General features: G+C 44.6%; 33 protein-coding genes and 1 tRNA gene (1 of these 34 running past the window's edge). 19 read left to right on the top strand and 15 right to left on the bottom strand.

Annotated elements, in window-relative coordinates; translation table 11 throughout:
• Nucleotides 1-155 precede the first annotated feature (155 nt).
• Nucleotides 156-320, top strand: coding sequence for a hypothetical protein (locus QT990_RS14650; protein WP_333103709.1), 165 nt, complete (start codon nucleotides 156-158; stop codon nucleotides 318-320).
• Between the two features lie 66 nt (nucleotides 321-386).
• On the opposite strand, the gene QT990_RS14645 is transcribed toward QT990_RS14650, so the two are convergent.
• A tRNA-Arg gene (locus QT990_RS14645) sits at nucleotides 387-459 on the bottom strand.
• Between the two features lie 86 nt (nucleotides 460-545).
• On the opposite strand from QT990_RS14645, the gene QT990_RS14640 reads away from it, so the two are divergent.
• The 5 genes from QT990_RS14640 to QT990_RS14620 all read left to right on the top strand — a co-directional run bounded on the left by QT990_RS14640 (nucleotide 546) and on the right by QT990_RS14620 (nucleotide 8247).
• Nucleotides 546-740 (top strand): hypothetical protein, encoded by a 195-nt coding sequence (locus QT990_RS14640; protein WP_333465377.1) that lies wholly within the window; start codon nucleotides 546-548, stop codon nucleotides 738-740.
• A gap of 87 nt (nucleotides 741-827) precedes the next feature.
• Entirely contained in the window at nucleotides 828-3695 is a 2868-nt protein-coding gene (locus QT990_RS14635; protein ID WP_333145586.1) for an ATP-binding protein, read from the top strand.
• Nucleotides 3688-5124 (top strand): response regulator, encoded by a 1437-nt coding sequence (locus QT990_RS14630; RefSeq protein WP_333145587.1) that lies wholly within the window; start codon nucleotides 3688-3690, stop codon nucleotides 5122-5124. The genes QT990_RS14635 and QT990_RS14630 overlap by 8 nt, the downstream gene beginning before the upstream one ends.
• Nucleotides 5125-5248: 124 nt before the next feature.
• Nucleotides 5249-5644, top strand: a complete 396-nt coding sequence (locus QT990_RS14625) for a response regulator (RefSeq protein WP_333103705.1) — start codon at nucleotides 5249-5251, stop codon at nucleotides 5642-5644.
• Nucleotides 5641-8247: a PAS domain S-box protein gene (locus QT990_RS14620; protein ID WP_333465376.1), complete on the top strand. Its 2607-nt coding sequence runs from the start codon at nucleotides 5641-5643 to the stop codon at nucleotides 8245-8247. Before QT990_RS14625 ends, QT990_RS14620 begins: the two co-directional genes overlap by 4 nt.
• Nucleotides 8248-8477: 230 nt before the next feature.
• On the opposite strand, the gene QT990_RS14615 is transcribed toward QT990_RS14620, so the two are convergent.
• From QT990_RS14615 to QT990_RS14585, 7 genes are all read right to left on the bottom strand, one after another.
• On the bottom strand, nucleotides 8478-9566 hold the full coding sequence (locus QT990_RS14615; RefSeq protein WP_333465375.1) for a response regulator: 1089 nt from the start codon (nucleotides 9564-9566) through the stop codon (nucleotides 8478-8480).
• Between the two features lie 124 nt (nucleotides 9567-9690).
• A complete protein-coding gene (locus tag QT990_RS14610; protein WP_333465374.1) occupies nucleotides 9691-11193 on the bottom strand; it encodes an ATP-binding protein in 1503 nt (500 codons plus the stop codon).
• 91 nt (nucleotides 11194-11284) lie between these two features.
• Nucleotides 11285-11437 (bottom strand): hypothetical protein, encoded by a 153-nt coding sequence (locus QT990_RS14605; RefSeq protein WP_333145596.1) that lies wholly within the window; start codon nucleotides 11435-11437, stop codon nucleotides 11285-11287.
• A 410-nt stretch (nucleotides 11438-11847) separates the two neighbouring features.
• On the bottom strand, nucleotides 11848-12294 hold the full coding sequence (locus tag QT990_RS14600; RefSeq protein WP_333465373.1) for a response regulator: 447 nt from the start codon (nucleotides 12292-12294) through the stop codon (nucleotides 11848-11850).
• A gap of 48 nt (nucleotides 12295-12342) precedes the next feature.
• Nucleotides 12343-15141, bottom strand: coding sequence for a PAS domain S-box protein (locus QT990_RS14595; RefSeq protein ID WP_333465372.1), 2799 nt, complete (start codon nucleotides 15139-15141; stop codon nucleotides 12343-12345).
• A 560-nt stretch (nucleotides 15142-15701) separates the two neighbouring features.
• Nucleotides 15702-17717 carry a transketolase gene (gene tkt / locus QT990_RS14590; RefSeq protein ID WP_333306230.1) on the bottom strand — a complete coding sequence of 672 codons (2016 nt, stop codon included), beginning with the start codon at nucleotides 17715-17717 and terminating at the stop codon, nucleotides 15702-15704.
• Nucleotides 17718-17808: 91 nt separating this feature from the next.
• Nucleotides 17809-18027 carry a hypothetical protein gene (locus QT990_RS14585; RefSeq protein ID WP_333306232.1) on the bottom strand — a complete coding sequence of 73 codons (219 nt, stop codon included), beginning with the start codon at nucleotides 18025-18027 and terminating at the stop codon, nucleotides 17809-17811.
• A gap of 230 nt (nucleotides 18028-18257) precedes the next feature.
• Between QT990_RS14585 and lysS the strand changes: the two genes are divergently transcribed.
• Entirely contained in the window at nucleotides 18258-19811 is a 1554-nt protein-coding gene (gene lysS / locus QT990_RS14580; RefSeq protein WP_333145605.1) for a lysine--tRNA ligase, read from the top strand.
• 234 nt (nucleotides 19812-20045) lie between these two features.
• On the opposite strand, the gene QT990_RS14575 is transcribed toward lysS, so the two are convergent.
• The 4 genes from QT990_RS14575 to QT990_RS14560 form a co-directional block, all read right to left on the bottom strand.
• Entirely contained in the window at nucleotides 20046-20645 is a 600-nt protein-coding gene (locus QT990_RS14575; protein ID WP_333144278.1) for a TerD family protein, read from the bottom strand.
• A 180-nt stretch (nucleotides 20646-20825) separates the two neighbouring features.
• On the bottom strand, nucleotides 20826-21398 hold the full coding sequence (locus QT990_RS14570) for a TerD family protein (RefSeq protein WP_333144279.1): 573 nt from the start codon (nucleotides 21396-21398) through the stop codon (nucleotides 20826-20828).
• 187 nt (nucleotides 21399-21585) lie between these two features.
• Nucleotides 21586-22119: a peptide deformylase gene (def, locus tag QT990_RS14565; protein WP_333144280.1), complete on the bottom strand. Its 534-nt coding sequence runs from the start codon at nucleotides 22117-22119 to the stop codon at nucleotides 21586-21588.
• A 131-nt stretch (nucleotides 22120-22250) separates the two neighbouring features.
• Entirely contained in the window at nucleotides 22251-23492 is a 1242-nt protein-coding gene (locus tag QT990_RS14560; protein ID WP_333465371.1) for an HhoA/HhoB/HtrA family serine endopeptidase, read from the bottom strand.
• A 210-nt stretch (nucleotides 23493-23702) separates the two neighbouring features.
• On the opposite strand from QT990_RS14560, the gene dnaA reads away from it, so the two are divergent.
• From dnaA to dnaN, 3 genes are all read left to right on the top strand, one after another.
• Entirely contained in the window at nucleotides 23703-25070 is a 1368-nt protein-coding gene (gene dnaA / locus QT990_RS14555; RefSeq protein WP_333144282.1) for a chromosomal replication initiator protein DnaA, read from the top strand.
• 11 nt (nucleotides 25071-25081) lie between these two features.
• Complete coding sequence (locus QT990_RS14550) at nucleotides 25082-25399, top strand: hypothetical protein (protein WP_333144283.1); 318 nt, start codon at nucleotides 25082-25084, stop codon at nucleotides 25397-25399.
• Nucleotides 25400-25697: 298 nt separating this feature from the next.
• Nucleotides 25698-26837 (top strand): DNA polymerase III subunit beta, encoded by a 1140-nt coding sequence (gene dnaN / locus QT990_RS14545; protein ID WP_333144284.1) that lies wholly within the window; start codon nucleotides 25698-25700, stop codon nucleotides 26835-26837.
• Between the two features lie 233 nt (nucleotides 26838-27070).
• Here the strand turns inward: dnaN and QT990_RS14540 are convergent, their stop codons facing one another.
• Nucleotides 27071-28531: an ATP-binding protein gene (locus QT990_RS14540; protein ID WP_333144285.1), complete on the bottom strand. Its 1461-nt coding sequence runs from the start codon at nucleotides 28529-28531 to the stop codon at nucleotides 27071-27073.
• Nucleotides 28532-28848: 317 nt separating this feature from the next.
• Nucleotides 28849-28983, bottom strand: a complete 135-nt coding sequence (locus QT990_RS14535; RefSeq protein WP_333144286.1) for a hypothetical protein — start codon at nucleotides 28981-28983, stop codon at nucleotides 28849-28851.
• Between the two features lie 644 nt (nucleotides 28984-29627).
• On the opposite strand from QT990_RS14535, the gene QT990_RS14530 reads away from it, so the two are divergent.
• The 8 genes from QT990_RS14530 to QT990_RS14495 all read left to right on the top strand — a co-directional run bounded on the left by QT990_RS14530 (nucleotide 29628) and on the right by QT990_RS14495 (nucleotide 40932).
• Entirely contained in the window at nucleotides 29628-30707 is a 1080-nt protein-coding gene (locus QT990_RS14530) for a permease (RefSeq protein ID WP_333144287.1), read from the top strand.
• A gap of 160 nt (nucleotides 30708-30867) precedes the next feature.
• Complete coding sequence (locus QT990_RS14525) at nucleotides 30868-31656, top strand: TIGR03943 family putative permease subunit (RefSeq protein WP_333144288.1); 789 nt, start codon at nucleotides 30868-30870, stop codon at nucleotides 31654-31656.
• Nucleotides 31657-31841: 185 nt separating this feature from the next.
• On the top strand, nucleotides 31842-33218 hold the full coding sequence (locus QT990_RS14520; protein ID WP_333144289.1) for an oligosaccharide flippase family protein: 1377 nt from the start codon (nucleotides 31842-31844) through the stop codon (nucleotides 33216-33218).
• A 234-nt stretch (nucleotides 33219-33452) separates the two neighbouring features.
• Nucleotides 33453-35018, top strand: a complete 1566-nt coding sequence (locus QT990_RS14515; RefSeq protein WP_333144290.1) for a hypothetical protein — start codon at nucleotides 33453-33455, stop codon at nucleotides 35016-35018.
• A gap of 82 nt (nucleotides 35019-35100) precedes the next feature.
• Nucleotides 35101-35667, top strand: a complete 567-nt coding sequence (locus QT990_RS14510) for a hypothetical protein (protein ID WP_333144291.1) — start codon at nucleotides 35101-35103, stop codon at nucleotides 35665-35667.
• Between the two features lie 710 nt (nucleotides 35668-36377).
• Complete coding sequence (locus QT990_RS14505; RefSeq protein ID WP_333144292.1) at nucleotides 36378-37733, top strand: ATP-binding protein; 1356 nt, start codon at nucleotides 36378-36380, stop codon at nucleotides 37731-37733.
• Between the two features lie 713 nt (nucleotides 37734-38446).
• Nucleotides 38447-39820: an ATP-binding protein gene (locus QT990_RS14500; RefSeq protein ID WP_333144314.1), complete on the top strand. Its 1374-nt coding sequence runs from the start codon at nucleotides 38447-38449 to the stop codon at nucleotides 39818-39820.
• Nucleotides 39821-40062: 242 nt separating this feature from the next.
• The gene (locus tag QT990_RS14495) at nucleotides 40063-40932 is read left to right on the top strand and encodes a hypothetical protein (RefSeq protein ID WP_333144293.1); all 870 of its coding nucleotides are present in this window, start codon (nucleotides 40063-40065) and stop codon (nucleotides 40930-40932) included.
• A gap of 290 nt (nucleotides 40933-41222) precedes the next feature.
• Here the strand turns inward: QT990_RS14495 and QT990_RS14490 are convergent, their stop codons facing one another.
• A complete protein-coding gene (locus QT990_RS14490) occupies nucleotides 41223-42020 on the bottom strand; it encodes an ion transporter (RefSeq protein WP_333300837.1) in 798 nt (265 codons plus the stop codon).
• Nucleotides 42021-42045: 25 nt separating this feature from the next.
• Here QT990_RS14490 and QT990_RS14485 point away from each other — a divergent pair, with 25 nt between their 5' ends.
• Nucleotides 42046-42478, top strand: partial view of a pentapeptide repeat-containing protein gene (locus QT990_RS14485; RefSeq protein WP_333144295.1) — the 5' portion only. 1535 nt of this gene lie beyond the right edge of the window; only the first 433 of its 1968 coding nucleotides appear in the window; the start codon lies at nucleotides 42046-42048; the stop codon falls past the right edge of the window.

Below are 42478 nucleotides of genomic sequence, written 5' to 3'. Positions count from 1 at the left end.
TAATTGCTTCGGACAGAGCGGAAAACTAGCTTCGCATTCGCCGGTGTCGTGACTCAAATAACGTAGTCAGTTAAGACTTAAGCTGGTCAGAATAGCTTGTAATTTCTTACAAGCTCAGTGGCTTTAGCCCTGAGTTCCTGACTCTATAAATTTAAATGAGCACGGAGCGATTGGAAAACTCCGCTCCGACCGTCGCAGAATTTCCAGAGCCAGCCGACCTGCTCAACCAGTTAAAAGCGCGACGCAAAAAGTCCGGCGCAAACTTGGCAGATATGGAGGTGGTTTTGGAGATACTTGGAACAGATGGGAGCGAAATTTGAGCGGAAAATAGGACTATCGGTAATACAATTAACCTGAAACCCTTACTCCGCAAAAGACATAGAAAGTGAGCACGGAGGGATTTGAACCCCCGACCCTCAGGACCGGAACCTGATGCTCTATCCACTGAGCTACGTGCCCTCGACTTTTTAGAGTATAACACGTCTTGCGGAAAATGGCGAGTGCCGATCGCAAATTTCCTGGCCGGCCTCCAAACCGCTTGACCCATGCGGATTAAACTCGCCCGTGCGATCGAATATCAGGCAGTTCTCGCAGCCAGAGACTGCAACTTTTACCTAAATGGTAACAATAATACGACAATGGGTAAAATAATAGCCATTAATCGAGCAAACATTAGGTTCACATTCGATCGGGGTCGATCGCCTGCCATAGCTAAAATAGCCCGCCTCAATTTCCCCTAGCTAACCGGCAGTAAATAAATGGTGCTGCAGTTAAGACAGGTTGTGCAAATACGGCTCTAGACTAAGTTCACCAAACCCCTCAATCTTATGGTTTCTAAAATTTTAGACAAATTACCGCTGCGAACTGTTCTCATAGTTCCATTTATACTGCAAATAGTGGGAGGCGTGGGGCTCGTAGGATATCTGTCTTTTAGAAACGGGCAAAAAGCAGTTAATAACCTTGCCAGTCAGTTAATGAGCGAGGTGAGTTTGCGTGTCGAGCAAAACCTGCAAGTTTACCTGACTACTCCCCATCAAATCAATCAAACCAAGCTGGATGCTGTCAAGCTCGGCTTGTTAAAGATGGAAAACTTATCAGCTTGGGATAAATATCTTTGGCGCCAAGTACAATTATATCCCTATATCAATTTTACCTCCGTTGGCAACAAGCATGGAGATTATAGATGCGGTCAACAACTTTCTAACGGCTCCCGAATGATTAATGTGATAGACCCATCTACTGGGTTTAATTTTAATTCTTACAATACGAACGCTCTCGGCGATCGCACTACAATTACCACCCTTGCCAAAAACTATGATCATCGGCAACATCCTGCGTACCAAAAAGCCGTCAAAGTCGGCAAACCTACTTGGAGTTCGGTTTTTGTTTCCTTACTAGAACCGACATTACTTATCAGCGCTATCCAACCCGTATACACCTACAAAAATCAGCTAGAAGGAGTCTTATTTGCTGCTTTGCGTCTCGACCATCTTGGGAGATTTCTCAACAGTCTCAAAGTTGGCAAATCCGGTCAAACATTTATTATAGATCGCCAGGGTACTTTGTTAGCAACTTCCACAACAGAAAAACCGTTTCGCACTAAAGGTAATGAAAGACAATTGTTTAAAGTGGAAGAAAGCAGCAACCCTTTTACTCAAGCGACAGCTAAATATTTGACTGCCAAGTTTAAAAAATTAGACCAAATTAAAAAATCCGAGTTATTGAGCTTTGACATAGATGACAAGCGACAATTTTTAAAAGTCTTGCCGTTTCAAGACGGCAAAGGTTTAGACTGGCTGATTGTCGTAGTTGTTCCCGAAGCAGATTTCACCAAAGAAATCGATGCTAATACCCGCACAGCGATTTTGCTGTGTTTCGCAGCTTTAGGAGTAGCTGTGGCGATTGGCATTCTGACTTCTCAGTGGGTAACAAATCCTATTTTGAGCTTAAATATAGCAGCCAAAAATATTGCTAAAGGTGAATGGGACAAAACAGTAGAAAGCGAACGTTCTGACGAATTAGGGGAATTAGCGAAATCATTTAACAGCATGGCTCAACAACTGCAACAATCTTTTGAAACTTTAGAACAGCGAGTGCAAGAGCGGACGGCAGAATTGGCTGTAGCGAAAGACAAAGCGGAAGTAGCGAACCAAGCTAAAAGCACTTTTCTTGCTAATATGAGCCACGAATTGCGATCGCCTCTCAATGCAATTCTCGGCTTTTCCCAACTGATGACTCGCAGCCAAACTCTCTCCCCAGAAGATCAAGAAAATATTAGCATAATTAGCAGCAGCGGAGAACACCTGCTCACCCTGATTAATAACGTACTCGATTTATCTAAAATTGAATCGGGGCGCACCACCCTAAATTCCAAAAAATTAGACCTTTTCCGCCTGCTAAACGACTTGGAAGATATGTTTCAAATCAAAGCAGATGACAAGCACCTGCAGTTAGTTTTTGAGCGCAGTCCCGAAGTGCCACAATACGTAGAAACGGACGATTTAAAATTGCGGCAAATCTTAATTAATCTGCTCAATAACTCTCTTAAATTTACCGATGAAGGCAGTGTAGCGGTAAGAGTTAGCAAGCAGTCACTAGGCAGAAATCAGCAGGCAGAAGGGGGATTTTTTTATCCATCTGAAGTATCAAATGATACTGAAATCTCCGCCATCAATGGTATCAAAATCTCTCAATTCAGTCCGTCGAACAACCCGATCATTGCCACCAAAAATGACGATTCAGCTTCTACCTCTTCCTTCTTTCTTCATTTTGAAGTCGAGGATACTGGACCCGGTATTGCTACCAATGAATTAGACGATCTTTTTGAACCCTTCGTGCAAACCAAGACAGGCAAAGATTCGCAAGAAGGTACCGGCTTGGGATTGCCCATCAGTCGCAAATTTGTAGAATTAATGGGCGGCGAAATGAGCGTCTGTTCTGCTGTGGGTAAGGGAACTAATTTTAAGTTTGACATTCAAGTTATTGCGGTCGAGGCGACTGATATTGAAAGCCCAAAACCGAGCAGGAATGTTATTGCCCTGGTTCCCAACCAACAGACCTATCGAATTTTGATAGTAGACGATAAACCGCTGAACCGCCAACTGTTAATTAAAATCCTGTCTCCTCTGGGTTTTGAACTAAAAGAAGCTACTAACGGTCAAGAAGCTATTGAGATTTGCGATAGTTGGGAACCGCATCTCATTTGGATGGACATGAGAATGCCTGTGATGGACGGCTACGAAGCTACGCAATACATTAAAGGTACTATTAAAGGTCAAGCTACACCTATTATTGCGCTGACAGCGAGCGTTTTGGAGGAAGAACGGGCAGTTATTTTATCGGCGGGCTGCGATGCTTTTATGAGGAAGCCTTTCCGGGAAGCCGATATTTTTGATGCTATGCACAAACATATCGGAGTGCGCTATATTTATGAAGATGCGGATCAAACGGATTTATCGGCAATCAAAGAGGGCGATCGCGCTATGAGTGCGACTGATTTCGTAAACTTGCCTGATTCACTGGTAGCTGATTTAAAGCTAGCTATACTGAATGCAGATATGGAGTTAATTAATACCTTGATAGAGCAAATTCGATTAAAGGATGCAGTAACGGCTGGTGCGATCGCAACTTGTATAGAAAATTTTGAGTACGACAAAGTTTTAAATTTAATTTCGGAAGCAATATCACATGAATAACGACATTCCTAGCACCGATCGCGGTAATATTTTAGTAGTTGACGACACCCCAGCTAATTTGCGGCTGCTAGCCGGAATTTTGAATAGCAAGGGTTATAAAGTGCGCCCGGTACCTAGTGGCGACTTAGCCCTTTCGGCGGCAAAAGGTATGCCTCCAGATTTGATTTTGCTGGATATTATGATGCCCGAAATGAATGGATATGAAGTTTGCGAAAAGCTCAAAGCTGATGAAGGAACTTGCGACATTCCGGTGATTTTTATTAGCGCGATTAATGACGTACTTGATAAGGTCAAAGCCTTTGCAGTGGGCGGGGTAGATTATATTACCAAGCCCTTTCAGGTGGAAGAGGTTCTAGTTAGGGTAGAAACCCATTTAGCAATGTGCCAGTTGCGAAAAAGACTCCAACAAAAAAATAATGAACTTACAGTTACTTTAGACCAACTGCAAGCTACTCAGAATCAATTAGTGCAATCAGAAAAAATGGCGGCATTAGGGCAACTAATTGCCGGCATTGCTCACGAAATTAATACGCCGCTGGGGGCAATTCGGTCGTCTATTGGAAATATTACCAGCTTTTTGGATAACAATCTCGAAAGTTTGCCAGTTTTTTTTAAAGAACTGTCAGCCGAACGCCAGCACGATTTCTTGCGCTTGATGTACAGTTCTAGTCAACAAAATTACTCTTTATCTACGCGAGAAAAACGGGTATTGAAAAAAGGCGTGAAGCAGGAACTAGAGTCGGAAGGCATTGACAATGCGGACAGCATTGCTAGCATTTTAATCAATATCGGATTGCAAGGAAATCTGCAAGAATTCTTGTCGTTGCTCAAAGATCCTGACAGCGAAAATATTATAAAAACAGCCTACGAGTTTGCTAGCATTCACAGAAGCGCCCGAACCATCGCTACCGCTACTGAACGCGCTGCAAAAGTCGTCTTTGCTCTAAAAAATTATGCGCGTTACGATGTAAATGGGGAAAAAATACAAGTGAATATTACGGACGGAATTGAAACTGTATTAACTCTTTATCAAAACCACATCAAGCAGGGTGTGGAAGTCATCAGAAACTATCAAGATCAATTGCCTGTGGTACTGTGTTATCCCGACGAACTCAATCAAGTTTGGACAAATTTAATTCACAATGCCTTACAAGCGATGGACAATCAAGGAACTTTAACAATTGACGCGGTACAACAAGATACCAGCGTGTTGGTCAAAATTATTGACAGCGGTAAGGGAATTCAACCAGAGATTATTCGGAAAATTTTTGAGCCGTTTTTTACTACCAAACCTGCGGGAGAAGGCAGCGGGTTGGGATTGGATATTGTGAAAAAAATAATTGAAAAACATCAGGGTAAAATTGATGTGGAGTCGAGGCCAGGTAAAACAGCATTTACCGTGTCTTTGCCGATTAATTTAACTGAGTAGGTAAAGCGCCGCAGAGCGAAGTCTGGGGCGAAAATTTGCAGTCTAGCCACGCAGAATGTAGAATTTGGAAAACGGTGTGCAGCCATGAGGGTTCACCCTGCCACACTAAATAAGGAAACTAGCGATGTCTAAATCAGCAATTTTGTGTGTGGACGATGAAGTAGGGGTGTTGGAAAGTCTGGAAATTGAACTGCAACAGGCATTTAACGGTAAATATCTTTGCGAATTTGCTGAAAGTGCTGCCGAAGCCCTGGAAATTATTGAAGAGCTATGTGAAGCTGATGTTAAGATTTTAGTAATTGTCTCTGATTGGTTGATGCCCGGAATGAAAGGAGATGAGTTGCTGATTAAAATTCATCAAAAATATCCGCAAATTGTGAAAGTAATGCTGACAGGACAAGCAGACAAAGAAGCAATCGAACGCACAAAAGCTCAAGCAAATCTTCATGCTTTCATAGAAAAACCTTGGCAAAATCAAGAATTAATTGAAGCAATTAAGTCTGGTCTAGCAAATTTATGAAAAAACCAGTCATTATTTGTGTCGATGATGAGCAGACTATACTTGATAGTCTGGAAATAGACCTGCTAAAAGCCTTTGAAGATAAATATTTAATTGAAACGGCCCAAAGTGGCGAAGAAGCTTTAGAGTTGCTGTCAGAACTTTTAGCAGAACAGTATGAAGTTCCTTTGGTGATTTCGGATCATATCATGCCTAGTATGAAAGGAGACGAACTATTAAGCAGAGTTCATGCTATCTCGCCTAACTGTCTCAAGATTATGCTGACGGGGCAGGCAGATTTGGAGGCGGTAGCCAATGCTATTAACTATGCTAAATTGTACCGATATATACCTAAACCTTGGCAATGTGATGACTTAAAATTAACTGTCACTGAGGCTATATATAGATATTTTCAAGATAAAAAATTAGCTGAAAAACAAAGAGAACTTCAGGAAATGAATCAGGAGTTGGTAAAATTAAACCGCAAGCAGGCGATGCTGATTGCCAAACTCCATGAAAACGAAAGTCGCTTGACGCAATATCTAGAAGCTATGCCATTGGGCGTATGTGTACTTGATGCGAACGGGCAATCTTTCTACGCTAACCAGAAAGCGCGGGATGTATTTGGCAAAGGCACTGTGCCGCATATTAATTCAGAGCAAAAAGCAGCAATTTATCAATTCTATAAAGCCGGGACTAATCAGAGATGCCCCGTGGAAGAATTGCCAATTATGCGGGCGCTTAGGGGCGAAAATGTGCGGACTGAGGGTGTAGAAATTCGTACAGCTAATAAGATTATTCCTGTAGAGAGTTGGGCAACTCCAATTTATGATTCTACAGGCGACATTTCCTATGCGATTATTGCTTTTAGTGACATAAGTGAACGCAAGGAAGCTGAAGAGGCGCTAATTCAAGCTGAAGAGAAGTATCGCGGGATATTTGAAAATGCTCTAGAAGGTATTTTTCAGACGACGCCGGACGGACATTTTCTCAGTGCGAATCCTGCTCTGGCGGAAATTTACGGCTACGATTCTGCGTCAGAATTGATAGAAAGTATTAATGATATTCAGCAGCAATTGTACGTGGAACCGAACCGCCGTCAAGAGTTTCTGGCGCTGATGAAACAGCACGGTACTCTGTGTGAGTTTGAGTCTCAGGTTTACTGTCGAGATGGCAGCATTATCTGGATTTCTGAGTATGCGCGCACCGTTTATGATGCTAACGGTGAAGTGCTTTACTATCAGGGTTTTGCTAAGGATATTAGTTTGCAAAGACAGGTGGAAGTGGAACGAATCAGGTTTACTAATGATTTAGAAAAAGCTTTGGATGCCCAAGAAAAGTTAAATGAGGCACTGTCAGAAAACGAAAGCCGATTGACTCAATTCCTGGAAGCGATGCCGGTGGGAATATTTGTTGTGGAGGGTAATGGTAAACCTTTTTACATGAATTCTTGGGGCGAAAGGATACTAGCCGAAGGTTTAATTTTTGATGGGGGTACTGAGCAATTCCCTGAAGCTTATCATTTTTACGACGCTGGAACTAATCAATTGTATCCGAGGGATAGCCAACCGATTGTTCGGGCGTTACGGGGAGAATTTGTGCGTATGGACGATATAGAAATTCGTGGGTCAGATCGGATTGTGCCGATCGAGGTTTGGGCGACTCCAATCTACGACGAACGGAAAAACATCGTTTACGCCATCGCCGCTTTTCAAGACATCACGGAACGTCTAGAGGTAGAAACCGAGCGCCGCCAATTCACAGACGAGTTGCAAAAAGCTTTAGCTGCAGAAGAAAAATTAACAGATGCTTACGGGCGGTTTGTACCGCACGAATTTCTCCACTTTCTGGGATATGAAAGTATTCTGGAAGTCAAATTAGGCGATCAGGTGCAGAAAGAAATGTCGGTGCTATTTTCAGATATCCGCGATTTCACTTCTCTTTCGGAAAGGATGAGTCCCGAAGAGAATTTTCAATTTATTAATGGTTATTTGTCGCGGATGGAACCGGCAATTACTGACAATTTTGGTTTTATTGATAAATACATTGGTGATGCGATTATGGCGCTGTTTAATGGCAGTGCGGACGATGCTGTGAAAGCTGGAATTGCAATGCTAGAAGAGCTTAACGAGTATAATATTATTCGTAATCAGGTCGATCGCCCGCCGCTGCAAATTGGCATAGGAATCAATACGGGTTCTTTGATGTTAGGCACGGTGGGCGGCCAAAGTCGCATGGACAGCACGGTGATTAGCGATGCGGTAAACTTAGCCTCCCGCGTGGAAAGTTTGACGAAAGAGTATGGAGTTTCGATGTTAATTACTCACAATACTTTTATACAGTTGAACGATATTTATGATTTGAGGTTGATCGATCGCGTAACAGTTAAAGGCAAATCGCGAATGGTAACACTTTATGAAGTATTTGCGGCCGATCCGCCAGAGTTACGAGAGAAAAAGTTAGAGACCAAGACAATCTTTGAGCAAGCTTTGGTACTCTACAATAGTGACAACTGTGTCGAAGCTAAAAGATGGTTTTCGGCCTGCTTGGAAATCAACCCTCATGATAAGGTAGCTCAAATTTATATGGAGCGGTGTCTGAAAGGAGCGATCGCTCCTGCATAATACCATTTTATATCATGTCCGATCGATTGACCATAATATCCCGGCCAGGCGGGTTTTTGAGATTGTCAATTATTGGCAGATATTGTGGTGAACCCGCCCCTACCTGATGAATGGTAATCGACCGGACATGATATTAGAGTTTAGATTTGAGAATTGGCAATGATTTATTCCATAAGGGTTGGGAGTTTGCCTACAGTTGTATTCTTTTTTGAAACTGGAATAATCATTGTTTAGACAGGCAGGGAAACGCAAACTATGGTTTCTTGCTGTGGCAAACTTTCTATTTTAAATTCCCCTCCGTGCAATTCTACAAGGCGTTGAACAATAGCCAGGCCCAATCCCAAACCTGCTTGTTGGTAAAGTTTGCGATCGAACTGCCTGTAAGCTTCTAGCTGTGCAATCTGATCGGCAGTCAGGCCGCGGCCTTGGTCTTTGACAGACAGAATAAAAGTCTGATTTTCGACCAAACTGCTTAATAAAACAGGCGTTCCTTCTAAAGAAAATTTGAAGGCATTGTCCAATAGTTCTTCAACAATTTTTGCGAGTCTGACAGAATCAATAGCTACCGACGAATCTTGCAAGTTTAATTGTAAATCGTCTGTTCTATTCGCGTGTTTTGCTTGCTGCCGCGCTTTTTGACTCAGCAAAGATTTTACACAGCTAAATTCGCTGTTTCGCATCTCCTTGAGCCGTTCGGGATTTGTGGCTGCTATCTCCAGTTCTGCATACAGCAAAAAGTTCTGAATTAGCCGATACAAGCGATGACCCGAAGTTTGAATTTGACCGATCATCTCTAAGATATCTGATTCCTCTAAGACATGATATTCTGACAGAATTAGCTCAGAAAAACCCAGAATTGCATTCAAAGGAGTCCGCAATTCGTGGGGCAGCGACATACTAATATTAGTGCGTAATTCGTCTAGCGTCTTTTGAGATTGTCGGCTAATTGTTTTTTGTTTTTCCAGTCGAATAGCAATCGCTTTTAGCAGTTCTTGCGGCGTACAGGGCTTAGTAATGTAATCGTCAGCTCCCAGTTCCATGCCCGTGCGAACGTCAACTTTATCGGCTTTGGCTGTGAGGAAAATAAACGGAATTGTGGCCGTCAAGGGTTCGGATCGCAAAGCTTTGATGACGCCGTGACCGTCTATTTCCGGCATCATCATGTCGCACAAAATTAAATCCGGGATTTTTTCGATCGCCAATTTGATGCCGACTTTGCCATTAATTGCTCCTATTCCTTCAAAATTTTCGGCTTCCAGCAACTCTAAAATATTCTCTCTAATCGCTTCTTCGTCTTCTATTACCAAAATCTTAGCCACGGTGATAGCTCCTTTTAGTTAGTAGTTTGTTGGAAAATTCTGGGTTCAGACACTTGATAAGTTTGTTGGTTAGGCGCTTAATTAATCGTTAAATCGCGGATATATATAGTTGATAATTCAGTTGTTATTGACTGGGAGGGCAAATTAGAGGCAAGGTAATAGTGAAAGTTGTGCCTTTTCCTTCTTGGCTGTCGATCGCAAGTTGGCCGCCGTGAAGTTCCACAGCTCTCTTCACAATTGCTAAACCGAGACCTGTTCCCGAAATAGTGCCGACATTGGGAGATCGGTAAAAAGTTTCTAATATCCGCTCTCGATCGGCATGGGGAATGCCGATGCCCTGGTCTTGAACTTGGAAAACAGCTTCTTTGTTTTGACAGTTGAGGTGCAAGGAAACTGTACTGCCGACGGGGGAATATTTGATGGCATTTGAGATGACATTTCCCAAGATTTGCTGCAGCAGTTTTTCATCCATTTGAGCATCGCAGTTGCCACCTTCATATTGAAAGGCGATCGGGTGTTGGTTGCTGTCGTTGAGTTGCTGCTCTTCTACCAGTTGACGGCAAAATTTTTCGAGGTTTAAGGAAACCGGTTGAAACTGCAAGGTATTGGCTTCGATTTTGCCAATTACGAGGATATCTTCTAATAACTCTGTCATGCGTTTAATTGCTAATTGAATCCGCACAAAATGAGTAGATTTTTTCTCTTGGGGCCACTGAGAGCTGTAATCTTGCAGCAATCCGGCGGAAAATTGGATGGTTGTCAAAGGTGTGCGGAACTCGTGGGAAACCATTGTGACAAATTTAGCTCGCAGTTGTGAAAGTTCCTTTTCTCGTGCGAGGGCTTTGAGAATTTCCGCTTCTGCTCGTTTGCGATCGCTAATGTCACGGGCTTCGGCAATCAGCAGCAAAACTTGTCCTGTTTCATTTTTAACAGGTTTCAGTGAGAAATCAACTGTCATAATTTGGCCACTTTTGCCTAACAAGTCGATTTCGCTGCGGAAAAACTCGCCACGACTTGCTTTGCTGATCGCCGATTGCAATTGTTCGGAAACCTGTGGCGACTGGGCCCAAATCGCCATTTCCCAAATCGGGCGGCCCACAATACCCTCCGATCGCAATCCGGCAAAATCGAGGGCTGTCTCGTTCACTTCCAGCACAATTCCTTGGGGAGTCAGCAGCTTGGTTAGCTGAAACGAAGAGTCAAAAATCGCCCGAAAGCGGCGCTCGCTTTCCCGCAGCATTTGAAATGTTTGAGATCGTTCGATCGCGTAGCGGATCGTCCGCACTAATAATTGAGTAGTAATTTGGCCTTTAACAATATAGTCTTGAGCTCCCAAGCGAACTGCTTCTAGGGCGATCGCCTCATCGTCCAAGCCTGTCATTACCACCATTGGCACATCAGGAGCCACTTCTCGCAGGCGAGTTAGCGTTTCCAAACCGCGGCTGTCCGGCAAAGAAAGGTCGAGCAAAACTACATCAAAGGATTCTTTACACAGTTGGGCGATCGCCTCATGCAGGAACTCAACAGACACCAGTTCCCACTGGACGCCCACAGATACTTCTAACAGTTCTGCAAGCAAATCAGCATCAGCAGGATTGTCTTCTACTAACAGAATCTTAATCCACATAGCTTAGACGTTTTTGACTGTAAAAATTTTACTCTACCAATTTTAGGTTAAACTTTTTTGCTTTCCCTTACCATTTTCAACTTGAAAATTATTATTTGGGAACTGTCACCACCACCAGCCACCAATCCTCAATCCATCTCACCAGCTTAGCCACTTGACTAAAATCGATAGGCTTAGTGATGTAGCACCGGGGTGACAGGGTATAAAACTTGAGCATCTCTTCATCGGCTGCTGAGGTTGTCATAATTACCACCGGAATCATTTTTAACTTGAGTGCTGAGTAGATTTTTATCCATATTTATCACCGTTTTTTGAGGGAAAATTCAGTTAACCCGAATTAAATAGGGAGGAAAACGCGAACCGACAAGCCTTTTTTATTCAATAATTTTATTCCTGATACCATATCTTCTACTCTTATGCAAATTCTTAAAAATTTGCTGGTCGCCAGCTTTTATAAAGTCCCTTCAGCCTCGCTGAGCCAATCATCCACCAGCAGAATTTCCATAGGCTAAAAATTTTAGAGCGCTCATATAGCGGTTCTCAAGCGTGGTGAGGTATGCCCTATGCCCTATGCCCTATGCCCTATGCCCTATGCCCTATGCCCATGAGTACCTCATCTTTCTGAGAAAGGCTATAAGCAAAGCATTTGTTCGTTTAATTTAGAGGAAGTTTGACGACTGCCAGCCAGAAGTCCTCAATTAACCTGACTACTTTAGTAAATTCAACGAAGTCTACCGGTTTTGTTATGTAACAGTTGGCGTGGAGGGAGTAGGACTTAAAAATATCTTCGGGAGCTGCTGAAGTGCTGAGAATCACTACAGGAATTAATTTTAAGGTTGGGTCAGTTTTAATTTCTTCTAGCACTTCAATACCGCTTTTTTTGGGCAAATGCAAATCGAGCAAAATCAAATCGGGACGAGGTACCCTGAGATAGGGTTCTTTTCGGCGCAAAAACTTGATTGCTTCGACTCCATCCTCCACAAAATGCAAGTTATTCAATATTTTACCCTGACCGAGAGCTTCTCTTGCCAAATCGGCATCGCTGGGAGAATCCTCAATCAGCAGAATTTCTATAGGTCTAACAGTGCTTCGATCGCTCATAACCGGCGTATCCTTTTGAGTATAAAAACAAAATTGAATTTTGAGGATTCAGGTACTAATTATAGGAATAGTGAAGTAAAAAGTCGCTCCTTTTCCCTCTTGAGATTCCACCCAGATGCGACCGCCGTGGCGTTCAACAATGCGTTTGCACATCGCCAAACCTATGCCTGTGCCGGAATATTGGCGGCGGGAGTGCAGGCGTTGAAAAATGATGAAAATGCGATCGGCATACTGCGGATCGATGCCAATGCCGTTATCGCGGACACTGAACACCCATTCGCTCTCTTGCCGGCAGGCAGCGATATGAATCAACGGGATATCTTGGCGACAAAATTTGATGCTGTTGGCGAGCAAATTTTGGAATAATTGCACCAGTTGAAATTCATCCGCCATCACAGTTGGCATCGCGTCGCAGGTGATTACAGCTTTTGTTTCGGCGATCGCAATTTGCAAATTGCACATAGTTTGCTTAACCACAGCCTTGCAGTCCGCCTGCTCAAACTCCTGACCCCTCGTTCCCAGGCGCGAATACGCCAACAAATCGTTAATTAGCTGCTGCATTCTGGTGGCGCCATCGACAATATAATGAATATACTTATCTGCGCGATCGTCCAAATTTCCTTGATAGCGCTGGGCCAGCAATTGAGTGTAACTGGTAATGGCTCGGAGCGGTTCTTGCAAATCGTGGGAAGCCACATAAGCAAATTGTTCTAATTCCTCGTTGGAACGCTTCAAATCTTCTGTCAGTTGCAGCAGTTGCTGCTCTGCTTCTTTGCGGCTTGTAATGTTGTAAACCAAGGCGCAACAAGACAGCAGATTACCCTGGGAGTCCATGACTGAACTGGTAGACATATCAGTCCAAATATCTTTGCCGTCCTTGGTTTTGAATTTAAATTCGTGTTGTTCAGCAATACCTTGCTTGCGCCGATCGACATTATCAATAGCTTGTGGTTTTTCCGGTGCGTCCATGAAATCAAAAATCGACCGCCCGAACATTTCTACTTCACTATAGCCTAGCATTCGCGCCATTGCGTTGTTCACGTAAGTCGTGAGGCCATTTCTGTCAATTACCCAAATACCTTCTTTTGCTAATTCAACTATTTGCCTGTACTTGAATTCGCTTTCCTGCAAAGCAGTTTCAGTTAGTTTGCGCTCAGTGATATCTTTCATAAAACAGTGGTGGCCGTTAAATATCCCCTGTGCGTCGCAAGCTTTTACCATCGTTAATTGCTTATAAAAAAACGAGCTATTTTTTCGGACTCCTCTAGCTTCAACTTCTACTTTGCCAGAAATTAGCATTTCCTGATAAGCTGAGAGCATCATCTCAACATCGCCCGGATGTACGGTAAGCTGCCATTTCATGCCAAGCATTTGTTCCGGTTCGTAACCGCATTTATGAGCGTAAGCTCGGTTAACCTTCACGTAGCGCCCCTCAATATCCAGCCGCGAAATGCCTTCCACCGCATTTTGCATGGCATTGGTGAGGTCACGCAGCTCTTTTTCAGCTTGTTTGCGATCGCTAATATCCTGACCGATACCCAAAAAACCGTTAATATTTCCGTTACTATCAAATAAGGCAGTCACCGACAGCAGTACCGGAAACCGCGAACCATCTTTGCGAATGTAAGTCCATTCATTTTCGTCAGCGATTTTCCGGCGCGGCAAGGCAACAAAGGCTTCAATTCCCGGCTCTATTTTCACTCCCAATTCTTGAGAAAGAACTTCAGCTCTTTGAGCGACCTCCAGAGGATCGTGAATTATTTCTACCGTGACTTTCCCCACCACTTCTTCTAGCGAATAACCTAAAAGTTGCTCTGCCGCCCGATTAAATGTTTTAATTGTACCGTCGGGATCTGTAGAAATAATTGTGTAGTTAGCGCTATTAAGAATTGCATTTTGCAGTTGCGTCAATTCCAACAAAGTGAGCGCAATTTTTTCGCGGTAAGCTATTTCTTTTTGCAATTTGTGGTTAGAAATTTCGATTTGAGCCGTGCGCTCAGCAACTCGATGCTCCAGAGTTTCATTGAGCCGTCGATTTTCCTCTTCTACCTGCTTGCGTTCTGTAATATCAGTAATAGTACCAACATAACTTTTTATCTCCCCATTTTCTCCGATTTGACCGACAATTTGACCGAGTATCCAACTGATTTTAGTGTTATTAATGTCTAGAAAGCGGTACTCAGATTTAAACGGCAATTTCTGCTGCACGGCGCTATACCATTGAGAAAAAACCCGATCGCGGTCGTCTGGATGAATGCCTTGCAACCACCCTTTGCCCAAAGCTTCATCACAGGTAATTCCCGAAATTTGACACCAGCGCTCGTTGACATACAAGCAGTCTCCTCCAGCATCTGCATAAAATATTCCCACCGGCGAAGCTTCAGTTAAAGTTTGATAGCGAGCTTCCGTTTCTCGACGTTCAATGATTTCTTTTTGCAGTATTGAATCGATCATCCCTAATTGAGTTGGACTCAGGAGAGTTAATGCTTGGGGAACTAAAGGAATTAATGCAAATGCGGTGTAACCAGAAATTGCGGCGGTAATAATTTTCAGACTGCCAGAAACCCAATAAACAGGATGCCAAAGCGTCCAAACTTCCATTATATGAGTAGTGCCGCAAGAGATAATAAAGGCTGCAAGCAGCCAAAAGATGTTGCGGAAGGGCAAGTCTTTTCGCTGACCGATAAAATAATAAATTAACGAGAGGGGTATTGAATAGTAGGCCAGGGCAATTATAGAGTCTGACACTATGTGGAGCGCGACTAGCTCTCGCTGCCAAAGGTAACAGTAGCCTTGAGGAATATAATTGCCGGTGAATAACAACTGATTTAAAAAATTCCAAATCATAAACGGAATGGCAAATGGGGAAGGAGTAATTTAAGGCAATAACTTATAACTTATCTTAACTCTCTGAAATATACTGTTCTGGAGGCACGGGGGGCTAAAAACCCGGTTTCTTCATAAATGCCTCGTTGCCAAACCGAATATTGTTGTAGAAACTGGTTTTTCTTCCGTAAGTCTTAATATAGCAATTCTCAATGATTCGCGAGCTGTATCGAGCTCTAGGTTGGGTATAACTCATATGTTGCACCATTCTCAATCCTTTTATGAACAGGCAAGATGCCTGTTCCACAAGAGATGAATTTTCTTGTGGAACAGGCATCTTGCCTGTTCCTGACAATGGTGCAAGATGTGAGGTATGACGAAGTGAAACCCTAGATGCCGATTTGAGATTTGAGATTTTAGCTTTTCCTTTCTTCTTCCTTATCTTCTAAATAACTAAAGCCTTCTTCCATCAATCCGTTACATCTGTTACATCCGTTACAGAATCCGTTGCCGAACTTCCTTCTTCTATAAAAAATGGGGCGAGCCAGAAGCCCGCCCCACCCAAAATTATGCTGCTGCTATTAACCCAACAGCGCCTGAGCCTTAGCTACCACATTATCAACGGTGTAGCCAAACTTTTCTAAAGCAACGGGGCCCGGTGCTGAAGCGCCGAATGTGTCGATGCTGATGCTGTCGCCTTCGGCACCCAAATAACGTCCCCAGCCGAAGCTACAAGCTGCTTCAACTGCCAACCGTTTAGTAACAGCTTTCGGCAGTACAGATTCGCGGTAAGCGGCATCTTGTAAGTCGAACAATTCCCAGCAAGGCATCGAAACTACGCGCACTTTATTACCTGCAGCGCGCAATTTTTCAGCGGCATCAACGCAGAGGTATGTTTCGCCGCCGGTGCCGATTAAAATGATGTCGGGAGTGCCGCCGTCGTCGGACAAAATGTAAGCGCCTTTGGCTGTTCCTTCGATCGAACTTCCAGCCAAGTTGGGCAGATTTTGGCGCGACAAAGCCATTAAAGTTGGGCGAGTGCGGCTTTCAACTGCCACTTTGTAAGCGCCGGATGTTTCGTTACCATCCGCAGGGCGCATTACCAACAAATCGGGAATTACTCGCAGAGAAGCGATGGTTTCCACGGGTTGGTGAGTGGGGCCGTCTTCGCCCAAGGCTACGGAGTCGTGAGTCATTACATAAATAACTCCAGCTTCCGATAGTGCAGAGAGGCGAATTGCTCCCCGCATATAGTCAGCAAATACCAAGAAAGTAGCGCAGTAAGGAATTAAACCGCCATGCAGAAGCATACCGTTGGCGATCGCACCCATGCCGTGTTCCCGCACACCAAAGCGCAGGTTACGTCCTTCGTATTGACCTTTTTGGAAGTCTTTTTCACCCTTAAGCAAAGTCATGTTAGAAGATGCCAAGTCAGCGGAACCGCCGATCAATTCAGGTAGCACACCTGCCAAAGCATTCAAACATTTTCCAGAATGATTCCGAGTCGAATCTGCCTTATCTTCCGGGTTGTATGTCGGCAAAACTTTATCCCAACCTTCAGGAAGTTTGCCGGCAACGCTGCGCTCATATTCTGCAGCTTCTGCAGGATATGCTGCTTTATAAGCATCAAAAGCTTTCTGCCATTCTTGCTCAGCTTGAGCACCGCGATCGACTGCTTTGCGGAAGTGTGACAAAGCATCTTCAGGAATCTCAAACGGTGCGTGTTCCCACTTCAAGAAATCGCGAGTTGCTTTCACTTCATCGGCACCCAAAGCAGCACCGTGAGCACTGTAGGAATTGCGCTTGTTGGGAGAACCGTAACCAATGACGGTGCGGACTTTAATCATGGACGGTTTGTCCGTGACTTTTTTGGCTTCTTCAATAGCTTTGTGAACTGCTTCTAGGTTAGTATCTTCGTCTAGAGCGGTATTGTCTACTGTAATAACGTGCCAGTTGTAAGCTTCAAAACGCTTGCCCACATCTTCAGTAAAGGCCAAGCTTGTGTCGCCTTCAATAGAAATGTGATTGTCATCGTACAAGGCAATTAATTTGCCGAGTCCGAGGTGTCCAGCCAAAGAACAAGCTTCGGCAGAAACGCCTTCCATGTGGCAGCCGTCACCCAAAATTACATAGGTGTAGTGGTCAACAATGGTGTGGTCGGGCTTGTTAAACTTAGCAGCGAGGTGAGCTTCTGCCATTGCCAAACCGACGCCATTAGCAATTCCTTGTCCCAGGGGGCCGGTGGTAACTTCTACGCCTTCGGTCATGAAGTTTTCGGGGTGTCCGGGGGTTCTGGATTCCCACTGGCGAAATTGCTTGATGTCGTCGAGGGTGACGCTATCGTAGCCGGTCAAGTACAGGAGGGCGTACTGTAGCATACAGCCGTGGCCGGCGGAGAGGACGAAGCGATCGCGATTAAACCACTTGGGGTTTTTGGGGTTGAACCGCATGAACCGATCCCACAGCACGAAGGCCATAGGGGCAGCGCCCATAGGCAGTCCCGGGTGTCCTGATTTTGCTTTTTCTACCGCATCGATGGCCAGAAAGCGGATAGAGTTGATGCAGAGTTCTTCGAGTGATTGGGTTGCAACAGCCATAATTCTGGTTTTTATATGTAAGAGAGAGTGTGTGTGGTCGATTCTGACAGAGGAGCGATGAGTCGAGTTCGATCGCTCGCGTTTCTGCTGTTCAGTTTCTGTGGAACTGCCGTGAGGCTGCACTACATATCATCTCACCTGTTGCGATCGACAGACAACTTAATTTTTTAATGTTTCGGCCGCTTTGTGCAGTCGATCGCAAATTGTTGTCTGCTGACTGTTGACTGTTGACTGTTGGGGAGAGGGAGTAGGAGGGATGGAGAGGATAGAAGACTTCCGTCAGGATTAAAACCTTACTGACCTTCCGCATCTGTCGATCGCCAGTGTGTCTAGATTATCTGACAAATTGGTCTATGTTGACCAGTTATGATAGAGTTTGGTGTTTCTGACATTTTGCAGCTCGATGGCGAACAGGCAAGATGCCTGTTCCACAAAGAGTGAATTTTCTTGTGGGGCGTTGCTTTGAGCAACGCCCGATCGCACGATCGCCAGAATAGTGCAAGATGTCAGATATTTGTAATTTTAATCAGGCAATAACTAATGACTCTCAGTGAAGCCGAAGTCCGCAGTCAAAAAGTAGACGAACTGCGATCGCAAGGCATAGAACCGTATCCCAGTGAATCCTACGCGCGATCGCACACAGCCAAGCAAGTTCGCGAAATATTTAGTCAGCCGGGAAAAGAACTCCAAAACGGAGAAATTGACCCCGAAGAAATTCCCCTGCGATTAGCCGGCCGCATCACTTCCAAGCGAGACAGCGGCAAAATTGGTTTCATCGATTTAAAAGACGCCACAGACAAAATTCAACTCAAAATCGAGAAAGCAATCGTCACCGGCGAAGTCGGTTTGAGCTTTGAACAAATTAAAAAATTGCTCGATGTCGGCGATTTTGTCGGCGTCGAAGGTATCGGCTGCCGCACCCCCAGGGGAGAACTTTCTATTTTAGTGAGGGAATTAAAGCTTTTATCAAAAGCTACTATTCAATTTCCCGATTCTTATTATGGAATTAACGACCCGGAAGTTTGCCGCCGTCACCGCGAAATGGATTTGGCAAGCAACCAAGATGCGCTCAACCGTTTTATGCTCCGCAGCCGCATCGTTCAAAGCATCCGTTCCTATCTCTGGCAAGCAAATTTTTACGAAATAGAAACCCCGACACTGCAAGCTATTTATGGCGGTGCTGCTGCTAAGCCATTCATCACTCACCACAATGCTTTAGAGGTAGATTTGTATTTGCGAGTGGCTCCAGAATTATTCTTAAAAAGAGCAATTTGCGGCGGTTTCGAGCGAGTATTTGAACTAGGGAAAGCATTTAGAAATGAGGGAATTGACAGCACCCACAATCCAGAGTTTACCTCTTTAGAAGTCTACCAAGCTTATGCTGATGTTTTCGACATTTTAGGAGTTGTCGAAGACGTGATGTGTTTCGCAGCGGCGGCTGTATTTGGGGATGTCAAGGAAATTGAAAATCAGGGGGAAACGATTAGTTTAGAACGCAAGTTCGACTACAGCGAAAAATATCCCGGTTTTAGCGGCAAACACTGGCAAGTGAAAACGATGGTAGAAGCTGTCAGAGACGAGTTTGGGCTGGATTTTGACACTTTGGACTTAGAAAGTGCGATATCCTCTGCAACCAAACTAGAATTGCACCTGTCTAAGTTAGAAAAACAGAGTTTAGGCTACGTGCTGTATGCGGTTTTTGACAAATTAGTTGTTCCCAAACTAATTCAACCTACATTCATCATCGACTATCCTGTCGAAGTCAGTCCCTTAGCAAAAGGACATCGCAGCAAGCCTGGATTTGTAGAACGTTTCGAGCTGTTTATCAATGGTACAGAATACTCAAACGGATTCTCAGAATTGAACGATCCGAAAGAGCAAAGAAAGCGGTTTGAGGAACAGTTAGCACAGAAAAATGCGGGCGATGACGAAGCGCATCCAATGGATGAAGACTTTATTCAAGCGCTATCTTTGGGAATGCCTAATTGTGCGGGAATGGGTATCGGTGTAGACAGATTGGTGATGCTTTTAACTAATACTCAAAGCATCCGAGATGCCGTCATGTTCCCGACAATGCGGCCGGTTAAAGATTGATTCGTAATTTTTTGTAGGGGCGGGTTCACCAATAACATTTAATTCCCACAAACAGTCTCTATAAACCCGCCCCACCACCACAGATAACCTACATCAACCTTGATGTTTCTTTAATGCGGAAAATGTGCATTTTGATGGCGGGTTGGGAGGGGGCGGGTTTATAGAGATTGTCAATTATTGACAGGTAGTTTGGGTGAACCCGCCCCTACAAGCCTGAATTTAACAGATTTGATATCACCGCATAAACGAACCGACAACACCGTTCATATCCTCAGCCAAAGGATTTCCTAAAGCCTTAAACTTCCACTCGCCGCCTTCTCGATAAACTTCTCCCATCAACATATTTAATTTTCCTTCATAAGATGGGTCATTTGACAAGCGATAGCGAGCTATTTCTTTCCCGGCGGCATCTACAGCTCTCACAAAAGCATTTTCTACCAGGCCGAAATGCTGTTTTCTCTCTTTTCCATCGTAAATATTTACGCCCAAAATAATTTTGTGATATTCTGCTGGCAAAGAACTCAGTTTCACCACTATTTGTTCGTCGTCTCCCTCTCCCTCGCCCGTGAGATTGTCGCCTGAGTGAACAACTGTTTTGTCCTTTGACTCCAAATGAGAGTAATAAATTACATCTTCTTTGTAGTTCTTTATTTTGCCATTTTCTCCCAGCAGCATAGCGTAGGAATCTAAGTCAAAATTTGCACCGCTGCTTCGCCCGAAAAGACCTTTTTTAGCTTGTGCAACATCCCAGCCCAAACCCATTGTGAGTTTGGACAAGTCGTATTCGCTTTTGCTGAGAACTATTGATTGTCCTTTGGTTAAGTTGATAGCCATAGTTTTGTGATTTTGTATGGTTTATAGTGGAGATGTTTTAGAAAGATTAAATCTTTCGCCCTTCTTTAATTGAATTCCCATCTGGTTTGTCACCTCATGAGTCTGATTGCTTAAAATCGAGGGAAACATTCCTGCTTCCGAATTTCCCCTCGATTTATTTAGCTAGGAGCGATCGACATTTTATGCGGCATACTTATCTACAAAGCTTTGCAAGCCGGAATTGTAGCCTTGTCCCACTGCTTGGAACCTCCACTCGCCATCTTTCTTGTAAAGTCGGCCAAATTCGATGGCAGTTTCCCGAGAAAAATCCTCATCCAAATCGTACTTCATGACTTCTGTGTTAGTAGTGGTGTCGTAAATCCTGATAAAAGCATTCCGCACTTGACCGAAGTTTTGCCTTCTCGATTCTGCTTGGTCGATTGTTACCACAAACACAATTTCTTGCACCGCCGGATCGACTTTGGTTAAATCGACTGTAACGGTTTCATCATCACCAAATCCTTCTCCGGTTCTGCTATCTCCCAGATGTATTACAGAACCGTCCGGCGACTCTTTGCTGTTGTAAAAAACAAAGTATTTTTCGCTGGGAATTTTTGCATTAGCCCCCAACATAAACACGGAAGCATCTAAGTCAAATGCTGCGCCTGTGTCTGTAGCATTGGTATCCCATCCCAGACCAATCCCGGCATTTTTTAGCCCCGGTGCTTCTTTAGAGAGATTGATTCTCCCGCCTTTTTCCAAATTGATAGACATTTGCCCTCCTATTCACAACATCACTGGCGTTACTACTAGCAATTATATCAAGTGTTATAGTAAGTTGACAATTTCCTTTTGGTACTCATCTATCGATTTTAGATTTTAGATTTTGGATTTTAGATTGGATAATTGAAGAAAGCGACCCTGCGGATGAATCGGGGGCCTGTACGCTGAATGCTTTTGGTTAAAGTAGCTTGACAAATTGCTGCTGATACTCATCCTCTGTGATTAGTTCGTGGGTATTTTCCACCCTGTCTAAAAACACGATTCCATCTAAATGGTCGTGTTCGTGTTGAAAAATTCGGGCCACAAAGTCTGTCAATTCTTGTCGGTGGAGTTTGCCGTCTCTACTGGTGTATTCTATCTCGATCGCCCTACTTCTCGGCACTAATCCCCGAATCCCCGGAATGCTCAAACAGCCTTCCCAGTCTTTGACTGTCTCTGTTGATGCAGCCACAATCCGGGGATTAATCATCGCTGTGGGTTCCATGTGGGGTGCTTGGGGATACCGCAGGTTGGGGCGGGATGCGACGATGAACAGGCGATCGGACTGAGCGGCTTGAGGGGCGGCAATCCCCACTCCGTTTGCCTGCTGTACTGTAAATATTAAGCTGTCAATCAACTGTTGAATGCGATCGTCCTTAATATTCTCGACAACTTGCGATCGGCGGCGCAACACGGGATTTCCTAATTGCGATATTTGTAATATTTCTGCCATAGTTATTGATTATCTGTTATTGGTTATTTGTTGTTACAGTTTTGTCGGTTGGGTTGAGGAACAAAATATAACTTACTCACTCAATAATTAATCCGTGTATCCGTGTCCAAATCCGTGTCGTGCTTTCCTTCTTATCCAACTTTTTGAACCGGCAAACTCCCCGGTTTAACAGTCAAATTAACTATTTGCCCGTTGCGGTTGATTTCCATTTGCAACAGACCGCCAACCTTAGCATTTTGCACGAACTCCTGAACAGCTTCCGACTGAATAATCGGCTGATTATTAATTTTTTGAATCACATCTCCAGCCCGCAAACCGGCTGCTGCTGCCGGAGAATTAGGAACAACGCTAACAATAGCCACACCCCGATCGACTGCAACTCGCAGGCTGCTGGTAGCATTGCTGTTAATTTGCTGCTTAACCTCTGGAGTCAGCGTCGCCATTTCAATACCCAAATAAGCGTGTTCGACTTTCCCCGTCGTAATCAGTTCCTTCGCCACCTGTTGCGCCGCCTGAATGGGAATCGCAAACCCCAACCCTTGAGCACCTTGAATAATCGCCGTATTCATGCCAATAACTTGGCCCGAAGCATTCAGCAGCGGGCCGCCGGAATTCCCCGGATTAATTGCAGCGTCTGTTTGAATAAAACCGATCCGCTTGTCAGGTACGCCGACATCAGAGCTCGATCGTCCCGTAGCGCTAATAATCCCCGCAGTTACGGAATTGTCCAAACCCAAAGGATTACCGATCGCGATCGCCCATTCCCCAGACAACAGCTTATCCGAATTGCCGATCGTCACTACAGGCACATTACTCGCCTCAATCTTCACCACAGCCACATCCGTCACCTTATCAGCCCCCAACACCCGCCCCTGAAAGCTGCGGCCGTCCTTGAGAGTTACATTTACCGTATCGGCTCCCTCTACAACGTGAGCGTTAGTGAGAATCAGGCCGTCGGCCCCGATGACAAAACCCGAACCAGTGCCGCGTTCGATCCCGCCCCGGCCACCCGAATTCGGTTCTATGCCAAAAAAATCTTCCGGCGACACCCCTCTATTTCCCGGTTTCACCCGGCGCGAAGCATCGATCCGAACCACTGCCGGGCCAACTTTTGCCACCGCCGCCACAATAAAATTCACATTAGCCGCGTCGCCCGACAAGGAAACCGGCGGCAAGACTTTCCTAGCTTGATCCTTTGTACTAGGAGGCAGTTGCAATTTCGGTTCCAGCGCCCTTTGTCCCGAATCGCCAGAATTTGCACGAAATTGAGAAACCGTCAGACGATCGCCCAACATGGCGGCCCCGGCTCCCGTTACCAGCAGCAATATGTAAATTGCTGGTTGCTTCCAAAATTTGCCAGTAGAACTCTTCATGGCCATGTTTTAAGGCTTTCCTGCCAAATCTAAATATTTGCTGATCCGCTCCCCGATACCTGGCGCCGGACTGCAGAGCCGCCAAATTTTTGGGCGATGGCGTCCCGCCCTCGCCCGTGCTACGGCAGACTCCCTTAAACTTTAGCATCTGACGACTAAACTCTCTAGAGTAGAATTAATATCTTGAATGCCGATCGGCAGAGGTGAGCAGTGGACATTCCCCTCGAAAGTCTGTGGAATCAGATACTTGAACGTCTCCAGGTACAACTGAGCAGACCTAGCTTTGAGACGTGGATCAAAACTGCTAGGGCCGAACAACTCGAAAATAACTGTTTGATTGTCAGCGCCCCCAACCCCTTTGCTCGCAATTGGTTGCAAAAATATTACAGAGAAATCCTTGCCGATGCAGTCGCAGAAATTCTCGGCTATCCCGTAGACATTTACTTGACCATTGCCGGAGGAAACGAAACAGGTGGCAGCAGTGACTCCGCCATAATTTGGCCCTCCCCCATCGCCGATATGGAAAGCCACTCGCTTCACCCCCCCAAACCCGCCAATTTAAACCCAAAATACTTATTTTCCCGCTTTGTCGTCGGTTCCAACAACCGCATGGCTCACGCGGCTTCCCTCGCGGTAGCCGAGTCTCCGGGCCGAGAATTCAATCCCCTATTTTTGTGCGGTGGCGTTGGTTTGGGCAAAACTCATTTGATGCAGGCGATCGGTCATTATCGCTTGGAAATTGACCCCAACGCCAAGATTTTTTACGTTTCTACTGAGAAATTTACTAACGATTTAATCGCAGCCATTCGCAAAGACAGTATGCAAACTTTCCGCGATCATTATCGCGCTGCCGATGTTTTATTAATAGATGACATCCAATTTATTGAAGGGAAAGAATACACTCAAGAAGAATTTTTTCACACTTTTAATACTTTGCACGAAGCGGGAAACCAAGTAGTTTTAGCTTCTGACCGTCCGCCACAGCAAATCCCCCGCCTGCAAGAGCGTTTGTGTTCCCGATTTTCGATGGGATTAATTGCCGACATTCAATTGCCCGACTTGGAAACTCGGATGGCAATTTTGCAGAAAAAAGCCGAGTATGAAAATATGCGACTGCCGCGAGATGTGATTGAATACATTGCTTCTAGTTACACTTCCAACGTGCGGGAATTGGAAGGAGCTTTGATTCGGGCGGTAGCATATCTTTCAATTACTGGTTTGCCGATGACCGTGGAAAATATCGCCCCCGTTTTGAATCCGCAAACTGAAAGCGTAGAGGCAACGCCAGATGCAGTAATTGCAGTTGTGGCTGAGGAGTTTGATGTTTCTGTTGAAGATTTGAAAGGAATTTCCCGGCGGCGAGAAATTAGTCTCGCCCGTCAAATAGGGATGTATTTAATTCGGCAGCATACTGGTTTGAGTTTGCCGAAAGTTGGTGAAGTGTTTGGCGGCAAAGATCACACGACTGTGCTTTACAGTTGCGACAAAATTGCTCAGTTGCGGAACACTGACCCGAATTTGGCTCAAACTTTGCGTCAGTTGAGCGATCGAATTAATGTTGTCAGCCGCAAAAGTTGAGAACAAGTCAGTTGTCAGTTGTCAGTTGTCAGTTGTCAGTTGTCAGTTGTCAGTTGTCAGTTGTCAGTTGTCAGTTGTCAGTTGTCATCACTCCACGCAGTCAACAGTTAACAGTTAACAGTCAACAGTCAACAGTCAACAGTCAACAGTCAACAGTCAACAATTCCCATAATAGACAATCTTGCCTGTGGAAAAACCTGTGGAAAAGTTGCCTTCCGTTTGTGGAAAACTTTACTCGATCGCCCGAAACAGCTTTTGCACAAAAATGGGCGATCGACCGCACCAGCTTTTCCACAAGTTTTCCACAGGTATTTATTACCTATAAGTGACGCCCAGCAAGCAGTTAGCTTTTTTTTCCACAGTTTCCACAGGGCGATCGATACAAAAATAATTCAATAAACTAAAAAAAACTGGTGAGCCCTTCGCACCCTACACAGATAGTTCACGACGCGCGCGAACCTCAGAAACCCGGTTTCTTGGAAGATTTCTCGTTTTTACAGACAAAATTTTGCGTAGAAACCGGGAATAAGCGCCCAGGCTTAAGCCCTGACAGAGAAAAACCGACCCGCCGGCTTTCTGTGATACCATTTGTTTCTGTTTCAAATCCGGTTAATTAACCTTCGTACCATGAAATTGGTTTGCACCCAAAGTGACCTCAACGCCAACCTCTCGTTGGTAAGTCGGGCCGTTCCCTCCCGCCCGACACATCCGGTACTCGCCAACGTGCTCTTAGTAGCGGATGAGGAAAATCAGCGGGTTAGCTTGACAGCTTTCGATCTCAGTTTAGGCATTCGTACCAGCTTCGCAGCAGAAGTGACTGGCGGCGGCAGTTTTACCATACCCGCTAAATTGCTTAACGATATTGTTTCGAGACTCCCAGATGGAGAGATTACTCTAGAAGACGAAGCGGGGGACACCGTAGCATATCTCACTTGCAGTTCTGGCAGCTACCAAGTTAGAGGCATGGGCCCGGAAGAATTCCCTGAATTGCCTGCAATAGAAGGCGGAACAATCCTTAAATTGCCACCGGAAGCCTTGATAGAAGGACTCAAAGGAACTTTATTTGCTACTAGCCCCGACGAGGCAAAACAGGTACTTGCAGGCGTGCATTTAAAGGTATTGCAAGATTGCCTGGAGTTTGCAGCTACAGACGGCCACAGATTGGCAGTAGTTCAAACTGCCAATGAAAAATCTGAAGGCGAAGAAACCCAAGAAGAATTTGAGGTGACAGTCCCCGCTAAAGCATTGCGGGAAGTAGAAAGAATGCTGGTGATGCGGCAGTGGACTGAACCTGTCACGCTGCATTTTGAACACGGTCAAGTAGTGTTTGAATGGGCAGACCAGCGGCTGACAACCCGCACCTTGGAAGGGCAATATCCCGCATACCGGCAGTTGATTCCGCCGTCTTTTGAGCGACAAATTACCTTAGAAAGGCGATCGTTCTTAGCAGCAGTAGAAAGAATTGCCGTTTTTGCCGACCAAAAAAATAATATTCTCAAATGCAGCATCGACGAGGAAAATCAGGAAATTACTTTGTCTGTAGATGCTAAAGATGTCGGCTGTGGCAAAGAGTCAATGCCCGCACAGATTTCGGGAGATAGCATAGATATTGCTTTCAACGTGAAATACTTAATTGACATTTTGAAAACTGCTCAATCCCCAGAAATTCAACTGCAATTAAACGGTGCTTTAGCCCCAGTAATTTTCCAGCCTTTGGGCGGAGTCAATGCTACATTCTTGGTAATGCCAGTGCAGCTAAGAGCTTAAAAAGAGTCATTAGTCATTAGTCAGTAGTCATTAGTCATTAGTCATTAGTCAACAGTCAACAGTCAACAATCACCGATGGTGCAACCGGAATTGATATAATTCATCTGCGTTAATCGGTGTTAATCTGCCTGTATCTGCGGTTAAAAAAAGAGAATGTATTAACCGCAGATGACAAGGGATTGAGGCAGATTCACGCAGATAAAGAGAAGAGAGATGTGATATGACTTATTGCTTCAAATCAATGGCAACAAAATTTCAAATTCAGTACCGGTACCGGGCGTTGAATGCAAATTCAACTTGCCTTTATGCTTTTCCGTAACAATTTGATGGGTAATTGCCAACCCCAAACCGGTACCTTTCCCCGCCGGTTTAGTGGTGAAAAATGTCTCAAAAATCCGCCGCTGAATTTCTGGCGGTATTCCCGGCCCGTTATCGGCAATTCGGATGGCTATCCAAGCGTTATTTTGATTTTTTTCCGCTGCTTCTAGGCTGAAGTCGCCGTTTTGGCTGGCGGATGATAGCTGTTTGGCATTTTGTCGTAGCTTGCGGGGCGGGACGCCATCGCCCATAACATAATTTTGAAGTAATTCCGAATTCACGCAGTCTCCGTCAGAACTCTCTATTACCTCGGTTTCAATAGTAATCGCCGGCATAAAATCTTTTTCTGCTTTTGCCTCTTCCAAAGCGTCGATCGCATTGCTGATGATATTCATAAATACCTGGCTCAACTGACCAGAGTAACACTTGACTAAAGGCAAATCACCATAGTTTTTAACTACATTAAACCCGTACTTCAGACGGTTTTTCATAATTAGCAGCGTACTGTCAATACATTCGTGGATGTTAGCTTGCTTCAAGTGGGTTTCGTCCATGTGAGAAAAGGTGTGCAGGCTGGTGACGAGTTCGGTCAGCCTCTGCGATGAAACTTTCATACTTTTGAGAATTTCCACCCAATCTTCTTGCAAGAAATCAAATTCTATGTGTTTTTTGAGTTCGCCAATTTTTTCGCTGTCACCCACAATGTCTTCGTAAGCAGACAGCAAATCCATGATGTCTTTCGAGTAGTTGGACAAAAAGCCGAGATTTCCGCTGATGCAGGTGACGGGATTTCTAATTTCGTGGGCGACTCCAGCTACCATCTGTCCCAAACTTGCTAGTTTTTCTGTTTGAATTAGTTGAGATTGAGTTTGCTGCCTCAGCAATTTTGTTGCTAGTTCATGAATGTTGGATTGGGCTACTAGCAGTTCGTGCACGTCTAGCAAACTATAAGTTTGAGGCGAAACTTGAACCACAATCGGTTCGTAAAGCAGTTCTTTAGATCGCAACAGCGACTTCCTCGCTGCATCCACAATTAAAGTATTGCTGGGAAAAATTAAACTCTCAGTTTCGGCAAAGCGGTACAAAGCCCTCACAGGTCGCTTTAAAAATAATTCTCGCCCAAAAGGACGGCTGATAAATTCTAAAAATCTCCGCCGGGAAATCATACCGGCAAATTCACCTTGATGGGTGACAATGACTCCCGGTAACAGCGGATTAGCTTCTAACATCTGGGAAATTCGCATTCCCCAATCCGTAGCTTCTACCTGAAAATCGTAAAGCGACAATTGTTGGAGAGTAGAGTCTAAACAAAGTTCTCCTAGGTCAGCCTCGGAGATGGGTTGGACGGGTCTTTCTACGCAGGAGGTATTCAACATAAATTTATCAGCACGCTTTTTTGGGTTCTATTTGCCAGCGACATTCAGCTACCAAAGGTCAACAGGTGACTTGTTGAGTGTTTTGACCGGCATCCCCCTGGCAAACTGCATTTTAAATTACACAAAAAACTGACTGTAGCAAGGAAAATTTTACCACTTAAAGTATTAGGCAAGATTGAGGATCACCGAGATAAATGCGCCCTGGTAATTATACCTGACTTTATTTTATACTGACTTGAGCGGTATTAACGCTTGGTTTAACTATTTAACTATTCATTAACCTTAAGTTATCGTCTTAACCTTTTGTTAATAAATTATTAGGCTGAGAAATATAATTGATTGATAATAGAAGAAAATCGGAATTGCCCGATCGCCAACACGATGTAGCCCGTCAGCAGACAAGTTAAAAGCACAAAGCTAGGGCGATCGCGTCCCTGAGTTTTAGCTTGCAATCGCGATGGCGGGACGCCTTGCAAGCTAGGGCATTTGAGGCGATTTCATCCCATCTCCCCGATCCGGTACTCGCAACCCCCCGTAACGGCCAGCCAGCGGCACACCTGCCAGTGCGTCCCCTATAGGTTTGTCGTGAAAACTAAAGTCATCGCTACAAAGCAATTTTATAGCGATCGTTATATAAAAGAGTTATCCTCGCCCGCAATCTGCCAAATCTGCCTTAGCAGTTGTTCTACAATCAACCATTGTTAACCGAAAGATCCATCAAATCGGCGACGGTTGGCAGAGTCAATCGATTTTAGATTTTAGATTTTAGATTTTAGATTTTAGATTTTAGATTTTAGAATTGAAGCATTGACCCCAGGGATAAATTCGGGGGCTTGTATCCTGGATAATTTCGGTCAATTATTGATTGGCTGTACGAGGCGGATATGAATAGAAATTCATTCAAATTAAAACAAGTTTAACCATTCCCAATCATTCAAGGCATCAGCATTGATTAAAATATAATATCTACAAAATCCAGCAAAAAAAAGGCAAAAATAATTAACGGGATCTTAACTTAGTGCTATGCTTTGGTATGATATACAAGCAGTTCTACCAAAGACGTATAGCTAAATAGCAATCTACCAGTAGGTGATCGATGCAACCCGCCCTGACGAATCAGTTAAATAATGCTTTCACCCTGTTTCTCAGCTTGTTAGTAGAGGCAATACCTTTTCTGCTGCTGGGAGTTTTATTCTCAGGTTTGCTGCTGGGCTTTGTAGACGAACGCAAACTCGTATCGCGCATCCCATCAAACCCGCTGCTGGCGGCTTTGATGGGCAGTTCGATCGGCTTTTTGTTTCCCGTGTGCGAGTGCGGTAACGTGCCCGTAGCCCGCAGGTTACTGATGCAGGGAGTTCCCGCACCAGCGGCGATCGGCTTTTTGCTGGCGGCCCCCACCATCAACCCCGTGGTAATTTGGGCGACTTGGACGGCATTTCGCGATCAGCCAGAAATTGTAGTTTTGCGGGTGGTATTTTCTCTGTTTATAGCCACAATTATCGGCTGGGTGTTCAGCGCCCAAAAAGACTTGCGGCCTCTGCTGCAACCTTCTGTAGCCCGCGCAATCCCCTTGCCAAAACCAGAGTTTTCCGAAAAAGAACTCGTCCAAGCTAACACTCCGCTGCTTTTGCAGTCGGGAACATTTATGCTGGGTCAGCCGGGGGGGGTGGTGCCGATCGAATCTTTGCTACAAGACGACTGGAAGCGATTACAAACAAGCAAAACAGAAAAAACCTCGAAACGTTCCTCCCTGTTCCACCGCGTTTCTAAAGAGCGTTTGCGCCTGCTTTTAGATACTATGGTACAGGAGTTGCGCGAATTGGGAGGAGTGTTGGTAATCGGAAGTGCGATCGCAGCCATCATTCAAGTTGGCGCACCCCGCGAACTAATTCTCAACCTCGGCCAAGGCCCCGTTTCCTCGATTCTAGCCATGCTGCTATTAGCCACAGTCGTATCGATTTGTTCTACAGTAGATGCCTTTTTTGCCCTGTCTTTTGCTTCCACATTTACCAGCGGTTCGCTGTTAGCCTTTCTCGTTTTCGGCCCGATGATTGACCTCAAAGGCATCGGTTTAATGTTGTCAATTTTTAAAGGTCGAGCAGTAGTTTACTTAATTGTCTTGGCCGCTCAGTTAACCTTTTTAATGACCCTTGCTGTCAACTTGCATTTAGGTTAATAATAAATTGAACCGGACTGACAACTAACGATAGATTCCCAATGACTAATGACTAATGACCAATGACTAATAACTAATGACCAATGACTAATAACTAATGACCAATGACTAATGACTAATAACTAATGACTAATGACCAATGACCAATGACTAATAACTAATGAATCTTAAAAAAATTAGCCCCTGGCTGGACGCCCTAGCTATCTTAGCCTGGGGAATACTGCTTCTTAAATATTGGATCACCGGCAAATTAAGCATTCTCATTCACCCCAATTACTTTGGCTTGACTCTAGCGGGAGGAATCGGCTTAATGGTTATTGGCGGTTTAAAAGCTTGGGAACTCTTAAAACTCGATCGCACCACAAAGCAATCGCGGACATCACCAGCAAATAACTCTCTCAGAACCACCGAAGTTGAACACGTTACTTTGTTTCCCCCCAGTATCGGCAGCACCTTAATGTTGAGCGTCGCATTAATAGGTTTACTAACAACGCCACGCACATTTACCAGCCAGACAGCATTAGAACGAGGCCTCACCGAATCCCTGCCCATCACCAGACTGCAACCCCAAGAATTTCGCAATAATACAAAACCAGAAAAGCGATCGCTCGTCGAATGGGTGCGGCTGTTAAATTTCAACCCCGAACCGGATATATACAGAGGTCAAAAAGTCAAAGTTCAAGGATTTGTAATTCATCCCCCCAACATAGCAGAACAATATATGTGGATCGGGCGTTTTATCATTACCTGCTGCGCGGCCGACGCCTATCCGATCGGGTTGCCGGTAAAATTACTGATCGGTCAAAGCCGCACCACCTTTGCCCCAGACAGTTGGCTAGAAATAGAAGGAGAAACGATCGTAGAAGAACTGCAAGGCAAGCGCAAATTAATCATTCAAGCATCCTCCCTCAAACCAATTCCTGAGCCCAAAAACCCTTATGATTATTAGATGTGGAGTAAGTATGAGATTAAATTTTACCTTTATTGTGGTGAGATGGACACCCCAGACCCGTCCTCCCTATGCAAATTAAGACAAGGTACAGTCAGCTATAAAAGTGGCAACACCATCCTGTAGGAGTTGCCAAAAACAAATTCAGCAACTACACTCGTCATTAGTAAATAAATTCTGAGTATATGTCATCAGGAAAAAAATTAGCAATCAAAGGTGCAGCCTGGACGATCGTCAGCTATGGAAGCAGTCAAATTATCCGATTTGGCAGCAACCTAATCCTGACGCGTCTGCTTTTGCCCGAACTATTTGGTCTGGTAGGTCTAGCCTACGTTTTCATCGTAGGGATCAACTTATTTTCAGACATAGGTCTAGGCCCAAGCATCATCCAAAATAAGCGCGGGGAAGATCCTCAATTTCTCAATACCGTTTGGACACTGCAAGTCATTCGCAGCTTTTTCGTTTGGATTTGTTTGATTATAATTACCAAGCCTGTTGCTATTTTTTATGGAGATGACCGTCTCCTGTGGTTGATTCCAGTAATAGGTATAACTTGCGTGATAGGAGGGTTCAACTCGACTGCTACATCCAGCCTCAACCGGCAGATGGCAGTCAAGAGAGTAGTATTTTTTGAGTTGGGCCTACAGATCGCTTCTACTACAGCGATGCTTGTCTGGGCCTGGTTTGATCGCAGCATCTGGGCGATCCTCGCCGGCGTCTTTACTAATAGTTTGGTCGAGTTAGTATGGAGCCATTTTTTAATTCCTGGCAAGTCAAACCGTTTTGCTTGGGATAAAGAAGCAGCTAAAGAAGTATTTTCTTATGGTAAATGGATATTTTTGTCTACGGCTTTGTCTTTCTTGTGTTCTCAAGCCGATAGACTCATCCTCGGTAAAATATTTACTTTAACAATGTTGGGCATTTACGGCATCGCTTTTACTCTCGGCGATATGCCGCGCCAAGTAATCCTCGCCCTTAGCGGCAAGGTGATTTTTCCCTCAATTTCTCTGCTAGCAGAGTTGCCACGGGAGGAGTTGCGCGCCAAGATACTGAAAAACCGCAAGCTACTTCTAATACCGTTAGCGGTAGGTTTAGCAATTTTTGTGAGCTTCGGAGATCAGTTAATTTTAATACTGTATCGGAAAGAGTATGCGGCGGCATCTTGGATGATGCCTATCTTGGCTTTAGGTATCTGGCACACCACACTCTACAATATGATGGGTTCTTGTCTGTTAGCCGTAGGAAAGTCTCAGTACCAAGCTATGGGCAATCTGCTGACTTTAGTGAATCTATGTATAAGTATACCGCTGGGATATCACTTAAAAGGTAATTTAGGTGCGGTGATTGCTATAGCTCTCGGCGACCTTCCTACCTATGCAGTAACTAACTACGGTTTGTGGCGAGAAGGACTAACTTGTTTTTGGCAGGATATTCAATTAACAGCACTGTTTGTAGGGGTGCTAGCTATTCTAATTTGGTGTAGAGTGGCTTTTGGTTTGGATCTGCCGATCGATAAAATATCACCGATGGATTTAATCCCAATCAATCCGCTGTTTCAGTAAACAAACCTGTTGAAAGTGCCGCGTGTCCAACCTAGTTAATATCTTAAGTTGCATTCAGTCCTGGAGGCACCACAAGTTTCAAAAACTAGGTTTGTTACGGAAAATAACTCGTTGCAGCAATTTACTGTGGTAAAAAAATGGCTTTTTGAGTGTTAGGAATGGGACCATAAGTGTAAAATTTAACAGGTAAAATTGGGCAGTTAATTTTCAGCAGAAAGTAGGAGAGAAAGATTGGTGAGTATTTTTAAGAAAAAAATTAATCCTTCACCCTTCGCTATTGGGCCATTCAAACAGCCGATCGACCGCACGGCCATCTTCCTCATGCTAGTGCTGAGCGTCTTAATAGGGCTGCTGCTGCTTAGCGGCGATCGCACGGCACCCAGAGTGCGAGAATTTACCTGGGAAAACAAACAAATCGGCGCCGAAGATACCGGCTTTATCCTCACATTCTTTCGCCCGATGAACCAGTCCACCGTCGAGGAAAACTTAAAGCTAGAACCCCCCCTCCCCGGTAAATTTAGTTGGGCTGGAAAGCGCATGGCTTACACCCTCAAAGATCCAGCACCCTACGGCGTTACCTACACATTAAAACTCGCTGGAGCAACCGACAAGTATTTCGGAGAAAAAAACCAAAATAAAGGAACGCTAATGCAACCGTTTAGCAGTTCCTTTCGCAGCCGCGATCGAGCTTTTGCTTACATCGGCGTCCAAGGCGAAACAGAAAGCAGATTAATGCTAGTCAATCTCACCAGCAGCGACTCGAAACCGATACCGCTGACTCCCAAAGATTTAGTCGTTACCGATTTTAAACCGTATCCTGAGAGCGATCGCATTTTATTCTCCGCCACAGATCGATCGATCGCCCGTACTCGCGGCACTCTCAATCAAGAACTATTCACAGTCACCACCGGCCTCAACCCCCAATCGGGATCAGGAACTCAACAAAAATACCCAGCCGGTAGAATCGACAAAATCTTAGACTCCAAAGATTACCAAAACCTCAAATTCGACCTCTCAGCCGACGGAAAAATCATAGTTGTCCAGCGCGTCAACCGCCGCAATCCCGGCGATTTCAGTCCTTGGATTTTGGAAGAAAAAGTGCCGCCCAGACCCTTGGAAAATGAACAAGGCGGAGATTTTATGATTCGCCCCGACAGCAAATCGATGGTAATATCTCAAAAACAAGGATTAGCGATCGTCCCCCTCAAACCGGAAGCAGACCCAGTAGAATTTTTGCCAAAATACGAACAAGTATTGGGCATGGCCCGCGACAACTCCGCCGCCGCCTATGTTAAATACAACAGCGACTTTACTCGATCGCTTTTCATCTTAGATAACCAAGGTGTAGAACAAGAAATATTGCGTATTCCCGGCAGCATTATGGCCGTTTATTTCGACCCCCGCAAAAACGAAGACAACCAAGTTCAGCGTCTCTACTGTTTGTTAGCCCAACGCCTCAAAACAGAAAGCTACAAAGAACAGCCTTTCATCGCCACCATCGACCTCAAAAAAGAGGGTACTCGTTTGGTAGGAACCATCAAACCGCTGCTGATTTTGCCCAACCAATTAGATACCCAAATCAGTTTATCTCCCGACGGGCTGGCATTAATTTTCGACCAATCAGTCACAGCAGCAACTCCCTCAGCAGCAGACAGTCCCCGCAACGATAGTGGACAGTCGATCGCCACCAGCCGCCTCTGGCTGCTACCCTTAGTAGAAATACCTGCAGACGGTTCTCCCGCCAAAGTACAGCCAGAAGAACTTCCCTTTGCCGGCTATCACCCCCGCTGGCTACCATAAACCAATTTGAGATTTGAGATCGCACTGCTGACTAATCACTGGTGACTAATCTAAAATCTAAAATCTAAAATCTAAAATCATTATGACTCCCGAAGAAATTAGCAATACCCTTAAAGACTTATTTGGTGACAGTGTTGAGATGCCTGCTGCCACTTCTTGGCAAGTAGAAACCCCCAAATTTCGCCTGTTAGTCCTCCTTTCAGAAGACGGGAGTTGGCTGCGGATTTTGCTGCCGATCGCCGATGCCCAGGAAGCTCAACCATTTTTTGATAAACTCCTAGAAGCTAACTTTGACACCACCCTGGAAACTCGCTACGCCTTACATCAAAACGTTTTGTGGGGAGTATTTCAGCACAGTTGTGCCACACTCGCGGCTGCCGATTTCTCAGCCGCCGTCGCCAGACTGCTGGCTTTGCAAGAGAGAGGTTTGTCTGACTTTTTCGACGGTTTGATAGAAAACCGCATCCGTCAAATCATCAAAGCTGCGAAGATGCAGGGACAGTCTGTCGAAACTACCCTTCAGACTTTAGACCGTTTCTACGCAGAGGGATTGATGGGTGAAATGGAACTAGGGCGAGAGTCTCGCGAAAATACTCTCGCGGCTTGGCGGTATCAGCTAGAACGCCTCTGGCCGGAGGTGGAACCCTAAGACGATTGCAGATTGCAGATTGCAGATTGCAGATTCCAAAAAACTGATGACTATTGAGGTTCGGAAGTTGCCTAAAGTTGCATTTCTTTTGAGTGGTATAGGAACTGTGGCCGACGGTTAGGACGTTCTTAATTCCACAAACCCTTGCGGAACATTGCTTCTTCCTTCTCTCCTAGATAACTAAAGCCTTCCATCCGTTACATTCGGTTACATCCAAAGAAAGCGAATCCGTGGCCGAACTTCCTTCTGCTGTACAATCTGCCGATTTTGGTCTGGGCCCCAGTCTGGACCGTTCGAGCCTCAAGCCCCTTGGACGATGGCTAATCCGGGCCCTCCAACCCTTGAAGGATGCCCGTATATTCACTGATAACCCGCTCGCGGTTCTCCAATTCCCTTCTCTCACTGGAAAAATGGTATAATTTATCACAATAATTAGTTATAAATATTAAAAATTTTCGGAAAACAGGCGATCGCAGGTATATCATGGTAAAAAGTTTAAAGTGCCTACTCCGTAAGTTACACAAAAGCTTAGATCGTTTAATATTAACTTAGAAACAAAATCTTTAGCAGACAATGCTACTGCGATCGGGTTTTCCCATCGGGTGCTCTTGTAATTTGACAAATTAGCAACTACCGCTACCAATTACCAGTTACGAATTAATAGCAACTTAAGTTGTCCATTAATACAATATTTAACAGGGGTTTCATCTATGTTTGCTGTGCGTGAGACTAGCTCGGAGTTATCAGTGTTGCATATACCTGAATTTTGTACTTGGAACATCTCCTTAGAATCAACTCTCCTAGACCTGCCCCTCTCCAACTGCCAAATTGAAATAACTCAACAGGCAAAAGAAGTAGCCCAGGCTTTTGAAGAAAATTCCATGCTTCCCGGCGTCATTTTGACAGATGGGGGGAATTTTGTCGGCATAATATCGAGGCGTCTATTTTTTGAAAAAGTTAACTGCCGCTACGGAGTAGAAATGTTTTTCAAGCGACCAATAGAGGTGCTGTACAAGTTTGCCAGGCCAGAGGAACTCGTACTTCCCGCGAGTAAATTAATAGTAGAAGCAGCCCAGGAATGTCTTTACAGATCAGCCGAATTAATTTACGAACCGGTAGTAGTGGAAATAGCCCCCCAGACCTACAAGCTGTTAGACGTACACCAATTAATGGTCGCTCAATCAAGAATTCACCAATTAACAAATAAATTACTCCACAAACAAACCCAAGCCAAACTCATCCAAACAGAAAAAATGGCGAGTTTGGGGAGGATTGTAGCAGAAGTAGCCCACGAAATCAGAAATCCGCTGAACTGTATTTGGGGAAATTTAACTTTTCTGCTGTCCTATTTTGAAAACTTGCTTCAGCTAATGTCCGTTTATGAAGAAGAATATTCGGCACCGTCTCCCCGAATAGATGCCCTTAAAAAAGAAATTGAATTTGATTTTTTACAAGAAGATTTGCCGATTACCTTAGAAGGGATGGAGTTGGGAGCCGCGCAATTGCTAAAAATAGTTAACGGGCTGCACCACTTCTCTCACATGGACGAGACAAAACCAGCCGAGACAGACATTCACGAATGCGTGGAGATGACGCTGTTAATTTTGAAAAACCGCTTTAAAAACAGCATAGAAGTGGTTAAAAATTACGGCGAACTGCCGCTAGTTAGCGGCTACTCCGGACAGTTGAGTCAGGTGTTTTTGAATTTGTTAGTTAATGCTCTAGACGCCCTGGCAGAGTACGCAGCCGATCGAGAAACACACACCCCGTGCCGGGACAACTGGCAGCCCCAAATCGAAATTACCACTAAAGTTATAGAAACCGAACACGGCAAGCGGGTGGCAATTTGCATTGCCGATAACGGGCCCGGCATTCCCCCAGAAAATCACCAGCAGATATTTGACACCTTTTTTACCACTAAACCAGCGGGCAAAGGCACCGGTATGGGGCTGGCTATCTGCAATCAAATCGTCACAGAAAAGCACGGCGGCCAACTGAGAATGCGATCGCAACCAGGTAAGAACACTGAATTTGAAATTCTCCTGCCTCTAGTTGGCACAACATGATTAACTTCAGAATATTCTCGGTGGTTCGCTCAGAAAAGTGAAGTGATAGGCTAGCTTAGTAGTAGGTTCTCAATTCACCGAAGAACGAGACGGAAGCCCCTGGCTTTAGACACGGGGAGGAAGTCGGCTTCGGTTTCAACCGCCTTCAATATTTCTTTATACAACTGATTGAAAGGTTGTTTGAGAATCAATAGTCCGGACAGTTTTTATAGGGCCCAATGGCTTATACTCGCTTGACTTCGCAGCCCCTGTGGATAATTAAATCAATGTCAGCTCCACGCCTGACTTACATTTAATTCGACTTTTTTAGGCTCCTTGCCCCGCGTAAGCTTGTAGTATCGTTCCAAAAACTGTCCGGAGTATTGTTAGAATTAGATTGTAAGTAAAACAACCATCTACGTGTTGAAACACTCTAGTATCGGAGAAATCCCGGCACAGTGAGCCACCACACTCCTTAAGGAGTAGTAAGCCTGTATAACTGACAAGTAATGGCAGAGTGTGAAGCGTACCTATCTGGCATTGTGATGGATTATGAAAGCAAACACAATTTAAAAGTAAGCGCAATTGCAATACCCTTTGTAGTGGTAGTTGTTTTGAGCGTATAGAGGTGCTTTGATAACGCCTTTGAGAGTTTTCGGATTCATTCAAGAATCCCCGTGGCTTCAGCCCTGGGGAGTATCAATTTCCCAGCGTTTCGGCAACTAAAAGTTCCAGTGGCAAATAAATTCAGTTCCAAACTCATTGGCCCTTCACTCTCCGAAGGCAGCCATCAAGATCTTTCCCTAGAATCTACCCTCTGGGATTTGCCCCTGTATGAATTTCAGGTAAAATCGAGCTGCTTGGCCGTGGCAGTTGCCGAAATGTTTGAACAGCATCCCCTAGTGCCGGGAGTCGTCTTGATGGAAGCAGGAGAGTTTGCTGGCATGATATCTCGCAGGCAACTGCTGGAATATTTGCTCAAACCCCAAGGCCCTGAGCTATTTTTGCACCTGCCACTAAAAGTTCTCTACAGTTACGCTCGCGTCGAAATATTATTGGTTGCAGAGAGTACAACTATTTTGGCAGCAGCCCCACAAGCTCTGCGTCGATCGCCCGAATTGCAGCCAGAACCGATCGTCGTCCAAATAGACTCCCAATCTTACCGACTCTTAGACCCTAACGCACTCAACATCGCGTACTGGCAAATTCGTGGCATAGAAACTCAAGTCCGCTACGAAAGAGCCCAAACTCAAATGATTCAAAGCGAAAAAATGGCTAGTTTAGGGCGTTTAGTCAACGGAGTCGCCCACGAAATTTTAGATCCGGTAGGCTTTATCTGGGGGAATTTAACCTACGTCAGCGACTACAGCAAAAACTTGATGGAATTGCTCTCAGTTTACGACGCATACTGTACCGATCCCCCGCCGGAAATAGCACGGCTCAAAGAAGAGATCGACTATGACTTTTTGCAAAGCGATTTTCTCCGAACTGTTGCCAGCATCAAATCAGGTGCAGAACGTTTGAGCAAGTTGGCAACCAGTTTGCAAAACTTCTGCCACATCGACGATATTTATCCCAAACCCACCGACTTGCACGCCAACATAGACAGCATACTTTTGCTGCTCAAAAGTCGTTTGACTAGGGAAATCCAAGTAGTGAAAAACTACGGCTACCTGCCACCAGTCCCATGCTATGCAGGACAGCTAAACCAAGTATTTATGAATATCTTAACCAATTCTATTCATACATTAATTAACGAAGCAGTCGGTCAAGAATTGGCGAAAGAGTTCAAAGGTGGAGGACTTAGAGAGTGCGATCGCCAGCCTAAAATTGAAATCACCACTCAAGTCTGCTGTCCCGAACCTGCGCCGGATTTAGACAAACTTCATGTTCGGTGGGTTTCGATTTGCATAGCAGATAACGGGCCAGGAATGTCACCTAGTAAGTACAAAAAAATCATAGAATCATTCTCTACGGAAAAACGCGCCCTCAAAGAAACCAGTTTAGCAGTTAGCTATCAAATAGTGACGGGCAAACACGGCGGTGCATTCAGAATGCGATCGGAGTTGGGAATTGGCACCGAGTTTGAAATTTTGTTGCCCTTATGATCCCGCAGTGCGAGCGCCCAGATGCCGGGATTCAGGTGCGAGCGAGCAGATATTTATATTGAGCGTAAAGCACAGACAACCCTCTGTCTATTTCAATAGCTTGCTGCTATAGCTAAATACTATTTGTAAGTCTATACTAAGATCAGCTAAGACTAGCTGTGACTGTTGCTGGTCTATGACCTAGGAAAAACAGCACTTGCCGATCGAAGAGCGTTGCTGTAGCCAATGATTAAGGTGAAGTAATGAATCAATCTATTTTTAACAATCTTACCTTCTGCACTTTCAGTACCAGTCAGATTATGGTGCGCGAAGTGCTTGAAGACTGGCTATCTTTTCTGGGGGGGCGGCCAAAACAAGTAATTTTCGCTGTGTCGCCTGCTGATAAACCGCCCCCGATTTATCATGAACTTTTGGCTGAAGGGCTGATTGACGAGATCGTGTATGTAGACTTGCGCGGGAGATCGGTGGGCGAGACAGATGCAGAGGGTATACGCGTGGCGATCGAGGCGGCTAAAACAGATTGGATTTTACTCGCTAAACTCGATACTCTGCCCTATCGCAAGGGTCACGAGAATTGGCTGGATGAGGTAATGCAAACAGTTCAAAAATATAACTGCTTTGGGTTTACAGGTTCTTTTCCTTCGCCAGATATGCAGTCGCTAGAGCCTGGTTACTCAAAAACTCAGAAGTTCAGCAACAATTTTTCAATTTTCCGAGGGACTGAATGGATAGAGGTAATTGATAGCTATGTGGGTAAAAAATTCGACGGCCCTGTAGCAAAAAATGCTCTGTACACTAAAGAAAGTCTTCGATTTGCTAATGAGGCCGCGATCGAGAGTTTTTTGGAAAAGAATCAGCGATATATGTTAGTTCGCTGGGAAACGCCGGAATGGACTGTTTTTCATGTTAATTTATGGGGAGAGCAACTGCGACAGATTCGCGATCGCTACCTCGCCAGAAAGGACATTAGTTCATTCCTAAATACTGGTAGACCCCAACAGATTGGCTTTCACCCTTGGGATCTGTATTACGGCTATCCCAAACCGCCACTGCTCGATCGTTTCAAAATCTTTGTGGGACGATGGCGCCGGATAATCTTCAGAAACCAGTAAAGGGAAGGCGACTCGTTTAATTAGCAATCGCCAAATTCCACAGCCACAAAATCACTGGAATATTGATACCACCTGGGGTGTTGTTTGGCGAGTGCAAAGTGAGTTAGCAATTTTTTCTACAGTCTTCTCCTAGTTGATATTTTTTTATCTACCTTCAGTAATTACGCAAAAGTAACGTATTTTTATCGCCAAGCGTTGGTCGTGCAGCACTCTCAAAATCTTGCTACATCCTGATAATGCGTAATTCCTGTACCTTTCTAAAATCGGAGGTAAAACATTAATTATGCGACTTAGATATCTAACTGACTGCCGCACATTTTACAAAATCTAGCATTAGCATCGTGTACAGACCAACCGCAACCTTTACAAACAGCTTCTCCGTGATTAGCACTTTTAACTAATTGTTTAATCAAATCCCCCAATTGCCACGGAATCAGAGCAATTCCCGTCAAAATCATCAAAATAGTCAGAAAACGACCTGATTCCGAAATCGGGGTAACATCGCCAAATCCCACGGTGGTCATGGTGACAACGGAGAAATAAACAGCATCCAAAAAAGTTCCAAAACTTTCGGGATTTGTCGGATGTTCGACTTGATAAATCAAACCAGAATAAACAAAAATTATTGCCAGCAAAGTAAACAAAATCCGAGCAAAAATCACTCCATCTTCGCTGCTGATGCGGAAAATAGAAATTTTCAATTCCAGAAAGCGGATGAGTCGGAGAATTCTAAACCAGCGAAAAATTCGGATAAAACTAACGTTGACAAATCCCAGTAAGAATGGTAATATTGCCAGCAAATCAATAATTGAAAAAAAACTAAAAATAAATTTAACTCGATTTTCGGCACACCACAGCCGCAATAAATACTCAACTGCAAAAACGATTAAAAGAACAGTATCGAGAGTTTGGAAATTAATTCTAACAGGTTGGGAAAGCGGGTAAGTTTCGGCGATGAAGCTGGCGGAAGATAAAAGAATGAGTCCGGTAAGGGTTAAATTGACGGTTCTGCCAATTGGGGTTTCGATGTCTTCGAGATAAAATCCAATTTGCGATCGGGTTAACATAGATGAGATAATTAATACCATTTATGAGGTAAGGGAATTATCGCATATGAGTATCGAATTAACTAAGGGTGAAAGGTTCAATCTTTCTAAAGAAACTCCTGATTTCAGTAAAATTGCGATCGCCCTGGGTTGGCAAGTCAGCCAGACAGCACAAAACTGCGACATTGACGCATCTGTTTTTATGTTAGCGGCGGACGGTCGGATTCCTGATGAAAAGTATTTTGTATTTTACAACAATCTGACCTCCCCCGACGGTGCGGTGCGACATTCGGGAGACAGCGCGACTGGGCAAATAGACGGAGATGATGAGACGGTTTATGTGGATTTGAGTAAAATCAATTCGGCGATTCAGGAAATTGTGTTTGTTGTGACTATTCACGAGGGACAGGAAAAAAATCAAAGTTTTAGTCAAGTTACAAATGCTTTTATCCGGCTTTACAACCGAGAAACTCTTAGCGAATTGGTTCGGTACAATTTAA

It is taken from the genome of Microcoleus sp. T3_B1 (assembly GCF_036700445.1).
Classification (GTDB): Bacteria; Cyanobacteriota; Cyanobacteriia; order Cyanobacteriales; family Microcoleaceae; genus Microcoleus.
This window is presented reverse-complemented; position numbering and strand designations above follow the sequence as displayed.

What these genes read in the sequence shown, in the direction of transcription:
- QT990_RS14650 (WP_333103709.1), top strand. Translation starts at nt 156, where the DNA reads ATGAGCACGGAGCGATTGGAAAACTCCGCTCCGACCGTCGCAGAATTT.
- QT990_RS14640 (WP_333465377.1), top strand. Translation starts at nt 546, where the DNA reads ATGCGGATTAAACTCGCCCGTGCGATCGAATATCAGGCAGTTCTCGCA.
- QT990_RS14635 (WP_333145586.1), top strand. Translation starts at nt 828, where the DNA reads ATGGTTTCTAAAATTTTAGACAAATTACCGCTGCGAACTGTTCTCATA.
- QT990_RS14630 (WP_333145587.1), top strand. Translation starts at nt 3,688, where the DNA reads ATGAATAACGACATTCCTAGCACCGATCGCGGTAATATTTTAGTAGTT.
- QT990_RS14625 (WP_333103705.1), top strand. Translation starts at nt 5,249, where the DNA reads ATGTCTAAATCAGCAATTTTGTGTGTGGACGATGAAGTAGGGGTGTTG.
- QT990_RS14620 (WP_333465376.1), top strand. Translation starts at nt 5,641, where the DNA reads ATGAAAAAACCAGTCATTATTTGTGTCGATGATGAGCAGACTATACTT.
- QT990_RS14610 (WP_333465374.1), bottom strand. Translation starts at nt 11,193, where the DNA reads ATGTGGATTAAGATTCTGTTAGTAGAAGACAATCCTGCTGATGCTGAT.
- QT990_RS14605 (WP_333145596.1), bottom strand. Translation starts at nt 11,437, where the DNA reads ATGACAACCTCAGCAGCCGATGAAGAGATGCTCAAGTTTTATACCCTG.
- QT990_RS14600 (WP_333465373.1), bottom strand. Translation starts at nt 12,294, where the DNA reads ATGAGCGATCGAAGCACTGTTAGACCTATAGAAATTCTGCTGATTGAG.
- QT990_RS14595 (WP_333465372.1), bottom strand. Translation starts at nt 15,141, where the DNA reads ATGATTTGGAATTTTTTAAATCAGTTGTTATTCACCGGCAATTATATT.
- tkt (WP_333306230.1), bottom strand. Translation starts at nt 17,717, where the DNA reads ATGGCTGTTGCAACCCAATCACTCGAAGAACTCTGCATCAACTCTATC.
- QT990_RS14585 (WP_333306232.1), bottom strand. Translation starts at nt 18,027, where the DNA reads ATGCGGAAGGTCAGTAAGGTTTTAATCCTGACGGAAGTCTTCTATCCT.
- lysS (WP_333145605.1), top strand. Translation starts at nt 18,258, where the DNA reads ATGACTCTCAGTGAAGCCGAAGTCCGCAGTCAAAAAGTAGACGAACTG.
- QT990_RS14575 (WP_333144278.1), bottom strand. Translation starts at nt 20,645, where the DNA reads ATGGCTATCAACTTAACCAAAGGACAATCAATAGTTCTCAGCAAAAGC.
- QT990_RS14570 (WP_333144279.1), bottom strand. Translation starts at nt 21,398, where the DNA reads ATGTCTATCAATTTGGAAAAAGGCGGGAGAATCAATCTCTCTAAAGAA.
- def (WP_333144280.1), bottom strand. Translation starts at nt 22,119, where the DNA reads ATGGCAGAAATATTACAAATATCGCAATTAGGAAATCCCGTGTTGCGC.
- QT990_RS14560 (WP_333465371.1), bottom strand. Translation starts at nt 23,492, where the DNA reads ATGAAGAGTTCTACTGGCAAATTTTGGAAGCAACCAGCAATTTACATA.
- dnaN (WP_333144284.1), top strand. Translation starts at nt 25,698, where the DNA reads ATGAAATTGGTTTGCACCCAAAGTGACCTCAACGCCAACCTCTCGTTG.
- QT990_RS14540 (WP_333144285.1), bottom strand. Translation starts at nt 28,531, where the DNA reads ATGTTGAATACCTCCTGCGTAGAAAGACCCGTCCAACCCATCTCCGAG.
- QT990_RS14530 (WP_333144287.1), top strand. Translation starts at nt 29,628, where the DNA reads ATGCAACCCGCCCTGACGAATCAGTTAAATAATGCTTTCACCCTGTTT.
- QT990_RS14525 (WP_333144288.1), top strand. Translation starts at nt 30,868, where the DNA reads ATGAATCTTAAAAAAATTAGCCCCTGGCTGGACGCCCTAGCTATCTTA.
- QT990_RS14520 (WP_333144289.1), top strand. Translation starts at nt 31,842, where the DNA reads ATGTCATCAGGAAAAAAATTAGCAATCAAAGGTGCAGCCTGGACGATC.
- QT990_RS14510 (WP_333144291.1), top strand. Translation starts at nt 35,101, where the DNA reads ATGACTCCCGAAGAAATTAGCAATACCCTTAAAGACTTATTTGGTGAC.
- QT990_RS14505 (WP_333144292.1), top strand. Translation starts at nt 36,378, where the DNA reads ATGTTTGCTGTGCGTGAGACTAGCTCGGAGTTATCAGTGTTGCATATA.
- QT990_RS14495 (WP_333144293.1), top strand. Translation starts at nt 40,063, where the DNA reads ATGAATCAATCTATTTTTAACAATCTTACCTTCTGCACTTTCAGTACC.
- QT990_RS14490 (WP_333300837.1), bottom strand. Translation starts at nt 42,020, where the DNA reads ATGGTATTAATTATCTCATCTATGTTAACCCGATCGCAAATTGGATTT.